General features: G+C 67.2%; 46 protein-coding genes (2 of these 46 running past the window's edge). 30 read left to right on the top strand and 16 right to left on the bottom strand.

The window, feature by feature from the left end:
- The 4 genes from ASD55_RS15040 to murD form a co-directional block, all read left to right on the top strand.
- Positions 1 to 629, top strand: the 3' portion of a protein-coding gene (locus ASD55_RS15040) for a bifunctional aspartate kinase/diaminopimelate decarboxylase (RefSeq protein WP_082542809.1). Its footprint begins 1984 nt before the window's first position; the window shows 629 of its 2613 coding nt (coding positions 1985–2613); its start codon lies off the left edge, out of view; it ends in the stop codon at positions 627 to 629.
- Between the two features lie 77 nt (positions 630 to 706).
- Entirely contained in the window at positions 707 to 1111 is a 405-nt protein-coding gene (locus tag ASD55_RS15035) for an endonuclease domain-containing protein (protein ID WP_056767343.1), read from the top strand.
- On the top strand, positions 1108 to 2493 hold the full coding sequence (gene murL, locus ASD55_RS15030) for a UDP-N-acetyl-alpha-D-muramoyl-L-alanyl-L-glutamate epimerase (protein ID WP_157599026.1): 1386 nt from the start codon (positions 1108 to 1110) through the stop codon (positions 2491 to 2493). Before ASD55_RS15035 ends, murL begins: the two co-directional genes overlap by 4 nt.
- Positions 2493 to 3866: a UDP-N-acetylmuramoyl-L-alanine--D-glutamate ligase gene (murD, locus tag ASD55_RS15025; protein ID WP_056767337.1), complete on the top strand. Its 1374-nt coding sequence runs from the start codon at positions 2493 to 2495 to the stop codon at positions 3864 to 3866. Before murL ends, murD begins: the two co-directional genes overlap by 1 nt.
- Positions 3867 to 3878: 12 nt before the next feature.
- On the opposite strand, the gene ASD55_RS15020 is transcribed toward murD, so the two are convergent.
- Positions 3879 to 4493, bottom strand: coding sequence for a TetR/AcrR family transcriptional regulator (locus ASD55_RS15020; protein ID WP_200946204.1), 615 nt, complete (start codon positions 4491 to 4493; stop codon positions 3879 to 3881).
- Positions 4494 to 4575: 82 nt separating this feature from the next.
- Here ASD55_RS15020 and ASD55_RS15015 point away from each other — a divergent pair, with 82 nt between their 5' ends.
- Positions 4576 to 6213, top strand: coding sequence for an FAD-dependent monooxygenase (locus ASD55_RS15015; RefSeq protein WP_235577841.1), 1638 nt, complete (start codon positions 4576 to 4578; stop codon positions 6211 to 6213).
- 183 nt (positions 6214 to 6396) lie between these two features.
- Complete coding sequence (locus ASD55_RS15010) at positions 6397 to 7335, top strand: alpha/beta hydrolase (protein WP_056767331.1); 939 nt, start codon at positions 6397 to 6399, stop codon at positions 7333 to 7335.
- Positions 7336 to 7382: 47 nt separating this feature from the next.
- Here the strand turns inward: ASD55_RS15010 and ASD55_RS15005 are convergent, their stop codons facing one another.
- Positions 7383 to 7811 carry a type II toxin-antitoxin system death-on-curing family toxin gene (locus tag ASD55_RS15005; protein WP_056767400.1) on the bottom strand — a complete coding sequence of 143 codons (429 nt, stop codon included), beginning with the start codon at positions 7809 to 7811 and terminating at the stop codon, positions 7383 to 7385.
- A 10-nt stretch (positions 7812 to 7821) separates the two neighbouring features.
- Positions 7822 to 8043 carry an AbrB/MazE/SpoVT family DNA-binding domain-containing protein gene (locus ASD55_RS15000; protein ID WP_056716134.1) on the bottom strand — a complete coding sequence of 74 codons (222 nt, stop codon included), beginning with the start codon at positions 8041 to 8043 and terminating at the stop codon, positions 7822 to 7824.
- 125 nt (positions 8044 to 8168) lie between these two features.
- Between ASD55_RS15000 and ASD55_RS14995 the strand changes: the two genes are divergently transcribed.
- Entirely contained in the window at positions 8169 to 8615 is a 447-nt protein-coding gene (locus tag ASD55_RS14995) for a DUF1801 domain-containing protein (RefSeq protein ID WP_056767328.1), read from the top strand.
- A gap of 33 nt (positions 8616 to 8648) precedes the next feature.
- Here the strand turns inward: ASD55_RS14995 and ASD55_RS14990 are convergent, their stop codons facing one another.
- The 4 genes from ASD55_RS14990 to ASD55_RS14975 form a co-directional block, all read right to left on the bottom strand.
- Positions 8649 to 11690 carry a diguanylate cyclase gene (locus ASD55_RS14990; protein WP_056767326.1) on the bottom strand — a complete coding sequence of 1014 codons (3042 nt, stop codon included), beginning with the start codon at positions 11688 to 11690 and terminating at the stop codon, positions 8649 to 8651.
- Between the two features lie 220 nt (positions 11691 to 11910).
- Positions 11911 to 13962: a M13 family metallopeptidase gene (locus tag ASD55_RS14985; RefSeq protein ID WP_056767397.1), complete on the bottom strand. Its 2052-nt coding sequence runs from the start codon at positions 13960 to 13962 to the stop codon at positions 11911 to 11913.
- A 121-nt stretch (positions 13963 to 14083) separates the two neighbouring features.
- A complete protein-coding gene (locus ASD55_RS14980; protein WP_056716148.1) occupies positions 14084 to 14575 on the bottom strand; it encodes a DUF4019 domain-containing protein in 492 nt (163 codons plus the stop codon).
- A gap of 107 nt (positions 14576 to 14682) precedes the next feature.
- Entirely contained in the window at positions 14683 to 16281 is a 1599-nt protein-coding gene (locus ASD55_RS14975; RefSeq protein ID WP_235577840.1) for a DHA2 family efflux MFS transporter permease subunit, read from the bottom strand.
- 65 nt (positions 16282 to 16346) lie between these two features.
- On the opposite strand from ASD55_RS14975, the gene ASD55_RS14970 reads away from it, so the two are divergent.
- The 3 genes from ASD55_RS14970 (at position 16347) to ASD55_RS14960 (ending at position 18888) form a co-directional block, all read left to right on the top strand.
- Positions 16347 to 16943 (top strand): TetR/AcrR family transcriptional regulator, encoded by a 597-nt coding sequence (locus ASD55_RS14970; protein WP_056767395.1) that lies wholly within the window; start codon positions 16347 to 16349, stop codon positions 16941 to 16943.
- On the top strand, positions 16940 to 18085 hold the full coding sequence (locus tag ASD55_RS14965) for an HlyD family secretion protein (protein WP_082542808.1): 1146 nt from the start codon (positions 16940 to 16942) through the stop codon (positions 18083 to 18085). Before ASD55_RS14970 ends, ASD55_RS14965 begins: the two co-directional genes overlap by 4 nt.
- Positions 18086 to 18180: 95 nt before the next feature.
- Positions 18181 to 18888, top strand: a complete 708-nt coding sequence (locus ASD55_RS14960) for an SDR family oxidoreductase (protein WP_056767318.1) — start codon at positions 18181 to 18183, stop codon at positions 18886 to 18888.
- Here ASD55_RS14960 and ASD55_RS14955 read toward each other — a convergent pair whose 3' ends face one another.
- The 3 genes from ASD55_RS14955 to ASD55_RS14945 form a co-directional block, all read right to left on the bottom strand.
- Positions 18889 to 22638: a translocation/assembly module TamB domain-containing protein gene (locus ASD55_RS14955; RefSeq protein WP_056767315.1), complete on the bottom strand. Its 3750-nt coding sequence runs from the start codon at positions 22636 to 22638 to the stop codon at positions 18889 to 18891.
- A gap of 211 nt (positions 22639 to 22849) precedes the next feature.
- Positions 22850 to 24622 (bottom strand): autotransporter assembly complex family protein, encoded by a 1773-nt coding sequence (locus tag ASD55_RS14950; RefSeq protein ID WP_056767312.1) that lies wholly within the window; start codon positions 24620 to 24622, stop codon positions 22850 to 22852.
- A gap of 126 nt (positions 24623 to 24748) precedes the next feature.
- Positions 24749 to 27349, bottom strand: coding sequence for a glycosyltransferase family 2 protein (locus ASD55_RS14945; RefSeq protein WP_056767305.1), 2601 nt, complete (start codon positions 27347 to 27349; stop codon positions 24749 to 24751).
- 504 nt (positions 27350 to 27853) lie between these two features.
- Between ASD55_RS14945 and ASD55_RS14940 the strand changes: the two genes are divergently transcribed.
- The 9 genes from ASD55_RS14940 to ASD55_RS14900 all read left to right on the top strand — a co-directional run bounded on the left by ASD55_RS14940 (position 27854) and on the right by ASD55_RS14900 (position 36246).
- Positions 27854 to 29125, top strand: a complete 1272-nt coding sequence (locus ASD55_RS14940; protein ID WP_056767302.1) for an HlyD family efflux transporter periplasmic adaptor subunit — start codon at positions 27854 to 27856, stop codon at positions 29123 to 29125.
- 21 nt (positions 29126 to 29146) lie between these two features.
- Complete coding sequence (locus ASD55_RS18550) at positions 29147 to 29371, top strand: hypothetical protein (RefSeq protein ID WP_157599025.1); 225 nt, start codon at positions 29147 to 29149, stop codon at positions 29369 to 29371.
- 92 nt (positions 29372 to 29463) lie between these two features.
- Positions 29464 to 30039, top strand: coding sequence for a DUF3267 domain-containing protein (locus tag ASD55_RS14930; RefSeq protein WP_162248794.1), 576 nt, complete (start codon positions 29464 to 29466; stop codon positions 30037 to 30039).
- A gap of 190 nt (positions 30040 to 30229) precedes the next feature.
- Positions 30230 to 32365 (top strand): peptidase domain-containing ABC transporter, encoded by a 2136-nt coding sequence (locus tag ASD55_RS14925; RefSeq protein ID WP_056767295.1) that lies wholly within the window; start codon positions 30230 to 30232, stop codon positions 32363 to 32365.
- Positions 32366 to 32516: 151 nt separating this feature from the next.
- On the top strand, positions 32517 to 33260 hold the full coding sequence (locus tag ASD55_RS14920; RefSeq protein ID WP_157599024.1) for a hypothetical protein: 744 nt from the start codon (positions 32517 to 32519) through the stop codon (positions 33258 to 33260).
- 60 nt (positions 33261 to 33320) lie between these two features.
- Positions 33321 to 33539, top strand: coding sequence for a hypothetical protein (locus tag ASD55_RS14915; RefSeq protein ID WP_157599023.1), 219 nt, complete (start codon positions 33321 to 33323; stop codon positions 33537 to 33539).
- A gap of 13 nt (positions 33540 to 33552) precedes the next feature.
- Entirely contained in the window at positions 33553 to 33771 is a 219-nt protein-coding gene (locus ASD55_RS14910; RefSeq protein ID WP_056767286.1) for a hypothetical protein, read from the top strand.
- 55 nt (positions 33772 to 33826) lie between these two features.
- A complete protein-coding gene (locus tag ASD55_RS14905) occupies positions 33827 to 34117 on the top strand; it encodes a hypothetical protein (RefSeq protein WP_056716178.1) in 291 nt (96 codons plus the stop codon).
- Between the two features lie 158 nt (positions 34118 to 34275).
- A complete protein-coding gene (locus ASD55_RS14900) occupies positions 34276 to 36246 on the top strand; it encodes an LTA synthase family protein (RefSeq protein ID WP_056767283.1) in 1971 nt (656 codons plus the stop codon).
- Positions 36247 to 36299: 53 nt separating this feature from the next.
- On the opposite strand, the gene ASD55_RS14895 is transcribed toward ASD55_RS14900, so the two are convergent.
- A complete protein-coding gene (locus tag ASD55_RS14895; RefSeq protein ID WP_056716181.1) occupies positions 36300 to 36767 on the bottom strand; it encodes a Dps family protein in 468 nt (155 codons plus the stop codon).
- 146 nt (positions 36768 to 36913) lie between these two features.
- On the opposite strand from ASD55_RS14895, the gene hrpA reads away from it, so the two are divergent.
- The 6 genes from hrpA to ASD55_RS14865 all read left to right on the top strand — a co-directional run bounded on the left by hrpA (position 36914) and on the right by ASD55_RS14865 (position 48823).
- On the top strand, positions 36914 to 40951 hold the full coding sequence (gene hrpA / locus ASD55_RS14890) for an ATP-dependent RNA helicase HrpA (protein ID WP_056767391.1): 4038 nt from the start codon (positions 36914 to 36916) through the stop codon (positions 40949 to 40951).
- 85 nt (positions 40952 to 41036) lie between these two features.
- On the top strand, positions 41037 to 43169 hold the full coding sequence (locus tag ASD55_RS14885) for a bifunctional (p)ppGpp synthetase/guanosine-3',5'-bis(diphosphate) 3'-pyrophosphohydrolase (protein WP_056714707.1): 2133 nt from the start codon (positions 41037 to 41039) through the stop codon (positions 43167 to 43169).
- A gap of 85 nt (positions 43170 to 43254) precedes the next feature.
- The gene (locus tag ASD55_RS14880) at positions 43255 to 44964 is read left to right on the top strand and encodes a hypothetical protein (RefSeq protein WP_056767280.1); all 1710 of its coding nucleotides are present in this window, start codon (positions 43255 to 43257) and stop codon (positions 44962 to 44964) included.
- A 7-nt stretch (positions 44965 to 44971) separates the two neighbouring features.
- Positions 44972 to 45811, top strand: coding sequence for an NAD-dependent epimerase/dehydratase family protein (locus ASD55_RS14875; RefSeq protein ID WP_056767388.1), 840 nt, complete (start codon positions 44972 to 44974; stop codon positions 45809 to 45811).
- Positions 45812 to 45959: 148 nt separating this feature from the next.
- Positions 45960 to 48293: a penicillin-binding protein 1B gene (mrcB, locus tag ASD55_RS14870; protein WP_056767276.1), complete on the top strand. Its 2334-nt coding sequence runs from the start codon at positions 45960 to 45962 to the stop codon at positions 48291 to 48293.
- A gap of 2 nt (positions 48294 to 48295) precedes the next feature.
- Positions 48296 to 48823 carry a hypothetical protein gene (locus tag ASD55_RS14865; RefSeq protein ID WP_056767273.1) on the top strand — a complete coding sequence of 176 codons (528 nt, stop codon included), beginning with the start codon at positions 48296 to 48298 and terminating at the stop codon, positions 48821 to 48823.
- A gap of 102 nt (positions 48824 to 48925) precedes the next feature.
- Here ASD55_RS14865 and ASD55_RS14860 read toward each other — a convergent pair whose 3' ends face one another.
- The 4 genes from ASD55_RS14860 to ASD55_RS14845 form a co-directional block, all read right to left on the bottom strand.
- The gene (locus ASD55_RS14860) at positions 48926 to 49345 is read right to left on the bottom strand and encodes an STY0301 family protein (RefSeq protein ID WP_157599022.1); all 420 of its coding nucleotides are present in this window, start codon (positions 49343 to 49345) and stop codon (positions 48926 to 48928) included.
- A gap of 12 nt (positions 49346 to 49357) precedes the next feature.
- The gene (locus ASD55_RS14855) at positions 49358 to 49750 is read right to left on the bottom strand and encodes a BPSL0067 family protein (RefSeq protein WP_007805663.1); all 393 of its coding nucleotides are present in this window, start codon (positions 49748 to 49750) and stop codon (positions 49358 to 49360) included.
- A 204-nt stretch (positions 49751 to 49954) separates the two neighbouring features.
- Positions 49955 to 50344: an MAPEG family protein gene (locus ASD55_RS14850; protein ID WP_056767268.1), complete on the bottom strand. Its 390-nt coding sequence runs from the start codon at positions 50342 to 50344 to the stop codon at positions 49955 to 49957.
- A 74-nt stretch (positions 50345 to 50418) separates the two neighbouring features.
- A complete protein-coding gene (locus ASD55_RS14845) occupies positions 50419 to 50967 on the bottom strand; it encodes a redoxin domain-containing protein (RefSeq protein WP_056767265.1) in 549 nt (182 codons plus the stop codon).
- Between the two features lie 104 nt (positions 50968 to 51071).
- Between ASD55_RS14845 and ASD55_RS14840 the strand changes: the two genes are divergently transcribed.
- Positions 51072 to 53030 (top strand): ATP-dependent DNA helicase, encoded by a 1959-nt coding sequence (locus tag ASD55_RS14840; RefSeq protein WP_056767263.1) that lies wholly within the window; start codon positions 51072 to 51074, stop codon positions 53028 to 53030.
- 16 nt (positions 53031 to 53046) lie between these two features.
- On the opposite strand, the gene ASD55_RS14835 is transcribed toward ASD55_RS14840, so the two are convergent.
- Positions 53047 to 54492 carry a LytTR family DNA-binding domain-containing protein gene (locus ASD55_RS14835; protein ID WP_162248793.1) on the bottom strand — a complete coding sequence of 482 codons (1446 nt, stop codon included), beginning with the start codon at positions 54490 to 54492 and terminating at the stop codon, positions 53047 to 53049.
- A 227-nt stretch (positions 54493 to 54719) separates the two neighbouring features.
- Between ASD55_RS14835 and ASD55_RS14830 the strand changes: the two genes are divergently transcribed.
- From ASD55_RS14830 to ASD55_RS14815, 4 genes are all read left to right on the top strand, one after another.
- Positions 54720 to 56222, top strand: a complete 1503-nt coding sequence (locus ASD55_RS14830; protein WP_056767257.1) for an alpha/beta fold hydrolase — start codon at positions 54720 to 54722, stop codon at positions 56220 to 56222.
- Positions 56223 to 56504: 282 nt separating this feature from the next.
- Positions 56505 to 56873 carry a VOC family protein gene (locus ASD55_RS14825; protein WP_056767255.1) on the top strand — a complete coding sequence of 123 codons (369 nt, stop codon included), beginning with the start codon at positions 56505 to 56507 and terminating at the stop codon, positions 56871 to 56873.
- Positions 56874 to 56905: 32 nt separating this feature from the next.
- Positions 56906 to 57343: a DUF4440 domain-containing protein gene (locus tag ASD55_RS14820; RefSeq protein ID WP_056714738.1), complete on the top strand. Its 438-nt coding sequence runs from the start codon at positions 56906 to 56908 to the stop codon at positions 57341 to 57343.
- Between the two features lie 50 nt (positions 57344 to 57393).
- On the top strand, positions 57394 to 57671 hold the 5' portion of the coding sequence (locus ASD55_RS14815; RefSeq protein WP_082542806.1) for a hypothetical protein. Its footprint extends 874 nt past the window's final position; the window shows 278 of its 1152 coding nt (coding positions 1–278); its start codon is at positions 57394 to 57396; its stop codon lies beyond the right edge, outside the window.

Genomic DNA, 57671 nt, shown 5'->3' with positions numbered 1-57671 from the left:
TGCATCTGGCCGACGCGCACGGCGTCACGGTGCGCGGCCTGCATGCACACCTGGGCTCGGGCATCCTCGACGACGCGCACTGGGGCGAGGTCTACGCCCAGCTGGCCAGCCTGGCCGAACGCATCGGCAGCGTCAGCTTCATCGACATCGGCGGCGGACTTGGCGTGCCGTCGCATCCGGGCGAGGCGCGGCTGGACATCCTCGCGCTCGATCGCGTGCTGCGCGAGGTCAAGGCCGCGTATCCGCATTACCAGCTGTGGATGGAGCCGGGCCGTTACCTGGTAGCCGACGCCGGCGTGCTGCTGGCGAAGGTCACCCAGCAGAAGGGCAAGGGCGCGCTGCGTTACCTCGGCCTCGACACCGGCATGAACAGCCTGATTCGCCCCGCGCTGTACGACGCCTGGCACGAGATCGTGAACCTGACCCGCCTGCACGAACCGGCCACCGCGCTGTACCAGATCGTCGGCCCGATCTGCGAAAGCGGTGACGTGCTGGGCAGCGACCGCCGCCTGCCCGAAGCGGCCGAGGGCAACGTGATGCTGATCGCCCAGGCCGGCGCCTACGGCAAGGTGATGTCGAGTTTGTACAACATGCGCGACGAGGCCAGCGAGGTAGTCATTGATGCCTGAATTCCCTCTCCCCAAGGGAGAGGGCAGGGGTGAGGGGCCACGCCGGGACAGTGTCACAACGGAGGAGGCTTTCAAGGATGAAACGCCAAAATGTCGAGCGGGCGCGTGGATTGCGTCGAAACCAGACCGATGCCGAACGCAAGCTCTGGTATTACCTGCGCAACCGGCGACTTTCGGGTCACAAATTCCGCCGCCAACAAGAAATCGATCAGTACATCGTTGACTTCGTGTGCGTCGACGCCATGCTGGTCATCGAGCTGGATGGCGGCCAGCACGCCGAGCAGCAGGAATACGACGGACGCCGCACCCGATATCTGCAAGCGAAGGGATACCGCGTGCTGCGTTTCTGGAACAATGAAGCATTGACGAAGATAGAAAGCGTGCTTGAGGTGATTTTGGAGGCTGTCGCAAGTCCGCCCCCTCACCCCAACCCTCTCCCCGCCGGGGAGAGGGAGCAGTTCGCGCCGGAGAGTGAAGAGTGACGACAACCATGCAGCCCAGCCTGACCCAGGTGTTCCGGTTCACCCGTGCCAGCTACGCCGATGGCGTGGCCGAGCTGGGCTATGCGTTCGATGATGGTCAGGAACTGGTCGAGACGGTCCGCTTTCCGCAGGCGCCTGCGCTGCCGGCGGAGCGGCGCGCGGCGTTCGATGCGGCGCTGAAGCTGCTGCACCTGGTGGCCGGGGTCAGCTATTACAAAGCCGGCGTGCCGCCGAAGATCGAGCTGGCCGATGGTCCGCTGGACGACGCCACCGCCGACCTGCTCGACGCGCTGTACCTGCACGGCCTGGCCGAGTTCGCCTATCGCAACGGGCTGGACCTGCGCGGGCGCATAAGTTTTCCGCGAAGCGCAACATCTCCATCTCCCCTGGGGGGAGATGGGCGGGGTGAGGGGGCGGATCTACCCAAAGCTCCATCACTCAACTTGCCCCGGCGCACCCTGGTGCCGATCGGCGGCGGCAAGGATTCGCTGGTCGCGGTGGAGGCGATCAAGTCCATCGGCGGCGAGGCGACCGCCGTGTGGGTCGGCAATTCGGCATTGATCGCGGCCTGCGCCGAGCGCACCGGCCTGCCCACGTTGAACATCCAGCGCGAACTGGCGCCGGGGCTGTTCGAGATGAACCGGCTGGGCGCGTGGAACGGACATATCCCGGTGACCGCGGTGAACTCGGCGATCCTCGCCGTCGCCGCGATCCTGTATGGCTACGACTCCATCGCCTTCGCCAACGAGCGCTCCGCCTCGGCCGCCACGCTGGAATACGACGGCCAGCAGGTGAACCACCAGTGGAGCAAGGGCTACGCCTTCGAGCAGCTGCTGGGCAGCTGGCTGCACACGCACGTGGCCAGCGATCTCGATTACTGCTCGCTGCTGCGGCCGTATTCGGAGCTGGCGATCACCCGCGCGTTCGCGAAGCTGACGCCGTACTTCGACGCGTTCTCCAGCTGCAACCGCAACTTCAGGTTGCTCGGCCCCAAGCCCGTCGACCGCTGGTGCGGGCAGTGCCCGAAGTGCCACTTCGTGTTCTTGGCGCTGGCGCCGTTCCTGCCCAAGCCGCGGCTGCTTTCCATCTTCGGCCGCAACCTGCTGGACGATGAAAACCAGGCCGCCGGGTTCGACGCGCTGCTGGAATACCAGGACCACAAGCCGTTCGAATGCGTGGGCGAGGGCGCCGAGGCGCGCGCCGCGATGTTCGCGCTGAGCCAGCGGCCGGAGTGGCAGGAAGATGCGCTGGTGACGCGCTTCCGCAGCGAGATCCTGCCGCAGCTGGATGGCTCGCAGCTGGCGCTGGAGCCGTGGCTGGAACCGTCGCCGGAGCATCGCGTGCCGGCACGCCTGCGGCCGGCGCTGAAGACGATCGGCTGATGCGTTTCGCCGATCTGCAAGACCAGCGCGTGGCGGTATGGGGTTTCGGCCGCGAAGGCCGTGCCGCGATCCACGCCCTGCGCCGGCGTTGTCCGCAGTTGTCGCTGGTGCTGTTTTGCAGCGCCGGCGAGGTCGACGCGGCGCGCGCTTTCGATGGCGCGCTCGAGGTGGTTGCCGGCGAACCGGACGCCGCGGCACTGGCGCAGTTCGACGTGGTGGTGAAGTCGCCCGGCGTGTCGGCATACAAGCCCGCGTTGCTCGCCGCGCAGGCGCAGGGCACGACGGTCACCTCGGGCACCGCGCTGTGGTTCGGCGAGAATCCCGACGCCCGCGTGATCGCCGTCACCGGCACCAAGGGCAAGAGCACCACCAGCGCGATGATCGCGCACCTGGCGCGGAGCTTGAGCGTGCGCACCGCGCTGGCCGGCAATATCGGCCTGCCGCTGCTGGAACTGCTCGACCAGCATGCGGAGTTGTGGGTGATCGAGTTGTCCAGCTTCCAGACCGGCGAAGCCGGGCCCGTGGAGCTGGGCGTGGTCACCAGCCTGTACGAAGAACACCTGGACTGGCACGGTTCGCGCGAGCGCTACGTGGCGGACAAATTGCGGCTGGCGGACGTGTCGCGCCAGCTGCTGGTGAACGCCTTGCAGCCAAACCTGCTGGCGCTCACCGGCACGCATCCGCAGCGCCTGCTGTTCGGCCAGGCGGAAGGCTGGCATGTTGCAGGCGAGGTCATCTGCCGCGGTACGCAGCAGGTTTTCCCGGTGGCGCAGCTGGCCGCGCCCGGCCTCCACAACGCCTTGAACGCCTGCGCCGCGCTGGCCGCGCTGGAGGCGATCGGCATGGACGCGCTGGCCGCCGCGCCGTCACTGGCAAGCTTCCGTCCGCTGCCGCATCGCCTGCAGCCGCTGGGCGAACACGATGGCTGGCACTGGGTCAACGACTCGATCAGCACCACGCCGCTGGCCACGCTGGCTGCGCTGGAAAGCCTGCACGATCGCACGGTGACCGTGCTGGTCGGCGGGCACGACCGCGGGCTGGACTGGACGCCGTTCGTCGAGGCGATGCGCAGCGCGCCGGCGCACGCGATCGTCTGCATGGGCAGCAACGGCGCGCGCATCGCCGAAGCCTTGCGCGCGGCAGGCGTCGCCTGCCCGCTGACCCTGGTCGACAACCTGGCCGCGGCGGTTGCCGGGGCCAGGACCTGCACTCCCGCTGCGGGCGTGATCCTGCTTTCGCCGGGAGCGCCCAGCTTCGATCAGTTCAAGGATTATGCGGAGCGTGGGCGGCGGTTCAGCGCGTTGGCCGGTTTCGACTCGGCCGGGATCGCCAGCATCGACGGGCTGGGTATCGAGGAAAGCCCGCGCAACTGAGTAGAAAAATCATCAGGGGCAATTTCTGAATTGCCTGGCCAGCAGCATGAAGCCCTGACGGACGTAATAGGCCATCGGATGTGCCGCGTCGTTCTGTTTCCACTTCTCCAGCGCCAGACGAAGCGTACCGATTGCCACCATCGCGACCAGCCGAAGTCCCTCCCGTCGTGCCGGTGATGGCCAGAGTTCGTACATGGCTTCCAGCATGATGTGTTCGATCTCGACGAAGACCGCTTCCTTGCGGGCGCGGAGGGCTTCGGTGGAGTGCATCAGGCGGTCGAAGACAATGGACTCCCTGGTCTCGTAACGTGAGGCGAGTTTGATCAGGCACCTTCGCGCTGCGTCGAGTGGCGTCTGGTCGGGCGACTCGGCGAGCATCGCGGGCCTCAGTGCTTCGCGAAAGCCGCTGTCGTGGGCGGCCAGCAGAATCGCTTCCTTGGACTTGAAGTAGTGGAAGAAGGTCCGGCGGGAAATGCCGGCAGCTTCGGCGATCACATCGACCGTGGTGGCTTCGTAGCCGTTCTTCACGAACAGCTTCAAACCTTTTTCGATGATGCGTCCGGCGGTCTCGTGCCGCTTGCGTTCGCGCAGCCCCTGCGGCGGGTCCGAAGCAGTTTCCATATCCATGTTCTCCACGTCATCTTGCATAGTTGCACTGTGTGCAATAATAATACTGCACTCGGTGCAATTTTGTAGCCCGGTTGGCGACATGCTTCAAGAGAATATTCGCCCCGTTTCCGGTGCTTCCTGCGTGATGGCGCTCTCCGGCAAGTCGTTGGCCCCAGGCAAGAGGAATGCTGTCTTGAACCATGATGTCGTGATTGCCGGCGCCGGCCCGGTCGGTCTGTTTCTTGCCTGTGAGTTGCGCCTGGCCGGCACGTCGGTTCTGGTGCTGGAACGTGCCGAGGATTCCCGCTCTCCCTTGAAGCAGTCGCCGTTCGGCATGCGTGGTCTTTGGGCACCCAGCACCGACGCGTTCTACCGTCGCGGGATGCTGGACGATATCCTGATGACGCAAGAGGCAAGCGTTGGTTTTGGCAGCGGCGCTTCGGCGATGGGGCGGGGCACCGAACGGCCGCGTCGCCCCGCCGGGCATTTCGCAGGCATCCAGTTCGACTACGACAACATCGACACCTCGAAGTGGCCGTATCGCCTGCCGGGTTCGCCCATAGCCAACGTAGCGTCCGACATGGAGCATATCGAAGGCGGCCTGGCTGCTCGCGCCGTTGCGATGGGGGTCGAGATTCGGCGCGGAATGGTCGTGGATGGCTTCGAGTCGTGCGAGGACGGAGTGATGGTTCGCGCCGGTGGCGAAACGTTTCATGCGCAATGGCTGGTCGGCTGCGATGGCGCCCGCAGCGCGGTGCGCAAGGCCGGCGGTTTCGAGTTTGTCGGCACCGATCCGGAGTTTACTGGCTATTCCGTCCAGGTCGAGGTCGCCGATCCCGAGCAGCTCCGTCCGGGCCGCAATTACACGGCGACCGGCATGTACGCACAGGGTCAACCCGGCGACATCGCAATGGTCGAGTTCGACGGCGGTGCCTTTCACCGCACCCGGCCGCTCACGCTGGAGCGAGTGCAGGCGGTTTTGCGCCGGATCGCTGGCGTGGACGTTACCCTGACTGCGTTCAAGGTGGGAACCACCTGGACCGATCGTGCCTGTCAGGCGACGACGTACCGGAAAGGTCGAGTGCTACTCGCTGGCGACGCTGCACACATCCATTCCCCTCTGGGCGGCCAGGGACTGAATCTGGGCTTTGGCGATGCGATGAATCTGGGCTGGAAACTCGGCGCCACCATCCGCGGCGACGCGTCGGACGCGTTGCTCGATAGCTATGAGAGTGAACGGCATCCAGTGGCCGCGAGGGTGCTCGACTGGTCGCGCGCCCAGGTCGCGTTGATGCGGCCGAGTCGCAACTCGCGCGCGCTCGAGGCGATCATGCGCGATGTCATCGATACGCGCGATGGCGCGACGTACTTCGCGGAGCGCGTGTGGGGTGTTTCCCTCCGTTACGAGCTTGGCAGCAGCCATCCGCTGGTCGGACGCAGTGCGCCGGATTTCGAGTTGGTCGACGGCAGAAAACTGGGCGAGATTCTCAGGAGCGGGAAGGGCCTGTTACTGGACTTCGAAGCGGGTGCGCCGCTGCGATCGCTGGCGAGCCGCTGGAACCGTCGGCTCACGTATGTTGCCAGCGATGTCAACGATCGGCTGGGTTTGAGCGCAGTGCTCGTACGTCCCGATGGTTTCGTCGCGTGGGTCGGTGGAGGCTGTTCCGATCACGACGAAATCCGTCAGGCCGCGTCGCGATGGTTTGGCGAACCCGAGGGCGTGTGCCAATCCACCTGACAGCATGCACTGATCTGACGGGAGACAGGCACGTGGCTCGCCCACGCGTCGTCGTTGCACGAAAAAGCCACCCTTTCGGCCGTCGCGAGCCCGATTCGGCTCGCAGGATGACTGCGCTTGTTCCGTTCGGATTCCTGTCTTGAACCTGCCGTGCTGGCCACGCGCCACAAAGGATGAGTCACCATGAAGTTTTGCATCGCCGCGCTTGGGTTGCTGGCGCTTTGCGCCAGCGTGCAGGCGAAGACACCGGTGTGGCAGCCTGCTGCCGGACACACGCAGGTTCCGATATGGCCGGGCGCGGCGCCGGACCTGCAGCCGGTGCCCGGGCCGGAAACGGCGAAGGTCAGCGAGAAGCTGCTGGCGGGCAAGCCGGCGACGGCGGTCACCAATGTCACGCAGCCCACCATGACGGTGTACGCGCCCACGGGGAAGAACACGGGCGCGGCGGTGATCGTGATTCCCGGCGGCGGCTTCCAGATCCTCGCCATCGACCTGGAGGGCACCGAGACCTGCGACTGGCTGACTTCGCGAGGCATCACCTGCGTGCTGCTGAAGTATCGCGTGCCGAGCCTGCCTTACGACTGGAAGTGCGATTGCCGTCCGCACAATTTCGCCTTGTCGGTGTCCTCGTTGCAGGACGTGCAGCGGACGATGCGGCTGGTGCGTTCGCAAGCCTCCGCACTGCACGTCGATCCGCACAGGATCGGCGTGCTGGGCTACTCGGCTGGCGGTTTCCTGGTGGCGGAAATCAGCACGAACTTCGATCGCCACCTGTATGCGCCGGTGGATGCGGCCGACCGGGAAAGCGCGCGACCGGATTTCGCCATGCCGATCTATCCCGGGCATCTGACCCGGGGTGACGGCAAGTTGAACCCGAACATTCCGGTTTCAGCCACGACGCCGCCGACGTTCCTGCTGCAGGCGGAAGACGATTACGTGGATGGGGTGGATCAGGCGCTGGTCTACTACACCGCGCTGGCGCAGGCGAAGGTGCCGGCGGAAATGCACCTGTATGCGCATGGTGGCCATGCCTTCGGCTTGCGTCCTACCGCGAACCCGATCACCGGCTGGTCGAAACTGGCCGAGGCGTGGCTGCACACGATCGGCATGGTGCAGGACTGAGCATGGGGGGACGCAGATGCCCGGCCCGAGTATGGGTGCAGGCGGATTCAGCGCGCGTAGCGTGCCGGCGCCTCGTTGAGGCTTGAACCGGTGTCGAGCCTGATGTGCTGGCGCAACCATGCGGCGAACTCGGCTTCAGGCAGGCTGCCTTCGGCGAGGGCGAGATACTGCGGATACAGCTCAAGGTCATCGGCAGCGAGGACGCCTCCGTTGAGCATGATGAAGGTTTCGCAAGCCACGGCCGCCGTGCGCTTGTTGCCGTCGACGAAGGGGTGATTGCGCGCCAGGCCGAAGGCAAGGCTGGCGGCCAGGTCGGCAAGATCGGGCGGTGGATCGCCATAGGCGTGCGCTTGTTGCGGGCGGGCCAGCGCCGAGTCCAGCAGGTGGTCGTCGCGTAAGCCGATGCCGCCGCCGTGTTCGGCCAACTGGCGTTCGTGAATCGCGATGGCGAGCGGTCGTTCGATCCAGATGATCATGTTCATCCGCCTATTGCGCCAGCTTGTGCAGCAAGGTGCGCCGCTTGCGCATCACTTCCTCGGCCACTTCCATCTGCCTGGCCAGGTTCGGATCGTAGGTGGTGAGGCGGATGCCGTCGGGGGTTTCCAGGGCGAACAGCTCGTCGCCTTTTTCCAGGCGCAGACGGGCCAGCAGTTCGCGCGGCAGGATGACGCCGGCGGAGTTGCCGATGGTGGTGATCTTGAGCTTCATGGTGGGCTCCACTGACTGTTATAACGCATGTTATACCGCCTGGGGTGGCTCATGCAATGCGGGTCCGAAGGCCGGTTATGCTCCGCTTTCCCTGGCCGCCAGGCCGTCAGCAGACAGGAGCCGGCATGACAGCGAAAGCCGCGGCAGATGACGCTTCCGCCAAGATCACCAAGCGGATCGAGGCGCTGGATGACTGGCGCGGCGAGATGCTCGCGCAGGTGCGCCAGCTGATCCGCGAGGCCGATCCGGAGATCACCGAAGAGTGGAAGTGGGCCAAGCCCACCTCGGGCGGAACGCCGGTGTGGTCGCACGCGGGCATCGTCTGTACCGGCGAGTCGTACAAGGACAAGGTGAAGCTCACCTTCGCCCGCGGCGCATCGGTCAGCGATCCGAAGAAGCTCTTCAATGCCAGCCTCGACGGCGGCACCCGGAGGGCCATCGACCTGCACGAGAACGCCAGCATTCCCGCCACCGCCTTCAGGCAGCTGATACGCGCCGCGGTGGCGCTCAACGTGGCCGCGCAGGCGGAGCGTGCGGCAAAGCGGAAGCAGGATTCGCGCCGAGGCAGGTGATGCCTGACGGGTTCGCTCCGGCGAGGTTTGCGATCAGGCCCCCGGCGGTGCGTCGCGCACGCAATTGCGGCCTGCGCGCTTGGCTTCGTATTGCGCCTCATCGGCCTTGCGCAGCAGGATTTCCACGTCGGCTTCCGATTCCAGGCGCCGACAGGCCACGCCGACGCTGATGGTGATCTGGCGCGTGGTCCTGGCTGCGTCGTGCGCCGCATGCCGCGCCACCTCGGTACGGATTTTCTCGGCCAGTTCGTGTGCGGCCGGCAATTCCGCGTCGGGCAACAGACAGGCGAACTCCTCGCCGCCGTAGCGGGCCAGCACGGCATCCGCCGGCAGGCATCGGCCGATGGTTTCGGCCACGCTGCGCAGCGCCTGGTCGCCGACCAGATGCCCGAAGCTGTCGTTGAAGTGCTTGAAGTGGTCCACATCGATGAAGATCATCGACGCCACCGCGCCACGCCGCTGGTCATGGATGGCTTGCAGGGATTCCATCAGCCAGCGACGGTTGAACACGCCGGTCAGCGCATCGCGACGGGACAGCTCCAGCAGTTGCCGGTTGGCGTCGTTCAAGGCCGTGGTGCGGGCATCGATGCGGCGCTCCAGCGCATGCTGTCGTCGGCGCAGCGCCAGCGTGCGCCAGGCCCACAAGGCACAGATCGCGATGATGCCCGCGGCAGCGAACAGCAGCCGCGCCCACAAGTGCTGCCACCAGTACGGCTCGACGGTGAGCGGCAACAGCAAAGGCTGGCTGAGGTTGCCGGCATGATCTCGGCCCTCGACATGCAGGACATAGTCGCCGGCCGGCAGCGCGCCGATCTCGCGGAAGTTGTCGGCAGTCCACGCCCCCGGCGCCTTGCTGAAGCCTTCGATCCAGGTGCGGAAGCGTGATTCGTCCTCGTGCTGCCAGGTCAGCAGGGCGAAATCCACGCGCAGCTCGTGGTGACCTGGTGGAATGGTGTAGCGGTCGCCGCTCATGGCCTGGTCGTCCAGCTTCACCTGGATCAGCTTGAGCGGCTTGGCGTCGTGGTCCGGTTTCTGCTCGTCCGGGTCGTGCACCATCAGCCCGCCCAGCGTGCCGGTCCAGAAGCGCCCATGCGTGTCGATGAATTGCGCGTTGGGATTGCATTCGTTGTTGACCATGCCATCGCGGACGGTGAACACCTGCGAACGGTAGCGACCCGCCTCCGGGCTGAGCACCTGCACGCCCGAATCGGTGCAGACATAGATGCGGCCACCGGCATCGGCCAGCGCGCCATCGGTGGTCAGGTCGGGCGATGGCGGCAGGTCGGCGGGCAGGGTGCGCGGCTTCAGTGGATCGCTGATGTCGACACGGATCACCCCGTGACGGGTGCTGCCCAGCCACAGGATCGGGCGCCCGCGGGCATCGGGAATCAGCTGCACGCCGAGCAGGTCGGTGCCGGGCAGGCCGATGTCGCGGCCCAGCAACGTCCATTGCTTTCCGTCGAATCGGGCCAGCCCCTGGTTGCTGGTGGCCCACAACCAGGCGTGGCCGTAGGCGGTGGTCTGCGCCAGCAGCTTCACCACCGACCAGGTACCGACGACACCGTCCGGACGGAAAGACGTCCAGACGCCGTCGCGCAGCCGATACACGCCGGCGGCGTCGGTGGCGAACCATTGCTCGACCGCGCCGTCGATGCGGCGACTGAGCATGTCGTTCAGGCGTTGCCCGGGCTGGCGTGGCCAGGGCGTGGCCACCGGTTCGAAGGTGGCATCGTCACGCACGCGCAGCAGGCGACCCGCGCCCGTGCCCAGCCAGACGGAAGCATGGCCTTCCGTGTCGTCGGCCCGCGCGATCATGTTCACGTCGGCATCGGCAAGTTGCCCGCCGGCCTTGCTGAAGTAGCGCCAGTGACCCCGCTCGTACAGGCCCAGGCCATCACCGTCCGAGCCGGCCCACAGGCGTTCGTTGCCTTGCGGGTCGTGGTCCACCAGCACGGCCAGTACGCCGGTCTGGTGGGCGCCCAGCAGCGAAACCGTCTTCCATTTGCCCTCGTCCACGGTGGCGCGCGCCACGCCGTCCTCGGTGGCGGCCCACAGCACGTCGGTGCCGTTGGGACTGCGCCAGGTGCTGACGCCACGCAGGGCATTCGACGGCAGGCCGTGGCGGCGGTCGAACACCTGCACCTTGTCGTGATAGATGCGGATCAGGCCATTGCGCGAAGACGCCCACAGCGCGTGCTCGCCATGGGCGACAGGCGTCTCGACCATGTTGTAGAGCACGTCGGTCGGCAGCTCGCCGGAATCCACGCTCCAGTGGCGCACGCCATGTTCGTCCAGTCGCCACAGGCCCGAGTTGTAGACGGAGACCCACAATGCGTCCTGCCCCTCGTGGCGGGTGGCCAGCAGGTAGGCCAGGCCGTTGCCGGCCCGGAAATCGGCCGCGCTGAAGCGTTGCCAGGGTCCTTCGTCCTCGCGATACCACAGGCCGCTGCTGCCCGAGCCGGCCCATAGCCGAGGGCGTCCGAAAAGGTCGCGGGTCTGCGCCAGCACCAGGAAGCCCGCGTGGGGCAGTTGGGCATTGCCCGGATCGGCCCGCCAGCGGCCGTGATCGCGATAGAACAGGCCGTCACTCGGGCTCACCGCCCATAGCCGCTTGCCGCCCGGGTGATCCGTCTCGACCAGCCGCCGCACGTGGCTGGTGGTCAGGCCGTCGGCGGCGCCCTCGACGTGCCAGTGCCTGCCGTCGTACCGGGCCAGGCCGAACGCGCTGCCGCAGGCCCACAGCGTGCCCGCGTCGTCGACGAACAACTGACTGATGTAACCGTGCAGGGCGGGGTCGTCCAGTGGATGCCAGCGCTTGCCGTCATACCAGGCCAGGCCATGCGGAGTGCCGACCCAGACCATGCCTTGCCGATCGGTCGCGAGGGTCACCGCGACGGGATCGGGCAGGCCGTCGCGCGTGGTGAAGGTCGTGAACGACGGTGCGCCGAGATCGAACAGGTCGAGTGGCTGGGTGGGCGCGGCCGTCGGGGCCGTTGCGGCCAGCGGCGCCGCCGGTGCGAACGCCACCGCCGCCGCCATGGCCAGGCGTACGAGCCACCCCGATCGAATCTCCATCAATTTCTTTCCAGACCTGCCCGCGACAAGAAAGCCGCCCCTCGGCGGCTCTTTCGCACAATAACATTGATGATTTGCCGGGCAGGGCCGATGCCCTGCGCGCATGTGGTCCGGTGCGAAGGCAGGCACATGCCTGGCCGCGCGCAACGCCGATGTTCCGTTCCCTTGCGCGGGCTGCACCTGCGTGCAGCCCGCGCAAGGGACAGGCCGGAAGCGCTGCTTACCAGATCTTGACCCGATCCTTCGGCGCCAGGTACAGCTTCTCGCCCGGCTTCACCTCGAAGGCGGGGTACCACGGGTCGAGGTTGCGCACGGTTTCGGCACGGAAGTCGCCGGGCGCGTGCACGTCGGTGGCCAGGCGCTGGCGCTGGGCCGCGTCGCGGATCTTGCCGCGCCAGGCCTGGCCGAAGGCGAGGAAGAAGCGCTGGTCGCCGGTGAGGCCATCGATCACCGGTGCCGGCTTGCCATTGAGCGACTTCTGGTAGGCGAGGTAGGCAATGGTCAGGCCGGAAACGTCGGCGATGTTTTCCCCCAGGGTCTGCTCGCCATCGACGTGCAGGCCGGGCAGCGGCTCGTACTGGTTGAACTGCTCGACCAGCTGCTGGCCGGCCGCCTTGAAGTGGGCCAGGTCTTCCGGCGTCCACCAGTTGGCCAGCTTGCCCTGGGCGTCGAATTCGGCGCCGAGGTTGTCGAAGCTGTGGCTGATCTCGTGGCCGATGATCGAGCCGATCGCGCCGTAATTTGCGGCGGCATCGGCCTTCGGGTCGAAGAACGGAGGCTGCAGGATCGCGGCGGGGAAGTTCAGCGCGTTCTGCAGCGGCAGGTTCACCGCGTTGACCGTCTGCGGGGTCATCCACCATTCGGCCTTGTCGACACTCTGGCCGAGCTTGGCGCGCTGGTGTTCGTACTCGAAGCGCTCGGCGCGCAGACGGTTGCCCAGCGCATCATCGGCGCGGATCTCGAGCGTGCCGTAGTCCCGCCAGGTTTCCGGGTAGCCCACGCCCACGCGCAAGGTGGCGAGTTTCGCCTGGGCTTTCGCCCGCGTGGCGGGTGTCATCCAGCTCAGCGTGTCGATGCGGTCATGGAACGCGGCGATCAGGTTCTTCACCAGCTGTTCGATTTCCGCCTTCGACGAGGCCGGGAAGTAGTGCTTCACGTACAACTGGCCCACGGCATCGCCCAGCTCGTTGCTGGTGGCGCCGACGGCGCGCTTCCAGCGCGGCTGCTGCACCGGCGTGCCCTGCAGGGTACGCACGAAGAAGTCGAAGCTGAGGTCGGCATACGCCTTGGGCAGCAGCCCGGCCGCGTGGTTGATGGTGTGGAAGCTCAGCAGGTCCTTCCACGCCTGCAGCGGCTCGCTGGCGGTGAGCGCGGACAGGCCGGTGATCGCGCCGGGCTGCCAGGCGTCGATCTGCGACTGGTTCTCGAGGCCGGCGGCCTTGAAGTAGGCGTTCCAGTCCAGCCCCGGCGCCTTGCTGGCGAAGTCGTCCCTGCGCCACAGGTTGTTGGCCTTGTGCACGTTCTCGCTGTCGAGCAGGCTGGCCTGTGCCTTGGCGATCTTCGTTTCCAGCGCGACGATGGCTTTTGCCCGGGCCTGCGCATCGGTGAAGCCGGCCTGCTGCAGCAAGGCGCCGACATAGCTCAGGTACTTGCCGCGGGCGGCGACCATGTGCGGATCATCGGACAGGTAATAGTCGCGGCTGGGCAGGGCGGTGCCGCCCTGCAACAGGTAGGCGACGTTGTGCGACGGATCCTCCAGCCCCTGGGTGACGAACAGGCCGAACAGGTTCTGCGTGTGGTAGTGGGTGGCGTTGAGCGGGTCGACGTCGGCGCGCAGGCGGCTGCCCAGCACGCGGGCCAGGTCCGCACGCGAGGCGATCGCGTCGACCTCGGCCAGCTCGGGCTTGATCGCGGACAAGCCGTGCTTCTCGATCGTCGCGGTGTCCATCCAGGCGGCGTAGTAGTCGGCGATCCTGCGCGCATCGCTGCCGGCGGCGGGGTGGCTGGCGCCCGCGTTGCGGATCAGTTCGGCGGTGTCCTTCTCGGATTGCTCGAACACCTTGAGGAAGCTGCCGGTGCTGGAGCGGTCGGCGGGAATCTTCGCGGTCTTCAGCCAGTCGCCATTGGCGTAACGGAAGAAGTCGTCACCCGGCTTCACGCCGTGGTCGATACCCTTCAGGTCGATCCCGATCGGGCGGGTGGCCGGCGCGGCCGCCCACGCCGGTGCGCTGCACAGGATCGCGGCACCGAGTATCCATCGCATGTGTTGCATGATCACGCCTCCACCGGGGAAAGTCCCACGATAGTGCGCCATCGACACGTTGTGTGCATGACCTGTGGGCTATGGCCCGGCGGGCCGGCGCGGCGTCATGCCGGCCCGTTGGCGGGTGGCGTCAGCGCAGGGTGTAGCCGGCCACGCGCCAGACCTTATCGCTGTCCAGGTGGAACGAGATCAGTTCGCGCACCGGCCGCGGCGCCTTGGCGAAGTGGGTGGCGTAGCTGACGTTGACGTACACGCCGGCCGGCACCTTGCCGCCCTTCGAGGCGGTGCGGGTGATCGCCTGCAGCCTGCGTTCGCCCGCTGCGCCGAGCTTGCTGCGATCGGAACTCACGCCGCTCACGAAATCGCTCTTGCTGGTGGACTGCTTCGCCACGCTGGAGGACTGGTCCCAGATATCGCCAAGCTGGTTCTGGTCGACCATCTGCGCGATGCGCAACGCGGCCTGTGCCATCTGCACGTTCTGCTTCTCCAGCAGGGCCTTCTGCTGTGGCGTCAGCGTGCTGGCCGCCTGGGTTTTGGCCGGGGTTGCCGGCGCCGGCGACTGTGCGAACGCGCCGGCCGCGGCGCCGAGCAGCAAGGCGGTCAGCAGGGTCTTCTTGAGCATGCGATGGTCTCCATGAGGCGGCAGGTCGGTGCCGCACAGCTTGCACTGTCCGGACGCGCGCGTCGACGCCCCGTCGGCCGGAAATCGGGGCGGGCGGGGCGTCTCCCTCAATGCGCTTCCACGACAGCACCCTGGGCGGCATGCGGCGGGGTGCGGCAGAACGGCACCAGCAGCAGCGCGGCGACGAACATCCACGCCATCAGCCGGAACACGTCGTCGAAGGCGAGCGTCAATGCCGTGCGCGACACCAGTCGGCCCAGCTCGCCCTGCGCCATCAGCAGGGCGTGGGAGGTATCGGCGGTGAGCTGGCCGATCCGCCCGGCCAGTTGCGCGACCACCTCGCCGACATGGCGGCCGCTTTCGCCCAGGCTCTCGCCGAAGCGCGCGACGTGGATGCGGCTCTGGTCCTGCAGCCAGGTGTTGACCACCGCGATGCCGATCGCGCCGCCGAGGTTGCGCATCAGGTTGAACAGACCCGAGGCGTAGCGCAGCTCGGCCGCGGCAAAACCGTTCAAGGCCATGTTCACGCTGGGCACGATGCACAGCATGATCGCGAAGCCGCGCAGCACTTGAGGCCAGAACAGCGCGGCGAAGCCCCATTCGGGCGTCATTGCGGAAAACATCCACAGGCTGGCGGCGAACAGCAGCAGGCCGGCGCTGATCGTCCAGCGCGCGTCGATGCGCTGCGACAGCCGCGCCGCCACCACCGTGCTGAGGATCTGCGCCAGGCCGGTGACGAATACCGTGGTGCCGATCTGCAGGCTGTTGTAGCCGCGCACGCGGCCCAGGAACACCGGCACCAGATAGGTCGCCGCGTACAGCCCGAAACCGATCACCAGGCTGAGCACGCAGGCCAGCACGAAGGTGGACTGGCGGAACGGCGACAGCCGCACGATCGGCCCGGACGAGCGCAGCGAGCGCTCGAGGAACAGCGCGAACCCCACCAGCGAAAACCATGCCGCAGTGGCGATCGCCGGGTCGCCCAGCCACTCGTGGCGCGGGCCTTCCTCCAGCACGTATTCGAGCCCGCCGAGGAACACCGCCATCGCAACCAGGTGCACGTAGTCGATCTGCTTCAGCATCGCCAGGTTCGGCCGGTCCACCCTCACCAGCAGCATCGACAGCACGGCGACGGCCACGCCCGGCACGATGTTGACGTAGAAGATCGAGCGCCAGCCGACCACCTCGGTAAGCCAGCCGCCCACGGTCGGCCCCAGCGTCGGCGCCAGCACCGAGACCATGCCGAGGATCGCCGGGATCAGCGCACGCTGCTTCCCGGTGAACAGCGCAAAACCGGTGGCGAACACGGTCGGCACCATCGCGCCGCCGACGAAGCCCTGGATCACCCGGAACACGGTCATCGACTGGATGTCCCAGGCCATTCCGCACAGCGCGCTGGCGAGCGTGAACAGCGCGGCCGACAGCGCGAACAGCCAGCGCGTCGACAACGCCTGCGCCAGGAAGGCGGAGAACGGGATCATCACCAGTTCCGCCATCAGGTAGCCGGTCTGCACCCAGCTGATCTCGTCCGGTCCGGCCGAGAGTCCGGCCTGGATCTCGTTGAGCGAGGCGGCCACGATCTGGATGTCGATCAGCGCCATGAACATGCCGAACGCCATGATCCCGAAGATCAGGAATTTGCGCGGCAGCGGCAGGTCGGCGGGGGCGACCGGGGTGGCTTGGGAGGTGGTGGCGAGGGCGTTCACGGGCAGCTCTTGCATCGGTGGGAAATCGTAGTATGATGATCATCATATTAAAAAGCGAGGCCGTCATGCGCTACGACACCGAACACAAGCAGAAGACCCGCGAGCTCGTGCTGGAGGCCGCGGCGCGCGCGATCCGCAGCGACGGCCCGGATCGCGTCGGCGTGGCCGGCGTGATGGCCGAGGCCGGACTGACCCACGGCGGCTTCTACGCCCATTTCAAGTCCAAGGACGAGCTGGTCGCCGCGGCGATCGGACAGATGTTCGAGCAGGCACGTGCGCGGCTGGAACACGAAACCGCCGATCGCGACCCGGCCGAAGGGCTGGCGGCCTACGTCGACTTCTACCTGTCGAAGAAGCATCGCGACGCGCGCGGCTTCGGCTGCCCGATGGCCGCGCTGGCCTCGGACGTGCCGCGGCTGTCCGGACCGGCACGCGAACAGTTCGCGCTCGGCGTGCAGCTGTCCACGGCAGGCCTGGCCGGCCAGCTGGCGCTGCTGGGTCATGCCGAACCCGAAGCCGGGGCGCGTTCGATGATTGCCGAGCTGATCGGCGCACTGTCGCTGGCGCGCATCGAGCAGGATGCGAAACGCTCCGACGCGATCCTCGCCGCCTCGCGTGCGCAGCTCAAGCAGCGCTTCGGCATGAAGGCATCGCAGCGATGAGCGCCGACGGTACTTCGGGCACACCCGCGACCGCCGCCGCGGCGCGCCCGCGCACACCATGGTCGCGCAAGCCGCTGCTGGTCGGGGCCGTGGCCCTGGCGATCGCGCTCGCCGGCGCCTGGTGGATCGCCGCGCCCAAGCGCAGCGTTTCCACCGACAACGCCTACCTGCAGGCCGACAGCTCGGTGGTCGCGCCCAAGGTGCGCGGGCTGGTTGCCGCGGTGCTGGTGCAACACGACCAGCGCGTGCATCGCGGCGATCCGCTGCTGCGCATCGACGCGGAGGAATTCGACGCCCGCGTGGCATCGGCCACGGCGAACCTGCAGAGCGCGCGGGCCTCGGTCGCTGCGGCGAAGGCCGCACTGATCGCGCTCGACGCGCAGGAACGCCTCGCGGGCTCGAACATGCGTGCGGCGCAGACTTCCATCCGCTCGTCCGATGCGCAGCAGAAGCAGGCCGAGGCCGACCGTCGACGCTACGACGCGCTGATCGCCAGTGGTGCGGTGTCGCGCAGCGCGGCCGAACAGTTCCGCACGGCGGCGATCACCGCCCAGGCCAATGCGGAACACAGCCGCGCCCAGTTTGCCGTCAGCCGCGATGCGGCGTCGGTGACGCATGCGAGCCGGCTCGCCCTGCAGGCCGGACTTGCCCAGGCCGAGGCCGGCGTCGCCACCGCGAAGGCCGCGCTCGAGCTGGCCCGGCAGGATCAGGCCAACACCTTGATCCGCGCACCGATCGACGGCGTGGTCGGCGACCGCCAGGTCGAACCGGGCGATTACGTGCAGCCGGGCTCGCGCCTGCTCACCGTGGTGCCGCTGGACGCGTTGTACGTGATCGCGAACTTCAAGGAAACCCAGACCGCGCGCATGGTGGTCGGCCAGGACGCCAGCGTGGAGGTCGACGCGCTGCCCGGTCAGACCCTGCACGGCCACGTCGAGAGTTTCGCGCCGGGTTCCGGTTCGCAGTTCTCGTTGCTGCCGTTCGAGCCGGGCACCGGCAACTTCACCAAGATCGTGCAGCGGGTGCCGGTACGCATCCGCTTCGATCCGGGCCAGGCTGCGCTGGCGCGGCTGCGGCCGGGCTTGTCCAGCACCGTCAGCGTGAAGCTGGACGGATCGCCCTCCATGCAGGCGGCGCGCTGAACAGGCGCAACACCGTCATCACCCGCAAGAAACGGATAGGTCGCGCGGGTCGCGGCCAGCAAAGTCCCACTCCCACTTCTCCGAGGTTCCGACTCATGAAAATCCAGAATAGTGTCGCTTTCGTCACGGGCGCCAATCGCGGGCTCGGGCTCGCCTACGCGCAGGCCTTGCTGGCCGCCGGCGCGCGCAAGGTCTACGCCGGCGCGCGCGATCCCTCGACCGTGCCATCGTTGGACGGCCTGGTGCCGGTGCGACTCGACGTCAACAACGCCGCCGACATCGCCGCGGCCGCCGCGCAGTGTGGCGACGTCGACCTGGTGATCAACAACGCCGGCGTCATCGGCGGCGACAGCCTGCTCGGAGACAACGGCGTGGACGCACTTCGCGCCGTGATGGAAACCAACCTCTACGGCGTGTTTGCGGTGAGCCGCGCGTTCGCGCCGGTGCTGGGCCGCAACGGCGGTGGCGCGCTGGTCAACATGCTGTCCGCGCTGAGCTGGGCCAGCCTGCCGGGCACCGGCGACTACTCCGTCTCCAAGGCCGCCGCGTGGGCGCTCACCAACGGCTTGCGCAACGAGCTGCGCGGGCAGGGCACCCAGGTCGTCGCGGTGCATGCGGGCTACATCGACACCGACATGGTGAAGACCGTCGAGGCGCCGAAGTCGAAGCCCGCCGACGTCGCGCAGGCGGTGCTGGCCGGCGTCGAGGCCGGTGCCTCGGAAGTGCTGGCGGACGACACCGCGCGCTACGTCAAGGCTGGCTTCGGCGCGACTCCGTCGCTGTATCTCGGCAGCGCCGGCTGATCATCTCTCGATGCGGTAGTTGAGGCTGGCGCGGCTGAATTCGGTGGCCTGCTGGGCCTCGAAGTTCCAGCGCCGGCTGAGCCGGTAACGCAGGGTGATCACTTCGCCGGGTTCGAACAAGCCCACGCCGTAGCTGAGATACAGCCGCGGCGACAGGTATTTGCCCACGGTGAACGCGGAGCTGCCGCCGAGCGCCTCGTTGCTGGACACGCCGATGTCGTCGACGCCCAGCTTCGAGCCGATGCTCTTGGCCAGCAGGTCGCCCGCGGCCGAGCCCAGCGCCTGGGCGGCGGCGCCGACCATGTCGCCCTCGCCACCCTTGACCTGCGACAGCGGCTTGCCGGTGACCAGGTAGGACAGCGCGTCGGACTGCTCCATCACCGGGTTGGAGAACACGGTGAGGATCGGCCGCTGTGCGGTGCCGGAGACCAGCAGGCCGACTTCCTGGCCTTCGTCGATGGTGGCGTTCGGGTTGAGCTTGCGCACCGCCCGGATGTTCAGGCCCGGGTTGTCGATCGGCGTGCTGGCGAACAGCAACTGGCCGTGCTGGATGGCGAGATCCTGGCCGTAGGCGCGATAGGTGCCGTTCACCGCGATCTGGCCCTGGCCGGTGGTGGCCCGGCCGGGGCGATCGATCACGGTGAGCACGCCGGTCACGGTGCCGTTCAGCCCCATGCCCACCACGTGGGTCCTGCGGCCGAGGTCGACCTTGACCACCGCGCTGAGCGGCAGTTTGCTGGCGGCCTCCTGCTGTTGCTTCTCGTCGACCACGACCACGTCGGGCGAGGTCTGGGTCGCGCCGGCGCCGGGCAATTTCTCCGCGTTGATGTCGGCGCTGTCGATGGCCAGCGAACCGCCGAGCTCGATGCCGCTGGCGTCCTGCTTCAGGGTGAGGTCGGGCGAAATCACGGCTTTGGCCGCGGGGATGTCGACCGCGGTGAACTGGCTGCCCTTGAGGCTCAACGAGGTTTGCGCCCCTTCGCCAAGTCCGGCGCTGCCGTTGATCGCCACGCTGCCCTTGCCCGACTTCACGCTGCCCCGGATCAGGAACTGGCGGGCGTCGCTGGTGCTGACCACGAGTTGGCCTTCGCTCAGCTTGAGTCCCGCCGACGGCAACTCCGCGGCAAGATCCACCACGCTGGCCTGGCCAATGACGGCCGGCTGCTTCAGCGTGCCGCCGAAGCGGAACTTCCCGCTGGCGCCGCCCTTGACCCTGGCCACTTCGCTGCTGAACAACTCGATGAAGGCGAGGTTGTTCAGGCGCAGGTCGAGCTGGCCACCCAGCGCCTGCTGCGCGCCAGTGATGGTGAGCTGGCCGTCCAGACGGCCACCGTCATCGAGTCCCGCGTGTGCCTCGATCCGTTGTCCGCCCGGCGCGAGTTCCGCGTCCAGCCGCAACTGGCTGTAATGCAGCAGAGGCTCGTCGGTGCGGTCGGTGTAGCTGATGGTGCCCTGCGCGGAATGGATCGACGCGTTGCCGCTGAGCGCACCCGCCGCGCTGCGCCGCAGCTTGCCGCTGCCTTCCAGGACGCCGTCGGCGCGCATCGGCAGGTCGGCATTGCCGGTGGCATTCAGCAGCAGGGCCAGCGGCAGCGCCTGCAGCCGGTAGCTGGCGTCGAGGTTGCCAGGCTTGTCCTGCTTCGCGGTCAGGCACAGCTGCGGATCGCCTGCGCTGAGGCACAGTTCGGACAGGCTCATCGCACCGTCGTTGTAGGCCAGCTGCGACGGCTGCAGCAGCCGCCATGGCGGCATGCCCTGCGGTGCCAGGTCCAGCGTGGACAAGGTGCCCTTCCATTGCGGACCTTTCAGCGAACCGCGCAGGTCGAGCCGGCCCGACAGCTGGCTGCCGCGGGCGTCCAGTTGCAGGCGATGATCGGGCTGGCTGCCCTCGGCCAGCAGGTGCACCTGCTCGAACAGCAGGCCCTGCAGGTAGACGTTGCGGGTCTGCAGGTCGATCTTGCCCGCGGGATGGCTGATGTCGGGCACGCCCACGATCAGTTGCAAGCTGTCGGCCTTCTGCTGCTGCCATGACAAGGCCTGCCCGTGCAGCTGGCCGTTGATGCTCAAGCCTGGTGGCCTGCCGGCAATGGTGAAATGGCCGTCCAGACGTCCGCCGGCATCCGGCAGCCAGTCGCCCAGCGAGGCGACTGCCAGATCCAGCGCGACGTCGTTGCTGTTGCCGGGCTTGCCGACCAGGTGGATGTTGCTGCGGCCCGAGGCCAGCTCCAGCTGGCCGTCCACCACCTCGTCCGGTGACAGATGCAGCTTGCCGCTGCCGTTGACGCTGCGCTCGCGCAACCTGCCGCCCAGCCGGCGGATCTCCAGCGTGGCGTCCGGGCCGTTCGGCGGCAGGCTGCCGTGGCTGGCGATGTCGAAATCCAGCGCGCCGTTCCAGCCGGCAAACAGTTGGCCCGGGTCGAGCTGGTCGGCGCTGGCTTCGGCCTGCCAGGCCAGCACCGGCTGCAGGGTAAGCATGCCGTTCGCCTGCAGGCCGCCACTGGCCTGCTTCAACGCCAGCGTGTGCAGGTTGATCCGTTGTGGTGTGCCGTCGAGGTCGAGCGTGAGCGCCGCCAGCTTGCCGGGCGGGCCGATGCGCACGTCGCCGCTGGCGCGGTAGCTGTCGACGCTGCCGCTGGCCTTGAGTTCGCCCTGGCTGGCCAGCTCCTGGCCGACCAGGTCGGCGGGCAGTTGTAGCTCGTTCCAGCGGATGTCCAGCTCGGCGCTGAGCGGCTTGGCGGCCAGCTGCACGTTGCCGCTGGCTTCCAGCTTGCCCTTGATCTGCGGCGAGCCCAGCGTGAGCTGCTGCAGGGTGAGCACCTGGAAATCGCGGCTGAGCGACGCCCGCAGCGGCTGCAGCAGGAGCTGGTAATCGTTGAGCTCCAGCCGGCCATCGAGCGTGCCGCTGTAGCGATCGCCATGGCCTTGCAGCGCGAGCGCCACGGTCTTCAGCGGGCTTTCGCCCAGCACGGGTTGCGGATCGAAGCGCGGCGCGTCGAGCTTGCCCGTCCAGGCGTAGTCGCCACCCTGGGTCAGCGCCAGTTGCAACCGCAGCGGCGTCGGCGCGGTGAGCCTGAAATCCAGCGTGGCCTGTTTGCCGTCGCTGTGCACGTCGAGGCTGCCGGCGTATTCGACGGTGCCGACCTTCCAGGCGAAGGCCGCCTTGCCGTTGCCGTGGTAGGGCGTTCCCAGCACCAGCAGGCCATCCAGGTTGACGTGTCCATCGGGCGCCTGCAGCGCCAGCTGACGCACCTCGATGCCCTGGTTGCTCCAGCGGCCGGCAAGGTCGAGCCGGTCCGAGGCGAACACCGGCTTGCCGGCCTGGCTCACCTTGACGCTGCCCACGTGCGCGCGATCGAAGATGATCTCCAACGGCGGCTGCAGCGAAAAGCTGCCGCTGCTCTTGGCCTTGTCGGCGGCAGGCGCGGGCAGGCTCACCTCGACGCCATCGGCGTCCAGCGCCAGCACGTGGACGCGCTTGGCCAGCAGCGGCCACAGGCGTAGATCCAGATGCGCCTTCGCCAGCGAAACCACGGTGCCCTTGCCGTCGTCATAACGCACGCCGGCGAGATCGAGCGGGCCGCTAAGTCGACCCGTGGCCTGGCGCACCTGCAGCGCGCCGTCGGTGGCGCTTTGTGCCCGCGCCAGCGCGAAGCGCAGGCCCGCGCCGGTGCCGAGCAGCCACCACAGCGTCGCCGCCACGACCAGCAGCAGCGCGGCGAAGGCGATGGCGATGCGCTTGAACCACTTCATGAATACGATGCCTTCCGTTTCCTTCGGTTATTGCGTTTTTTACTTCTTGCGATGCCACCTTCTACCCAAAGTTGCAAAAGGGCAGTCCTGCCCTTTTGCAACTCGCCGGGTCCGTTGCACGAACCCGGCTCCGCCGCATCGACCACGGCGTGGTCGATGCGCGTGCGATCCATCCCTGGATCGCCTGTGAGCGGCCGCCTGTGCCAGCCACTCACAAATCCGGTCCGATCACCAGATGCAGCTGGATGCCGTGGGCGCGGTCGTCGTGGATCGGCGTGCCCAGATCGACACGGATCATGCCCACCGGCGAGCGCCAGCGCAGGCCCAGGCCGGCGCCGATCTTCGGGCGGTAGTCGGTGCCGCGGAACGCGTTGCCGGCGTCGATGAAGGCGGCCATGCCCCAGTTGCGGGTGAAGTAATGCTCGACCTCGGTGCTGGCGACCAGCAGGCTGGTGCCGCCGATCACGCGGTCGTCGCTGTTGCGCGGGCCGATCGACTGGTAGCCGTAACCGCGCACCGAACGGTCGCCGCCGGCGAAGAAGCGCAGCTGCGGCGGCAGCGCGGAAAAGTCGTCGGTGTGGGTGATGCCGAAGCTGCCCCGCAGGATCAGCCGGTTGCGGGATTTCGCGCCGAATGCGCGGATCCACTTCGCGTCGGCGGTGAACTGGCTGAAGCTGGCGTCGGACAGCAGGTCGCCGGCGGTGCTGCGCACGGCCATGCCGAGCAGCCAGCCGCGGCGCACGAAATCGGGGTTGTCGGCCTGCTTGCGGGTCAGCGAGGCCTCGCCGAATACCAGGGTGCTGCGGCCGTGCTCGATACCGGGCGTGTTGTCCGGCTCGCTGCCGCGCTTGCCCACGGTGAAGGTGCCGGCCAGCGCATGCACGCCCAGGGTGCGGGTCCAGCCATGCCACTGGCGGGTCTCGTTGCCCACCAGCTCCAGCGTGCGCGACTGCGAGGTGGCGGTGTTGGCGTCGCGGAAGTTGGCGCCGACGTTGTAGCTGCGCTGGTTGTCGCCGGGCATCGGGATCGAGTACAGCGTGGACAGCGTCTTCAGCTTCTGCGCCAGCACCAGCTCGTTCTTCCACTTGTGGCCGCGTCGGTTGACCCAGCGCCGCTCGAGGCCGCCGCGCACGCCGAAGCCGGTGTCGGTGCCGATGAACGGGCCGCCGGTGTAGATCGAGCGCTTCGCCGGCGCCAGCTGCACGGTGACGTCGACCACGCCGTCCTTCGCCTCGTCGATGTCCGGCAGCACGTTGACCACCGCGAAGTAGTCAGCGCCGTTCAGCGCCTGCTGCAAGGCCAGCAACTGGTCCTGGGCGAAGTAGTCGCCGGACTTGAACGGCACGTAGCGGTCGAGGAAACCGTCGTTGAACTGCGAACCCTCGAAGTGCACCCGGCCGTAGCGGAAGCGCGGGCCCGCATCCCATGCCAGCTTGATCGCCGCGCTGTGGTTGGCGCGGGTCACCTCGACGCGATGGGTGACCAGGCGCGCGTCGAGGAAGCCGTTGGCGGTGAGCTGGGCGCTCAGCGCGTCGCGCGCGCGTTCGTAGGCGCCGTGGTCGAGGGTCTGGCCCTTGAGCCGTTCGATCGCGCGGCGGGCCCGGCGCAGCGGGGCGAGCTTCGACGCGGATTCGTCCAGTTGCAGCTCGACGTCGGTGACCTTCACCGGTTCGCCCGGCTTCACATGCAGGATCACGTGCCAGTCCTGGCCGACCTGCTGCAGTTCGTCAGTGACGGTGGCGTCGTAATAGCCGTAGGGTTGCAACGCCGCCCTGACCTGGTCGGGTGCGCGTTCGACCAGGCGCCGGACCTGGGCGTCGCTCACCTCGCGTTTCGCGTATTGCGACAGCTCGACGCCGGAAATCGCCGCGGCCTTCAGCGGGTCCGCCACGCCATCCACCGTCAACTGCACGCCGGCGTGGCTTGGTGTCGCCAACAGCAGCAGCGGCAGCAGCAGACTCAGGCGTCGTGGGGATCGGCGCATGCGTGGGGTTCCGTCCTCGATGGCGTGTTCGCGGGGTGCGGGCAGCTTACCGAAGTTGGTGTTCGCTTCGTATGAATGGCCTGATCAGCGCGACATCAAGACAAGCGCGTCGCGCCTGATGGCGCATCAGCCGGCCTTGTCGCCCGCCTTGTGCGCGATCCACGCGCCGATCACCGCCGACACGTACGGAATCGATTGCGCGGCGAGGATGAACATCCACAAGGTGCCTTCGATGTAGCGCGTGCCGTAGCCCAGCGCCATGCCGATCACGCACAGCGCCAGCGCGATCGCCATCAGCAGCTCCTCGCGCACCGGGGCGAAGGCGGCGAAGTTGCTGCCGCCCAGGCGCCGGCTCTTGGCGGTCACCACGAACGAGGTCTTCTCGCGGGTGAGGCCGTGCAGGATGCCGCGGGCGATCGCGTGGGACAGGCCCATGCTGGCCAGCGACGCCATCAGCGTGTCGTACCAGCTGCACGGGACGCGGGCGCGATACAGCACGATGCCGAAGATCGCCTTGGCGAAGAAGAAGCCGATCACCGGGATCAGGAACAGCTGCATCGGCAGGCTGAAGTATTGCGGATACGCAATCATGCCCGCGGTCCAGAACAGCGCCATCAGGGTGAAGATCAGGTGCAGCGCGTCGGCGAACCAGCTGAACCAGCCGGTGAGGAAGTGGAAGCGCTGGCCGGCCGAGAGCGGCCCTCGCTGAGTCATCCAATCCCAGCGCCCCTTGAGGATCTGCATCGCGCCGAAGGCCCAGCGGTAGCGCTGGCTCTTGTACGCCTTGAAGTCGGCCGGGGTCAGGCCCTTGCCCATCAGCTCGTCGACGTAGACCAGCTCGTAGCCCGCGTGCATCAGGCGCAGGCCCAGCTCGGCATCCTCGCAGATGGTCCACTCCGACCAGCCGCCGGTGCCTTCCAGCGCGGTGCGCCGGACCATGGTCATGGTGCCGTGCTGGATGATCGCGTTGCGCTCGTTGCGATGGTGCATGCCGATGCGGAAGAAGCCGTCGTATTCCCACGCGGTCATCCGCCGGAACGCGTTGTGCTCGAACTCGCGATGCGCCTGCGGGCACTGCACCACGGCCACCTTCGGGTCGTGGAAGTAGCCGGTGAGCGTGGCCAGCCAGTCGGCGCGCACCTCGTAATCGGCGTCGATCACCGCCACCACGTCGGCGGCCGGATCGGTTTCCTTGAGGCCGAAGTTCAGCGCGCCGGCCTTGTAGCCGGGCCACGGTTCCAGGTGGAAGAAGCGGAAGCGCTTGCCCAGCTTCTCGCAGTAGGCCTGCACCGGCTGCCATACCGCCGGGTCCTTCGTGTTGTTGTCGATCACCAGGACTTCGAAGTTGGCGTAATCCAGCGCGGCCAGCGAATCCAGGGTGATGATCACCATCTCCGGCGGCTCGTTGTAGCAGGCCAGGTGGATCGACACGAACGGCTGCTTTTCCGGCGGATCGGGCGTGAGCATGCTGGCGTGGCGCATCCATTTCGGCCGCCACAGCACCTCGGTGAACTCGAAGCCGTTGATCAGCAGGATCGCCAGGATCGCGATCTGCGCGGGGAACAGCAGGGTGAGCATGGTCCAGTCGACCCAGCTCAGGTAGAAGTTGAACGGCAGCGTGGCCGACCAGGTCAGCAGGCCGCAGGCCAGCTGGATCAGCGCGCAGAAGAACAGCTTGCCCATCAGCCGGAAGCGGCTGAAGCGGCGGGCGAACAGGATCATCGGCAGCAGCGCCAGCAGGCTGGCGGCCAGTGCCTTCCACGGCCAACCGGTGTCCTCGGTGACCGGGCCGGTCAGCGGGAATTTCATCTGGCGGTCGGCGTTGAACATGCCCCAGTACGCGCCGGTGCGGCCTTCGCCCAGGTTTTCCTTCCACGGCTGGTCGAACGCTTCGAGCAGGTAGTAGTCGATGTGCTGCTGCTTGGCGACGTTCATCCAGTCGCGGATGAAGATCGCCTCGTTGGACACCGACGGATCGGCGTACTCGTGCCGGTCACCGTTCGACGGCCAGCCGATTTCGCCGACCACCACGGGCTTGTCCGGAAAGTGCTGGCGGACCTGGTCGTAGGCACCCAGCGCGGCCGGCACCGAATCCTTGCGCGCGATGCCGTTCCAGAACGGGAACAGATGGATGGTGATGAAATCGACGTGCTGGGCCAGCTCGGGATACTTCAGCCAGATGTAGTCCGGCTCGGCGATCGACACCGGCTGGTGCACGGCGGCGCGCACCCGGTCCAGGTAGGTCATCATTTGTTCCGGCGTGAGGTCGTTGCGGAACAGCACCTCGTTGCCCACGATGACGCGAGTGATCGTGTCCGGATAGGCGCGCGCCTTGGCGATCAGCAGCTCGATCTCGCGCTCGTTGTTGTCCAGCCGCTTGTCGATCTCGGCGCCGGCCATCACCTTCAGGCCTTCGGCCTGCGCCAGCCGGTACAGCTGCGGGTTCTGCTGCATGGTGTACGTGCGCACGCGGTCGCTGTACTTGTGCAGCAGCTTCAGGTCGGCGGCGATGTCGTCGCTGCTGGGATAGTCCTGCTTGAACGGGCTCTGGTAGCGCTGGAATACCGACAGCGAGAAACCGCCGATCCTGCCGTGCCAGTCATCCGGACCATGCGGCAGGTTGCCGTACCACCACAGCCCGATGTTCATCGCCGCCACGACCAGCGCGAGCAGGATCGCAGTGAGCAGCGGATATCGGCTGTTGTGGTTTGCTGCGGTGATGCTCAAGAGATCCCCAGGGAGGCTTCGCCGGACTGGCGACCGAGCCGCAGAAGCTTAGCGAATTTGAGACCAACGGCCAATGAATCCCGGGGCGGAGGGAACTCCGTCCGCAAGCGACGGCCTTCGCGAGGCCGGACGCGGACGTCTCCGCGGGAGCTTGTCGGCCGGTGGTTGTGGCGATCGGGTCGAGGTTGTGACCGGCGCGGGCCGGGCCATCGCGTCTTGCAACACCCGTCCGGCTTGATCCAGCTCACAGTTCGGCCGCGTGTGCGGGTGGCTTGCGAACGCACGAGGCATTCCCGGCGGTGTGGTGGAATCCGTCTGCAAGTCCTTGTTGCGGGGAAAGGTTGTGGCGGCGGGCCGGCATGTGCTGCAGCGGTCGGCGGGCAGGAACCGCTTCGTCAATAAGAAACTGTCTTATGGCGCCGCGGGGACATGATCCGAACAATGCGCGGCTTTCGTGCCGGGTGCAGCCTGTTCGGCTCATCGTGGATTGCTGGTCAGGGAAGGATGGTTTTGTCACAGGGACTGTTTCGCCAGGAAGTCATCGACGCCAGACGCGGCGAGTGGCTCGGTTCGATCATCGTGGCCGCGCCGTTGTCGCGCTGGCTGTTGACCACGCTGGCGATGACGCTGGCCACGGTGATTCTGCTGTTCCTCTTTCTTGGCCACTACACCCGCCGTGAGACCGTGGTGGGGCAGCTGGTGCCCAGCGCCGGCCTGCTCAACGTCGCGGCTCCCGACGCCGGCACGATCACCCGGCTGAATGTGCGCGACGGCCAGCGGGTCAGGAAAGGCGAGGTGTTGCTGCGCCTTTCCAGCGAACAGGACAGCGCGGCGCTGGGCGACACCCATGCGCTGGTCGGCAGGCAACTGGAGATCCAGCGCGCCCGCCTGCGGGCCGATCTGGTCAATCAGCAGCAACTGGGCGAGCAGCAGGGCGACGCCCTGCGGTCGCGGATGGCCCTGCTGCAGGGGCAGCTCACCCAGATCGCCGGACAGCTGGCGATCCAGCAGCAACAGGTGACCAGCAACCAGCAGATGCTGGCGAAGATCAAGCCGCTCGCCGCACGGGGCTTCGTATCTGCGGTGCAGATCCAGCAGCAGGAAGCGGCGGTGCTCGACGCACAGGCGCAGTACAAGACGCTGTTGCGCCAGCAACTCGATGCGCGCCAGCAATACGACGAGGCGCAGCAGCAGCTGGCGCGCCTGCCGCTGGACGAGGCAGGCAAGCGCAACGATACCGAGCGGCAACTCGCCGCCCTGGCCCAGTCGACGGCGCAGAACGAAATGCAGCGGGCGGTGGTGTTGCGCGCGCCGCGCGATGGCGTGGTTTCCACCGTGCTGCTGAAGGAGGGGCAGATGGTCGCCGCCGGCCAGCCGCTGCTCTCCATCCTTCCGGCGGGCTCCTCGCTGCAGGCGCAGTTGCTGGTGCCCAGCCGAGCCATCGGCTTCATCGAACCGGGCAGCCGGGTGGTCTTGCGCTACCAGGCTTTCCCCTACCAGAAGTTCGGCCAGCAATACGGCAGGGTCAGCGATATCTCGCGCAGTGCCCTGGGCGTGGCGGAGGTCAATGCCCTGATCGGACAGCAGGCACGCGAGCCGCTGTATCGCATCGAAGTGAAGCTGGACAGCCAGCAGGTGATGGCTTATGGGCGGCCCGAACCGGTCAAGCCCGGAATGGCTCTGGAGGCCGACGTGCTGATGGAGCGCCGTCGCCTGATCGAGTGGGTATTCGAGCCGCTTTACGGCATGGCGCATCACGTTTCGGCGGACCGGTAATCCGTCGCCAGGATAGTAGTGGTGGCAAAAAAATTGGCTGCAGCCTCATCGAATGAAGATGAGGTTGCTGGCCGATATCCGCAGAGCGATCTGCCTAAAACCAAAGGAGTAAAGAAAATGCAGGAACTGAGCATGAATGAAGTCGAGCAGGTCAACGGTGGTTTCATCGTCGTTGTCGCGCTGGCCCTTTTCGATGTGGGCATGATTGCCTATGACGCTTATCAGCTGAAACACATCAACGATTGATTCAATCATCACCATCCGATGATTGAATGACGTTGCCGCCACATGCATTCAATTCATGTGGCGGTTTCAATGAATCCTTGCGGACTGACAGCATGAAGTTCAAGTATGGTTTTCCGCCTCAGGTTGGCTGTGATCTGTCCGATGCGAATCGGCTGATTGAGAATTATGGGCGACTGCACGTCGTGGCAACATTGCTCGGACTGCTTCTGGTCGGGCCATGCCTGTACCTCGCCTGGTCGCTGCTGTGGCCGCACAGCTGGGCTCTTGGCGTCTTTGACCAACCTCCCGGCATCTTCATCGGGACTCTGGTCGGCATAGTCATCGTGCATGAGTTCATTCACTTGCTGGCATTGCCCGGTTCCGGTCGTGGCGAACGCTCATACATGGGATTTGATCCGAAAACGCATCTTCCCTATGTGGCCTATCTGGGCGAATTGAGCCGGCCAAAAGCGGTGATGGTGGCATTCATGCCGATGCTGGTGCTGACGCTGCTGCCATTTCCCCTGGCCTGGATGGTGCCCGCCCCATACCTGCCCATGCTTTCGTCGCTGTCCATATTGAATGGAACCGCCGCGAGCGGCGACGTGTGCATCATCTTTCTGCTGCTCTGCAAAGTACCGCGCCGCGCGGTCGTTCTGGGAGAGTTCTATGGGTTTCGCCACGGCTGATACCGCACCGGTTCGTTGTGCGGCGGTGGCTCGCTGTCGAGCGACCCGGTGGGCGTCTGATGATTTCGCAGGACGGGTCGCGGAATGCATGGAGTCGAGACCGTGGTGAGGACTCCAGGCGACACCCGCATGATGGCCTTGGGCCTCCTGCCATCTGTCGGTCACGTGGCTTGCGGAAGAGCAGTTGCGCATGGCTGACGGCAACCGTTCCGTTCCCGTGGCGGCCGCCGCGCGCCTTCCGCTGCAGTTCGGCTGGTCACGTCACCTGCCGGTGGTCCTGCAGACCGAGGCTGCCGAATGCGGCCTGGCCTGCCTGGCCATGATCGCCAATCATCATGGCCACGACGTGGATCTGGCCGGTTTGCGTCGGCGCTTTTCCAGTTCGCTCAAGGGCGCCACGCTGGCTCGAGTGATGGCGATGGCAGGTCAGCTGGGCTTGGCCTGCCGCCCCTTGAAGCTGGACATGGACGACCTGTCCCAGCTCAGAACGCCTTGCGTGCTGCACTGGGATCTCAACCATTTCGTGGTGCTGAAGAGTGTCCGCAGGCGCGGCATCGTAATCCACGACCCGGCGCGCGGCCTGCGCAAACTCAGCATGAAGGAGGCGTCCGACCATTTCACCGGCGTGGCGCTCGAGCTGAATCCCATGGCCGACTTCGCTCCGGTGCGCGAACGCCAGGCGGTATCCATGCGCGCGCTGACCGGCCGGGTGCGCGGCCTCGTTCCCGCGTTGGCGCAGATCCTGATGCTGGCCCTGGCGCTGGAAGTGTTCGCGCTGGCTGCGCCGTTCTATCTGCAATGGGTGATGGACCAGGTCCTGGTATCGGCCGATCGCGACCTGCTGACCTTGCTGGGCCTGGGCTTCATCGGCATCGCGATCTTCTCGGCGCTGGTCACGGCGGCGCGCTCGTGGGCGGTCACCTGGCTGGGCGCCACGCTCAACGTGCAATGGGCCAGCAACCTGTTCGCCCACCTGATGCGGCTGCCGCTGGACTGGTTCGAGAAGCGGCATGTCGGCGACGTGGTGTCCCGCTTCGGCTCGATCCAGACCATTCAGCGCACGCTGACCACACAGTTCATCGGGTCCCTGCTGGACGGCCTGATGTCGCTGGTGACCTTGGTGGTGATGGCGTTCTACAGCATCGGGCTCACTGCGCTGGTGGCTGGCCTGTTCCTTGTCTATGGGCTGGTCCGCTGGGGCTTCTTCGGTCCGCTGCGGCGCGCCAGCGAGGAGCAGATCGTCTACGGCGCCCGCCAGCAGAGCGAGCTGCTGGAATCCATCCGCGGCGCGATGCCGATCAAGCTGGCCAGCAAGCAGGACGAGCGGCTGTCGCGCTACGCCAATGCCACGGTGTCCACGGCCAACCGCGACATCGCCATCCAGCGGCTGGGCATCGCCTTCGTCCTCAGCAACCAGCTGATGTTCGGTATGGGTCGCGTGGCGATGATCTGGATCGCTGCCACGCTGGCGCTGAAGAACGAGTTCTCCGCGGGCATGCTGATCGCCTTCATCGCGTACGCCGACCAGTTCACCAGCCGCGCCGGTGGGCTGATCGACAAATGGGTGGATTTCAGCATGTTGAAGCTGCATGCCGAGCGAGTGGCGGACATCGCGCTGACCGCGCCGGAAGAAAACTCGTCGTCCTCATGGGACGGGCCGGCTCCCGAGGCGAGCATCGAGTTGTGTAACGTCAGCTTCCGCTACGCCGAAGGCGAGCCGTGGATACTTCGCCATTGCAACTTGCGCATCGATGCGGGCGAGTCCGTGGCTTTCGTCGGGCCCAGTGGCTGCGGCAAGAGCACGCTCGCCAAGATCATGCTCGGGTTGCTTGCCCCCACGGAAGGCGAGGTGCGCTTTGGCGGTGTCGACATCCGCAAGCTGGGGCTCGATGTCTATCGCCGCTGGATCGGCGCGGTGATGCAGGACGACCAGCTGTTCGCGGGCAGCATCGCGGACAACATCAGTTTCTTCGACCCCGAGGCAACGCCGATGCGGATCGAAGCCGCTGCGCGGCTTGCCGCCGTTCATGACGATATTGCCGCGATGCCGATGGCTTGCCAGAGCCTCGTCGGCGACATGGGTTCCAGCCTGTCTGGCGGACAGAAGCAGCGGGTGATCCTGGCGCGGGCGCTGTATCGGCGACCGCGGCTGTTGGTGCTGGACGAGGCGACCAGCCATCTGGATCTGGAGCGGGAACGCCTGGTCAACGCGGCGGTTCAGCGGTTGCGGATCACCCGGATCGTGATTGCGCACCGGCCGGAGACAGTAGCCGCGGCGGGAAGGGTGATCCGGTTGGGCATCGAACGGCCCGCCTGTTCGCCATGAAGAGCGGGAAGGCCTGCTCCGCCATCATGGGAAACGGCGGCTTCCCGATTGCCGCCGCCACAGCGGAGCGCGACATCCCGCATTCGCAAGCGGGTGCATCGACATCATTACGGAGGTGCGGCTCCGGCAACGGATCTGTTCGGGAATACGCATGAAAAAACATGGCTTCATGGCCGGAATATTGATCATCACCGTGCTGTTCAGTCAGTGCGTGTGGGCTGGATGGACCCGGTCTTCCGGCTCGACCATACGGTTCGAGGGGGACATCGAAAAAGGTTCGTACGAACAATATTTGGCGGTCGCCAGGGGTGGCTTTACCAGAGTGCTGCTCAACAGCAGCGGTGGTTACCCTTCCGTGGCGTTGAAGATTGCCAGGGACATCCAGAAGCATCCGGATGTCGAAGTCGACGTGAAAGGAGTGTGCGTTTCCGCGTGCGCAAGCTATCTGGCCATCGCCGGACAGCATCTGAAGATCGAATGCGATTCGGTGGTCGCGTGGCACGGCGGCCTCGGCAACCCGGAAGACGAGGCGCGATCCATGCGCGCCGAGAACATCCCGGAGGGGCTGGTGGTTGCGTATGCGGCCTGGCTCAAGGCATTTCATGCCGACGAGTCGGACTTCTATGTTCGCGCTGGCGTGGATATCGCCTTGCTCGCCGATTCGGAGAAGGCCGTCAGCGCCCTCGATCTGGACGAAAGCTACACGCTGGACGCCGTGACTGGCGAGTACTCGTATTCGACATCCGCCGGGGTCTGGGTGCCGTCGATGCGTTCGTTGAAAAAGTATGGCGTGAAGGACCTGAAGTATTGCCGCGATGACGGCGCGACCGAAATCGGCAAGGCGCTGAAGAAAAATGGCTATTCGGTGAAATTCTCCACCGCCACGTTCCATTGAATGGCCGGTGTGATCCGATCCCTGTGCAGGGGTTCTGCACGTTGCAACAAGGAAGAAGAAATGGATGTTTTGACCCAGAGTGAAATTGGTCAGGTTGCCGGCGGTGATCTGAAGGGGGCGTTGGGTGCAGGCGCAGCCGCATTGGCGGTGGGTGGCGCTTCTCTCGGTGCCGAATGGGGCGCGGTCGCCGTCGGTGTCGCGATCGGTGCGGCCCCGTTGACCGTCGTTGCGCTGGTCGGGCTCGCCGCCTATGCGGGCTACGAACTCATGCAGAACTGAAGGAACCCGGATAATGCAGATCTTGAATGAAAACGAACTGGCCATGGTGAATGGCTCGGGTGCCGGCGAAGCCGCTGCAGCGACCGGGGTCGCGATCGGGATCGGCGCGGCCACGTATGGCACCGCGCTCGGCACCATCGCCGTGGGCGCCGCCTTTGCGGTTGCTCCGCTCGCCGTGGTGGCAATGGTCGGGCTGGCTGCTGTCGCCGGCTACGAGCTTGCCACCAAGTAGTCGTTGCCTTGGCACCTGCCGGCTCATGCCGGCAGGTGCGTTCCGGAGATGAACCATGAGTCCCGACACGTTTGAAATGCTGGCCATGATCACCCTCGTGGTGGGCTTCTATGTCGTCTGCATGCGGCTGGGCGAACTGCATTCGCAACTGCGCAAGCTGGAAAGGCGCCTGCTCGGCGACAGCGAAGCCGACCTGGCGAAGCTGGCCGAGATCCGGTCGCTGGCCGTGTCCGGCAAGCAGGGGCGCGCCGTGGCTGCCCATCGCCGATATTTCGGAACCAGCCTGGCCGAGGCCACCGATGCGGTGCGGAAACTTGATGGTGACGCTGCGGCGCGTGGCGCCTGAGCCGACCTGACGCCGGCCTGCCTGCGGGGCGAATGAGTCGGCACGGCGAAGTCCGGGCATGAGTTTTGGGTTAGAGTCCGCGCTGTAGCCGCTTTTTCGGCGGCGTTCGCAGTGGTCGTCCGTTCGCGGCGCAAGGCGCTGCATGTCTCGGGGATCACATGCGACAACTTACCTGGCGTTTCCTTTTGCTTACCCTGGTTTTTCTGGGGCTGAGCCGGCTCGGCCTTGCGCTATGGCTGTGGCCGCGGGTGGAGCCAGCGGGCGGATTGTGGCCGGTGCTGCTGGGCGGGCTGCGCATCGATCTGAGCCTGCTGGCGATGATCTGTGCACTACCGGCCCTGCTGTCGCCGTGGCTGGGACATCGACCCTGGGCCGCGCGCATCACCGCGTGGTGGTATCGGCTGTGGTGGATGCTGTTCGTGCTGCTGGAGCTGTCCACGCCGCAGTTCATCCTGGAATACGACACCCGGCCCAATCGCCTGTACGTGGAGTACCTCAACAGTCCGCACGAGGTGTCGGCGATGTTGTGGCATGGCTACAAGGGCGTGCTGCTGTTCGCCCTGGTGGGTCTGCTGCTGCTCGGCTGGGTCGGCTTTCGTGTGTTGCGCACGCAACTGGTCGATGCGCGCCTGCGCCTGCGCTGGCGGCCGTTGCTGACCGCGGTGATGTTTCCGCTGCTGTTCCTGGCGGGACGCGGCACGCTGGAGCATCGCCCGCTGAATGCGTCGATGGTGGCGTTCAGCGATGACGCGATGGTCAACACGTTGCCGCTGAATTCCCTGCACAGCGTGATCAATGCGATCCGCGGCATGCACAACGAGCGCTCGTCGGCGACTCTGTACGGGCCGATGCCCGAAGCGGAAATGCAGCAGCTGGTGCGCGAGGCGTCGGGGTTCGAGGGGCCGATGCTCGATCCGCAGCATCCCAGCTGGCATGTGCAGCACGCCTCGAAGCGGCCGGCCGAGCCGCTCAACCTGGTCATCATCGTCGAGGAAAGCCTGGGGGCGCAGTACATCGGCACGCTGGGCGGCGAGCAGTTGTCCCCGCAGTTCGACGCGCTGGCGAAGGACGGCTGGCTGCTGGCGCGGACCTACGCCACCGGCACGCGCTCGGTGCGCGGGCTGGAGGCGATCACCACCGGTTTCCTGCCCACGCCGGCCGAGGCCGTGCTGAAGCAGCCGCGCAGCCAGCGCGGCTTCTTCACCCTGGCCGGCCTGCTCGGCGAGTTCGGCTACCACTCGCGCTTCATCTACGGCGGCGAGGCGCACTTCGACAACATGAAGTCGTTCTTCCTGGGCAACGGCTTCGACGAAGTGATCGACCAGCCGAAGTTCGAGGTGAAGCCCGCCTTCGTCGGCTCGTGGGGCGCGTCCGACGAGGACATGTTCAACGAGCTGCACCATCGCCTGATGCAGGGCGGCACGCAGCCGCAGTTCACGCTGGCCTTCAGCGTCTCCAACCACACGCCGTGGGAATACCCGAGCGGACGGATCGAGGCGAGCGACCCGGCGGCGAGCGTGCAGAACACGGTGCGCTACGCCGATTGGGCGATCGGCCGGTTCTTTGCGAAGGCGAAGCTGTCGCCGTACTGGAAGAACACCGTGTTCCTGGTCGTGGCCGACCACGATTCGCGAGTGTTCGGCGCCAGCCTGGTGCCGGTGCGACACTTCCACATTCCCGCGCTGATCCTCGGTGCGGGCGTGCCAGCCCAGCGTGACGAACACCTCGTCAGCCAGATCGACCTGGCGCCCACCCTGCTGTCGCTGATCGGCATCAGCAGCGTCCAGCCGATGCTCGGTGCCGATCTCACCGTGCATTACCCGGGCCGCGCCATCATGCAGTACGGCGACAACTACGGTTATCTGAAAGGTGACCAGTTGCTGGTGCTGCAGCCGGGCCAGCCCGCGGCGCAGTTCCACTATGAGGTGGCCGACCACCAGCTGACACCGGTGGCGGTCGATCCGGTGCTGTCGAGGTTGGCGCTGGCCCATGCGTTGTGGCCCAGCTGGGCCTACTTCAACCAGCGTTACGGCTTGCCGCCGAAATCCCTCCAGCCCGCGCCCGCTCCGCCGGCGACGGTGCTGAAGCCGATGGAGCCGGACAAGTGCTGCGCCACGCGCCAGCTGTAAAAGAGAAACCCGGCGCAAGGCCGGGTTTCTGTCTATATCCAGGACGCTGGCGATCAACGCAGCAGCGAGCGCAGCATCCACGCGGTCTTTTCGTGCGCCTGCAGGCGGCCGGTGACCATGTCGGCGGTGCCGTCATCGCCGGCGGCGTTGGCGGCCTTGAGCGTATCGCGGGCGGTGGCGGCGGCGATCTCGTGGCCTTCGACCAGCTGGTTCACCATCTCCTTCCATTCCGGCACGCCCGATTCTTCCTTGATCGAGCTGAGCTTGCCGAACTGGCTGTACGAACCCGGGGCGAACACATCCAGCGTGCGGATGCGCTCGGCCACTTCGTCGGCGGCCAGCCACAGCTCGTTGTACTGGGTCTCGAACATCAGGTGCAGGCTGTTGAACTGCGGGCCGGTGACGTTCCAGTGGAAGCTGTGCGTCTTCAGGTACAGCGAATAGGTGTCGGCCAGCAGCTTGGACAGATGCTTGGCGACCGCTTCGCGGTCCTTCTTGGCAATGCCGATGGAAATGGCCATGTGCTGCTGCTCCTTGACGGGTGGGTGAATGCAATGGGTCCACAGTAGCGGGTGCCAGCCCGCCGGTGAAATGAAACCTTCGTATGCCTGCGATAGCTGGTGGCTATCGGGTTGACCTGCGTCCAACAGGTATCATGCGCGGTTCGATGAATGACCATCCGCCACCACCGCCCGATTCCGCCGCCGACCCCGGCCTGCGCGACCTGCGCCGCCAACTGGATGGAGTGTCCAGCCGCGACTTCGGTCGCCTGCTGGGGCGTTGGCGCACGCTGTCGCGCCGGCCCGACGAAAGCAGGCTGGAGGCGCTGCGCGCCGATATCCAGCGCTCCGCGGCCAAACGCCGCGCCCGTGTCGCGGCCAAGCCGGAGATCCGGCTGGACGAATCGCTGCCGATCAGCGCCCGCGGCGAGGACATCGTCAAGCTGATCCGCGAGAACCAGGTGGTAGTGATCGCCGGCGAGACCGGTTCGGGCAAGACCACCCAGCTGCCGAAACTCTGCCTGGCCGCCGGTCGTGGCGAGGCCGGCATGATCGGCTGCACCCAGCCGCGCCGGCTGGCCGCCCGCTCGGTGGCGCGCCGCGTGGCGGAGGAACTGGGCACGCCGCTGGGCGAGGTGGTGGGTTTCCAGGTGCGCTTCAACGACCAGGTGTCCGAGCGCACCCTGGTGAAGTTCATGACCGACGGCATCCTGCTCGCCGAAACCCAGGGCGATCCGTGGCTCAGTGCGTACGACACCCTGATCATCGACGAGGCGCACGAGCGCAGCCTCAACATCGACTTCCTGCTGGGCTACCTGAAGCGGCTGGCGGTCAGGCGGCCGGATCTGAAGATCATCGTCACCTCGGCCACGATCGACACTGCGCGCTTCGCCGAGCACTTCGGCGGCGCGCCGGTGGTCGAGGTGGAAGGGCGGGCGTATCCGGTGGAAACGCGCTGGCGGCCGGCGGAGGCCGTGGCCAAAAACATGCAGCAGGGCAGCACCGAACACATCGCTGCCGTGCTCGACGAAATCAGCCACGACGATCCGCGCGGCGACGTGCTGGTGTTCCTGCCCGGCGAGCGCGAGATCCGCGACGCGCATCAGTTGCTGTCGCGCCGGCAATATCGTGAAACCGAGATCCTGCCGCTGTACGCCCGTCTCTCTGCCGGCGACCAGGACCGCGTGTTCAAGCCCGGCGTGAAGCGCCGCGTGGTGCTGGCCACCAACGTGGCGGAGACCTCGCTCACCGTGCCGCGCATCCGCTACGTGATCGACACCGGCACCGCGCGGGTCAAGCGCTACAGCCAGCGCAGCCAGCTCGAACGGCTGCATGTGGAGCCGGTCTCGCAGGCGGCGGCCGACCAGCGCAAGGGCCGCTGCGGCCGCGTGGGGCCGGGCGTCTGCTACCGCCTGTACGACGAGGCGGACTTCGCCAGCCGCGCCGCGTTCACCGATCCCGAATTGCTGCGCTCGTCGCTGGCCAACGTGATCCTGCGCATGCTGGCACTGAAACTGGGCGAGGTCGACGACTTCCCGTTCCTGGAAGCGCCCGACCCGCGCGTGATCGCCGACGGCTTTCGCCGGCTCACCGAGATTTCCGCGATCGACGAGGCGCGCAAGCTCACCGCGATCGGCCGCACCCTGGCGCGCCTGCCGATCGACGTGCAGCTGGCGCGCATGCTGGTCGAGGGCGAGCAACTGCACGCCCTGCGCGAGCTGCTCGTCATCGTCAGCTTCCTCAGCATCCAGGATCCGCGCGAGCGCCCCGGCGATGCACGACAGCAGGCCGATACGGCGCATGCCGTGTTTGCCGATCCGAAGTCCGACTTCGCCGGCGTGCTGAACCTGTGGCGGGCCTACCACGACGCGCACGAGGAACTGACCCAGTCGAAGCTGCGCGACTGGTGCTCGCGGCATTTCCTCAGCTTCATGCGCATGCGGGAATGGCGCGAGCTGCATCGGCAGTTGTTGCTGGTGGTGGCGGAGCTGGGCTGGAAGCTGGATGGGGGAGAATCCCCTGCCGGGCAGGCCGCGCGCTCTGCTCCTCCCCCTGCGCGCAGGGGGAGGCCGGGAGGGGGTAGAGCTCTTGACGTTGTTGCACAAAGTCAAAAGCGGACCCCACCCCAACCCTCCCCTGCGAGCAGGGGAGGGAGCGAAGCCGGCGACTCCGCGGAACGTGTGTATGAATCCGTCCATCGCTCACTGCTGGCCGGCCTGCCTACCCAGGTCGGCCGCAAGGACGAAAAAGGCATCTACCAGAGCACCCGCGAGCGCAAGTTCCAGGTCTTCCCCGGTTCGGCCTTGTCGAAGGCGCCGCCGAACTGGATCTTCTCCGCGCAGATCCTCGACGTGGGCGGGCGCGTGTGGGGCATGGCGAACGCGCGGGTCGAGCCGTTGTGGATCGAACAGCAGGCGGCGCATCTGCTGCGCACGAGTTGTCGCGAGGCGCACTGGTCGAAGAAGCGCGGCTGCGTGGTGGCATACGAGCAGGTCAGCCTGTTCGGTCTGGTGCTGGTGGAGAAGCGGCCGGTCACGTTCCAGCAGCAGGACCCGGCGCTGGCGCATGCGATCTTCCTGCGTGAGGCGCTGGTACGCGGCGACATCGACACCAGGGTGGACTTCGTGCGCGGGAACCAGCGCGTGCTGGAAGAGGCGCTGGGCATCGAGGCGAAGCAGCGCCGCGAAGGGCTGATCCGCCACGAGGATGATCTGGTCGCGTTCTTCGAAGGCAAGTTGCCCGAGGAGATCGCCAGCTCGCGCGCACTGGATGCGTGGTATCGCAAGGCGCGTCCGGCCGAGCAGGCTGCGCTGCGCTGGTCGCTGGACGACGTGATGGCCGGCGGCGCGGGGCTGGATGTAAAGGCATTTCCGGTCGCGCTGGATATTCCGCCGCAGAAATACAAGCTGGAATACCGCTTCGTCCCCGGCGACGAGGCCGACGGCGTGACCCTGCAGCTGCCGCTGGCGATGTTGAACGCGCTGCCCGCCGCGCGTTGCCAGTGGCTGGTGCCGGGCCTGCTCGCCGACAAGGTGGCCGAACTGATCCGCGGCCTGCCCAAGGCGCTGCGCCGCAACTTCGTGCCCGCACCGGATTTCGCACGCGCCTTCGTCGAGGCGGAATCGCCCTGCGACGAGTCGCTGGCCAAGGTGCTGGCCACGTTCCTGAAACGCACCACCGGCGTCGACATCGGCGCCGGCGAGTTTGCCGGCATCGAACTGCCGCCGCACTTCCTGATGCGCTATCGCCTGCACGACGAACGCGGCAGGACGCTGGCCAGCGGCCGCGACCTGGCCGCGCTGCGAGGGCAGTGGGAAGGCCAGGCGCGCGAAGCGTTCTCGCGCAAGACCGACATCGAGCTGACCCGCGAAGACGTGGCCAGCTGGGATTTCGAGGCGATCCCCGCGCAGGTGCGTTCGGACGGCGGACTGACCGCGTTCCCGGCGCTGGTCGACCTGGGCGAGACGGTGGCGCTGCGCGTGTTCGAGCGCAGCGACGAGGCCCGCGCCGCCCATCGGCAGGGCGTGGTGCGACTGTTGCGCAACGCGCTGGCCAGCGAGGCGAAGCAGGCACGCCGGCGCTTGCCGATCGGCAATGCGCTGGCGCTGAAATACGCGCCGCTCGGTGGCGTCGACGGCCTGCGCGAGGACCTGCTTGAAGGCGGTTTCCAGGATCTGCTGGAACGCCATGAGCTGGACGCGCGCACCGCCGGTGCGTTCGAGGCGCTGCGCACGCAGTTCGCGCGCGAGCTGTTCGGCGCCGGCGTCGAACGGCTGAAATTGGCCGAACCGATCATCGAGGCCCAGGCCGAGATGAAGCCGTGGCTGGCACCGCCGCTGCTGGGTTTCGCCCGCGCCAGCTACGACGATCTTGGCGAGCAGTTCGACGCGCTGCTGACGCCGGGCTTCCTGCGCGAATTGCCGACCGCGCGGCTGGCGCACTACCCGCGCTACCTCAAGGCGATGCGCCTGCGTGGCGAGCGCCTGCGCCAGGACCCGGCGAAGGACCAGCAACGCATGCTGCAGGTGCTGCCGTACTGGCGCGCCTGGCTGCAACATCGCGCCGCCGGCGCCGATCCGGTCGACCTGGCCGAACTGCGCTGGCTGATCGAGGAATGGCGCGTGTCGCTGTTCGCCCAGGAATTGAAGACCGCCGAGCCGGTGTCGGCCAAACGGCTGGCGAAGGCGCTGTCCGCGCTGGGCTGATTCCCCCGCGCGGCATTGGGTCGCCGGTCAGTGAACGGCCCGACCCTGCAGTTAAGATGAAGCATCCAGCGGATACCCGAAGATCATGCCTCCCATCGCCAACACCGGCAGCCTGCAGTCCTGGCGCGAGCGCGTCGGCACGCTGCCGCCGGTGCTGGGCGAGGCGCTCGACGCCTGTGTCTCGCGCAAGCTGCATGAAGCCGAGTGCACCGACGTGCTGGATCTGCTGGGCATGCTCGGCTGCGATGCGCAGACCCAGGCTGCCGCGTTGTGGTTCGAACTGGCGCGCGCCGATCCGGCGCTGTGGCAGGAGCGTCGCGCGAAACTGCCGGCGGAACTGCAGCGGCTGGTGGACGGGCAGCAGGCGGCCGAACAGGTGTGGGCGCTGCACGCGCAGCGACCGCCGCAAGGTGCCGCCGAAGGCTTGCGCCGCCTGCTGCTGGCGATCGTGCGCGACCTGCGCGTGGTGTTCGTGCTGCTGGCCCGCCAGCTGGCGCGCATGCGGGCGGCGGCGAACCTGGCCGACGACGAGCGCCAGGCGCTGGCACGGCTGACCCGCGACATCCACGCGCCGCTGGCGAACCGGCTCGGCATCTGGCAGCTGAAATGGGAACTGGAGGACCTCGCCTTCCGCTACCTGCAGCCCGACACCTATCGCCGCATCGCCAGGCTGCTCGACGAGCGTCGCGCCGATCGCGAGGCGTTCATCCGCGAATCGCTGGACGAACTGCAGCGGGCGCTGGCCGCCGCCGACATCCGCGCCGACCTGGCCGGCCGGCCGAAGCACATCTATTCGATCTGGAAGAAGATGCAGCGCAAGTCGCTGGACTTCTCCGACCTGTACGACATCCGCGCCGTGCGCATCCTGGTCGACAACATCACCGACTGCTACGCCGCGCTGGGCGTGGTGCACGGGCGCTGGCCGCACCTGCCGAACGAGTTCGACGACTACATCGCGCGGCCCAAGGCGAACGGCTACCAGTCACTGCACACCGCGGTGATCGGTCCGGCCGGCAAGACCCTGGAAGTGCAGATCCGCACCCACGAGATGCATCGCGCCAACGAGCTGGGCGTGGCGGCGCACTGGCGCTACAAGGAAGGCGGCAGCGGCGATGCCGAGTTCGAGGCGAAGATCGCCTGGATGCGCAAGCTGCTGGAACCGCGCGGCGACGACGACAGCACGCTGGCCGCCGACCTGCATACCGAGCTGCTGGAAGACCGCGTCTACCTGCTGACGCCCAAGGGCGAGGTGTTCGACCTGGCCCGCGGCGCCACCGTGCTGGACTTCGCCTACCTGGTGCATACCGAAGTCGGTCATCGCTGTCGCGGCGCCAAGGTCAACGGCCGCATCGTGCCGCTGACCTTCCAGCCGCAGAGCGGCGACCGGGTGGAGATCCTCACCGGCAAGGTGGCCGATCCCAGCCGCGACTGGCTGTCGCCCCATCACGGCTACCTCAACACCTCGCGGGCCAGGGACAAGCTGCGCAACTGGTTCCGCAGGATCGCCCACGACACCAACCTCGCGGTCGGCCGCAGCATGTTCGAGCGCGAGCTGCGGCGTCTGGCGCTGACCAGTGCCGACGTGGGCAAGCTGCCGGCGCATTTCCACCTGAAGAACCAGGACGAGTTGCTGATCGCGCTGGCGCTGGGCGAGATCACGCCCGGCCAGATCGCCCGCGTGGTGCAGGAAGCGGCGCAACCGGCGCAGCCGGCGGTGACGCAGTCCAGCACGCCGGTCGCCTCGCGCCACAGCACGCTCGACCACAGCGCACTCAGCATCGAGGGCATCGGCAACCTGCTGACCACGCTGGCGCGCTGCTGCCAGCCGCTGCCGGGCGATCCGGTGCGCGGCTTCATCACCCGGGGTCGCGGCGTGTCGGTGCATCGCGCCGATTGCGCCAGCCTGGCGCGGCTGGCCCGGCGCGACCCGGACCGGGTGATCGAGGTGAGCTGGGGCAGTGCGGCGGCGCAGGCCTACGAGGTCGACATCGAATTGCGCGGCTACGATCGCAAGGGCCTGCAGAAGGACGTCACCAGCGTGATCAGCAACGCGGCCACCCACATCATCGCCTCGTCCAGCCGGCAGTTCGTGCGCACCGGCGAGGTCGAAATGCGCTTCACCCTGCGCGTGCGCGACTTCGAACAGCTGTCGGCCCTGCTCGGCAAGCTGCTGGCGCTGCCCAACGTGATCGACGTGCGCCGCGTCGGCGTCGGCTGAATGCCCACGCAATGCCTGCCCCCGTGCGGGGCAGGGGCTGCTGGCCCGATGGTAAGCTGAGCCGACATTTTCAAAGCCACGAACCATGAGCGGACGCCGCGACCAGCACGACGCACACCCCCCGATGCGCACCGAGCCCACCCTCGGCGATCTCGATCGGCTGGACGCGCCGCGCGCGCCGGCGCCGGATGGCCTGCCGCGGGTTGCGGTGGAAGCGCGCCGGCCACATGGCCGGGCGTCCTCGTCGGCGCGACCGAAATCACGCCGCGGCTGGCTGGTGCCGGTCCTGCTGCTGGTGGTGATCGCCTTGCTGGCGGCGCTGTGGATCAACCAGAACCGCCTGCGCGGCATGGTGCCGCGCACCGACTTCAACACCTTGCTCACCCAGGCGCAGCAGGCCTTGCAGGATGGACGTCTGGACGGCCAGGACGGCAGCAGCGCCCGCGAGCTGTTCCAGGCCGCCGCGGCGCTGGAGCCGGACAACGATCGCGCCCGCGACGGCCTGCGCCAGGTAGGCCAGGCGATGCTGTCGCAGGCCGATGCCTCGCTGCAGGCGGGCAACCTGAGTCAGGCCGCGCAGCAGGCGACGGTGGCCCGCGAACTGCTCGGTGGCGGCAGCGACATCGATCGGCTCGATCACGCGATCAGCAGCGCGCGTGCCGGTCAGGTGCACGCCGTGGATCTGGTCGACCAGGCGCAGCAGGCCTTCGCCGCCGGCAAGCTGGCCGGGCCCGATGGTGCCGGCGCGCTGTATCGGCGCGTGCTGCAGGCCGACCCCGACAACGCGGTGGCCAAGCACGGGCTGGACCAGGTCGGCTACGCGCTGGCAGTCGATGCACGCCAGGCGCTGGATGCGAAGGACAACGCGAAGGCCGATGCCAGCATCGAACAGCTCGCCGCACTGCAGCCGAACAACGGCGCGCTGCCGGCGCTGCGCGCGCTGCAGGCGCAGACACGCAAGCAGGACAACAGCGCACTGGCGGCGGAACTGAAGGCCGGCCAGGATGCGCTGCGCGCCGGCCGCATCGCCGGCAGCGGCGACGACACCGCCCTGGTGCACTTCCAGGCCGTGCTCAAGCTGGACCCCGACAACGCCCAGGCCCACGCCGGCCTCGGCAACGTGGCGCAGGCGCTGACCGTGCAGGCGAGCGCGGCGGTCGACGCGGGCGACGATCTGCAGGCGGAAAAACTGCTGGACCAGGCCGCGCAGCTGGCGCCGAAATCGGCCGACCTGGCGGCGACGCGGGCACGCCTGGGCAGCGCGGCGGCCGCCGCCGTTTCCGATGCCGGCAAGACCACGCCCGCAGTCGCCCCGACCAGCGAGCCGCCGATGCCGGAAGCCGTGTTGACGCCGCAGCAGAGCGCGGCCGTGGCGCAACTGGTGCAGCGCGCCGAACAGGCGACCAGCCACGGCGACATCATGATGCCGCCCGGCGACAGTGCCTACGACCTCTACCGCAGCGCGCTGGCCATCGATGGCAACAACGAGGCGGCGGTGCGCGGACTGCAGGCCTTGCCCGGCAAGGTTCGCCAGCAGTTCGAGCAGGCGCTCGCCGCGGGCAAGCTGGGGCAGGCCAGCGACATGCTGGCCAACCTCGCCGAGCTGGCGCCGGGCGACGCGGCGCAGGGCGCCCTCGGCAACCGCCTCGCCGGTGCCTGGCTGGACCAGGCCGAACAGCAACTGGGTCGCGGCGACCGCATCGGCGCCGGTCAGTCGCTGCTGCGCGCACGCAAGCTGGCGCCGGCGAATCCGCGCGTGCAGGACCTGGACGCCCGTCTGCAGGGTGGCGGGTGAGTCGCGCATGACGGTTCTGGTGATCGGCGCCAGCAGCCAGATCGGCCGATTCCTGCTGCCACGACTGATCGCCAGTGGCGAGCCGGTGGTCGCCCTGAGCCGGCATCCGCGCCTGGCCTCCGCTGGCGTCACCTGGTTGCATGGCTGGCTGCCCGACCGGCCGCCGAGCCTGCCGCCGCTGTCGGCGATCATCAGCTTCGGTCCACTGACGGGCCTGGCCGACTGGCTGGCGCACGCCGACGTGGTCGACGCCCCGAGGGTGGTTGCCACCAGTTCGATGAGCGCCGAGAGCAAGCGCGACTCGCTGGTATCCGGCGAGCGCGACATCTCGCGCCAGTTGCGCGAAAGCGAGGCGCAACTGGCGGCTGCGTGCGAGCGTCACGGCAGCGCGTGGACCGTGCTGCGTCCCACCCTGGTCTACGGCGCCGGGCTGGACAAGAGCCTCACTCCGCTGGCGCGTCGGGCGATGCGCCTGCGCGTCTTTCCGCTGCCTTGCGGCCGCGGCCTGCGCCAGCCGGTGCACGCGGAAGACATCGCCCAGGCCGCGCTGGCGGCGCTGGAATGTCCGGCATCGGCCGGGCGCGTGCTGCAGATCGGCGGCGGCGAACGTCTGTCCGCGACCGAGATGTTCGCGCGGGTGCGTCGCAGCCTGCCGGTCGCCACCATGCCCTTGCCGCTGCCCGCGTGGCTGCTGCGCGCGGGGAAGCTGGCGCTGCCACGCCTGCGCGGCGCGCTGGATCGACTGGACAACGACCTGGTCGCCGACAACGGCGAACTGCAGCGCCTGCTTGGCGTCCACCCGCGATCGTTCCGCCCCGAACCCGCGACGTGGCAACCGCTTCCGTAGCGCAGGCACGGTCGGCCCACGCGTGACCCTCGGCGCTCCCCGAATCCCGAATCGCCCGCATTTCGCCCCAAAACCGCCCGCCACGTTCATATGCCCGCCGGGTGGCAGGCCCTATCATCGAACCACTTGATTGCCGGAATTCCCCACGTTGGCCTTTCTGACCCGCATTCGCCTGTTCGCCCGACGCTGCTGGTCGTGGCTGCGCATCCCGTTCTGGATCGGCATGGGTTTGCTGGTGGGCTTCGTGCTGCCGTACACCCTGGTGTTGAACAAGCGTGTCCAGGATCGCTTCAACGAACTGGTCTTCGCGGTGCCGACCCGCGTCTACGCCCGTCCGCTGCCACTGGCCGCCGGCGCGCCGATGACGTCTTCCGCGCTGGAACTGGAACTCACCTTCGCCGGCTACAGTCATGACGGCAAGGGCCAGGTCGCCGGCAGCTGGCAGAAGGAAGGCCTGCGCTACACGATTTCCTCGCGCGGCTACGCCGGCCCGGATGGCGGCGAACTGCCCAAGCGCATCCGCGTCAGCCTGGGTGGCGGCTCGATCAGGTCCGTGCAGGACGCGGCCAGCGGCAAGGCGATCGAACTGGCCCACCTGGACCCGGCGCGCATCGCCACGCTGTACGGCGCCAGCCAGGAAGAGCGCCGCTTCGTGCGCCTGGCCGACGTGCCGCCGCTGCTGGTCAGCGGCCTGCAGGCGGTCGAGGATCGCGACTTCAACCATCACATCGGCATCGACTTCAGCGCGATCGCGCGGGCGGCGTTCGCCAACCTGCGCGCCGGGCACACCGTGCAGGGCGGCTCCACGCTGACCCAGCAGCTGGTGCGCAACCTGTTCCTCAGCCGCGACCAGAACTTCACCCGCAAGATCAACGAAGCGCTGATGTCGCTGCTGCTGGAGGCGCATTACAGCAAGGGGCGGATTCTCGAGGCCTACGTCAACGACGTCTTCCTGGGCCAGCAGGGCAGCCAGGCCGTGCACGGCTTCGCGGCCGCGTCGGAGTTCTACTTCGGCCGGCGTCTCGAAGACCTGCGCCCGCAGGAGATCGCGCTGCTGGTCGGCATGGTCAAGGGCCCGAGCTTCTACGATCCGCGCCGCTCGCCGCAGCGCGCGCTGACCCGCCGCAACCTGGTGCTGAAGGAATTCTTCGAGACCAACCTGATCACCGCGGCCCAGCTCAACGCGGCCCAGGCCGCGCCGCTGGACATCGTCAGCAACGGCCAGTTGCCGCACAACCGCTTCCCGGCCTTCATGGACCTGGTGCGCAAGCAGATCACCGCCGACTTCGACGAGGACGCGCTGCGCGAAGGCAACCTGTCGATCTTCACCACGCTCGATCCGGCGGCGCAGCTCTATACCGAGCAGGCGATCACCAGCACGCTCAAGGGCCTGGGCAAGCGTGGCGACGGCGTGCAGGCGGCGGCGGTGGTGACCAATGCGCACAGCGGCAGCGTGCTGGCCGTGGTCGGCAGCAAGATCCCCGGTGATCCGGGTTTCAACCGGGCACTCGATGCGCGCCGGCCGATCGGCTCGACGATCAAGCCCTTCGTCTACCTGGTGGCGCTGACCCAGCCCGAGCGCTGGAACCTGGCCAGCCTGGTGGACGACAGCCCGGTCAGCATGCGCCAGCCCGACGGCAGCATGTGGACACCGCAGAACGACGACCATCGCAGCCATGACCCGCTGATCATGGTCGACGCGCTGGCGCACTCGTGGAACCTGGCCACGATCCACCTGGGCATGGACGTGGGCCTGCCGCGCATCCAGGCGTTCCTGAAGTCGTTCGGCATCGGCGACATCAACCCCAGCCCGTCGCTGCTGATCGGCGCGCTGGACCTAGCGCCGCTGCAACTGACCCAGCTCTACCAGTACCTCGCCGCCGACGGCCACGCGCTGCCGCTGGTGGCGGTGCGCGGCGTGCTCGACGGCAATGGCCGCACGATCAAGCGCTACCAGGTGCAGGGTGGCGCGGGCGAATACCAGGAAGCCGTGCGGCTGACCACCTGGGCGATGCAGCAGGTGGCCGAATACGGCACCGCCAGTGCGCTGGGCAATTCCGCGCTGGCTTCGCTGCATGCCGCGGGCAAGACCGGCACCAGCAACGACATGCGCGACAGCTGGTTCGCCGGCTTCACCGGCGAGCACCTGGCGGTGTTCTGGATGGGCCGCGACGACAACAAGCCGACCACCCTGTTCGGCGCCAGCGGCGGCCTGCGCGCGTGGCGCGACCTGTTCGCCAAGTTGCCCACGCGACCGCTGTCGGCGGCGCCCGGCACCGGCCTGGAGATGGCCTGGCTCAACCCCGCCACCGGCAAGCGCACCGAACCGCAATGCGAAGGGGCCCAGCAGGTGCCGGTGATCGCCGGCACCGTGTCGGCCGACACCGAAGGCTGCTTCTGGCAGAACCTGTTCGGCAGCGGCGACAACCCGCCGCCTGCCGACGCGCCTGTCGCGGCGCCCGCCATACCGAATGGAAACTGATCATGCTGTTCCGTGCCAGACATCTGCTGCTGTCCCTGCTTGCCGCCGGCCTGCTCGCCGGCTGCGGCATGTTCGCCACCACGCCACCCGCGCCGGCGCAGGCACCGCTGCCGAGCTACGACCAGGTCGCGGCGATCCGCGCGGCGGGCGCGCGGGAGAAGTCGATCATCGACGTCAATCCGCTGCGCGACCCCGGCGTCGGCGCGCTGCAGGACGCCGCGAAGCAGGATGAACAGACCGGCAAGTACCGCGATGCCGCCGGCAAGCTCGACCAGGCCCTGAAACTGAGTCCCGATTCGCCGGAACTGCTGCAGGAACGCGCCGAGGTGGCCGTGCGGCTGAAGGATTTCGGCACCGCCGAGCGGCTTGCGCATCGCTCGTGGACCCTGGGTCCGCGGCTGGGCCCGCTGTGCGCACGCAACTGGCAGACCATCGTCGAAATGCGCCTGCAGGCCCGCGACCAGGCCGGTGCCGCCACCGCCCGCAAGTGGGTGGGCCAGTGCCACAAGGCCGGCGTGCCGCGGTACTGAGTCAGCCGACGGGATCGCTCGCGTTTTCGCGCGCACCCGGGGAAGCGAACGTGCGCGCATGGCACGCGCGAATCACGGGCAGGTCGCGGTGCCGCGGCAAGCTTATTGGCAATGCGCCTCGGCCAGCCGCAAGCGCGACCCGGAGCGGGTGGTCGCGTAATTCACGCTGCAGCGTTTCATGCCGTGGGGCATCGGCTTCGCAATGAACAGCGTGGTGCCGGCATAGAAGCACGCGACCCACAGAGGCTCGTCGGTCGACGGGGAGAAGGTCCAGACGTCCCGCGATTTTCCGCCGCCCTCCATGGTGCTGTCCGGTGCCAGCGACCCCTGCTCCGACGGCGGCCCCGAATAGAATCCGATGCGATCGAGCGAACGGGTTCCGGTCGGCGTCACCACCTGCCAATCGCCCGGCGGACTGGCCGCGCTCGTGACAGCAAGCGTCGCCGGACAGTCGATCGGCTGCATCGCGGCGCATCCTGTCGACAGGGCAAGCAGGAAAGCACAAAAAAGGAAAGTCTTCATCGCATTCTCCCGCTATTCAATGACGTAAAACGAATCACCGTCGTTGCTGCGTTTCGTTCCGGGCGGGCGATGGAACCGGATGACCCGTTGTAAGACCTCACCCTGACTGTTCCACTGATCCAACACCACGATGCCACGACTGTCGTGGCTGAGATAGATCGCGGCATGTCTGCCCGAACTGTCGGTCGGGTATTTCGCATGGTCATCGAAGGTCGCGATGGCGGTGCCGCGAGCGAGTTCGCCGGGCTTGATGGATTTGACCAGTCGGCCACGAATCCATAGTGACGTCTGTGGAGCGGCGGTGACCTGGCGGACAAACTCGACGCACTCGGTATGTCCCTTCGTGTTGACGAACTTTCGCTTTCCGTAGACCGACGCTTCCTCGACGTTCATCAGATACGGCATCTTCATCTTCCTTGATCGAAGCACTGGCTGGCAGGAATCCCACGATCCCTCCCGGATCCTGGGAGCAAGATCGTATCGTCATGCTCCACGCGTAGTCATGTCGGGACTTTCCTTTACTTCCTGTGGGCGGGCCAGCCGACATGGGCTTGAGGGCATTCTTCTGGTCTTGTGTTCGTCGCCACACCCTGCCGGTTGCGCGGTGACTCATAACAGCGCCGTCAGCACCAGCACGATGCCGACGATGCTCACTGCCCAGACCACCGTGCGCAGGTAGGGGATGCCGGCGGCGTACACCGGCAGGTAGACCAGTCGGCTCCAGAAATACAGCTGGGCACCGAGCGCGATCGTGCCGTCGTGGCGCTGCAGCACCAGGGCGAGCAGCACGACCACCGCGAACAGCGGGAAGGTTTCCAGGAAATTGTGGCTGGCGCGGCACAGCCGCGCTGGGATGCCGGTCAGCGCCTTCGGTTCACCGTCGCGGGCGCTGGCGGCCCAGCCCAGGCCGCGCTGGCTCACCGAGCCGGTGGCGGCCAGTGCGATCTGCACCAGCCCCAGCGCCACGCTCCACAACAGCATGCAAAGTTCGGTCGTCATGCGGCACATCTCCCGGGGGCGGTGCCCGCATGGTGAACGATTGTCGCGGGCGCGGCCAGTGACGCCGATGCGGCTCAGGCCACCTTCCGAAGTCGACCGGCCGGCAGCAGCTGTTGCACCCGTTCCAGCGGAATGCGGTCGCCGGCGTCACGGCCGTAGTACGCCTCGACGATGCGGCCGTGCTCGTCGATCACGAAGTCGGCCGGCATCAGGTTGCTGGTGTTGAGCCCGGCCAGTCCGACCAGACGCATCCCCCTCAGCAGGGTCGGTACGCGCGTCACGATCGCCTTCAGCTTGCGCCACAGCGAGCGCTCGATGCCGTAGATCTCGTGCGCGCGCGAGGTCGGGTCGGCGGCCAGCGGGAACGGCCGCGGCCGATGTCCGGCGAAGCGCAGCACGTCCGCCTGCGAGGCGCTGAACACCGCCACGATGTCCAGTCCGCGCGCGGCCAGCGCCGCGTGTTCGCTGGTCAGTTCGTAGATGCGGAAATTGCAGAACGGGCAGGCCGCGTCGCGGAAAAACGAGAGCAGGGTCAGTCGCCCCGCGCGATGGATCGCGATCGGACGGCCGTGGATGTCGACCAGGTCAAGCGCGGGTGCGGCGGCGGGTGCGAACAGTCTCACGAGGATGCTCCCTGGGTTCGGTGTCAGGCAAGTTGATGCAGCGGAGCGCGCCAAGGTTCCGCCCAGGGTTTTGTGGCGCGTGGCCGCTCCGCCATACTTGTCGGATGACTGCCCTCGACGATACCGAGTCCGACGACATCGACGCCCTGCTCGGTGCCGAGGGCCCGTTCGCCCGCGAGCTGCCGAACTTCGCGCCGCGGCTGGCCCAGCAGGTGATGGCGCGTGCCGTGCAGCAGGCGATCGCGGGGCGCGACACGCTGGTCGCCGAGGCCGGCACCGGCACCGGCAAGACCTACGCCTACCTGGTGCCGGCGCTGCTGTCGGGCGAGCGGGTGATCATTTCCACCGGCACCAAGGCGCTGCAGGATCAGCTGTATTTCCGCGACCTGCCGAAGGTGCGCTCGGTGCTGGACGCACGGCTGAAGACGGCCTTGCTGAAAGGCCGCGCGAATTACCTGTGCCTGTACCGGCTCGACCAGACCGTGCGTGAGGGCGCCACCTTCGAACGCGCCCAGGCCGCCCAGCTCGCCACGATCCGCGCCTGGTCCGCACGCACCCGTCGTGGCGATCGCATGGAACTGGCCGAGGTGCCGGAGGAATCGCCGCTGTGGCCACGGGTGACCTCGACCTCGGAGAACTGCCTGGGCGTGGAGTGCCCGTTCTACGAGGACTGCCACGTGTTCAAGGCACGCCGCGAGGCAATGGAGGCGGACGTGGTGGTGGTCAACCATCACCTGCTGTTTGCCGACCTCGCGCTGAAGCAGGAGGGCTTCGGCGAGATCCTGCCCGGCGCGGCGGCCTTCATCCTCGACGAGGCGCACCAGATTCCCGAACTGGCCGGCCAGTTCTTCTCGCAAAGCCTCAGCGCGCGCCAGCTCACCGACATGGCGCAGGACGCGCTGACCGAATGCAGCGGCGTCACCGGCGCAATCGGCCTGCTGCTGGAACCGGTCGAGGCGCTGCAGGACGCGCTGCGCAAACTGCGCCTGGCGATGGACCCGCTGCCATCGCGTGGCGCCTTCGCCCTGCTGGAGGATCGCGCCGACGTGCGCACCGCGCTGCATGACCTGGGCGAACTGCTGGCCACGCTGGCCGAGCTGCTGTCGTCGCAGGCCGAGCGCTCGCGCGGCTTCGCCAATCTGCACGAACGCGCCGAACTGTTCACCGAACGGTTGGACCGGATCGTCGAATCGCATGGCGACCAGGACGTGCGCTGGTACGAAACCTTCCCGCGCGGCTTCGCGCTGTACGCCACGCCGCTGGACCTGGCCGCGCCGATGCGCGGCCTGCGCGAGCGCACCCAGGCGGCGTGGATCCACACCTCGGCCACCTTGTCGGTGGCCGGCAACTTCGACCATTTCGCACGCCAGCTCGGCCTGGACGAGCCGCAGACGCTGAGCCTGGAAAGCCCGTTCGACTACGCGCACCAGGCGCTGTGCTATCTGCCGTCGGGCTTGCCTGATCCCAACGCGCGCGACTACACCGATCAGGTGATCGACGCCGTGCTGCCGGTGCTGCACGCATCGAATGGCCGGGCCTTCCTGCTGTTCACCTCGCACCGCGCGCTGCGCCGCGCCGCCGAGTTGCTGCAGGACAAGGTGCCGTGGCCGCTGTTCGTGCAGGGCACCGCGCCGCGGCCGCGCTTGCTGGAGGAATTCCGCGCCAGCGGTCACGGCGTGCTGCTGGGCGCGGCCAGTTTCTGGGAAGGCGTCGACGTGGTCGGCGAAGCGCTCAGCGTGGTGGTGATCGACAAGCTGCCGTTCGCCGCGCCCGACGATCCGGTGCTGATGGCCCGCCTTGCCGCGCTCGAACAATCCGGCATCAACCCGTTCATGGGCTGGCAGGTGCCCAGCGCGGTGATCGCGCTGAAGCAGGGCGCCGGCCGCCTGATCCGCGACGTGCACGACCGCGGCGTGCTGGTGCTGTGCGACCCGCGGCTGACCGGCAAGGGCTACGGCAAACTGTTCCTCGCCAGCGTTCCGCCAATGCCGCGCACCCGCGAGCTGGCGGACGTCCAGGCGTTCTTCGATGAGGCGACCGTCGCTTCGGGGGCCGGCATGTAGAAACGCGGCCTTCTCCCTAATCCGAACCGAGGGTCCGTCGCACCATGGGCATGATCCGTCGGCTCACTGGCACGATTTCTCCCGTGGAGATGCGCAGCTGACCGACCCCGGAAGGTTGCCGACGGAGCGACTCGACGAAGGCGGTGTTGACGATATGCGAGCGATGCACGCGCAGGAAAGCGGACGGCAACTCCACTTCCATCTCGTTCAGGCTGCCATTGTGCAGTCGCTTGCTGCCGTCGGTGAAGTTGAGTTCGACATAATCTCCCGCTCCGCTGCAATGGGTGATCTGCTCGGTTGAAACGAGCTCGATGCGGCCAGTGTCGACAATCCTGATTTTCGGCGACGGTTGCTGCTGCGGGGTTCGGGCCTGATCCAAGGCGGCTTCGAGCTGCCGCGCGTGACTGGCCAGCGCAATCCCCAGCCTTTGCTCACGGGCGAGCACGGCGGCCTGCTGTGCGAACAGAAACAGCAGCAGCGCCGCGACCAGGTAAAAGAAGATGGCATCGAGAAACCTTCCGCCAAAGAGGAAGCTGAGCGCGCCGAACAAGACCAGCGCAGCACAGTACGCGGCGGCCCCCGGCTTGCGCTTCCACCACCAGAATGCGGTGCCCAACGCGCAGGACAGGACCGGGCACAGCATCGCGAACATGGCTTTGCCGTCGTAGGGGCTGGTGATCACCACCACGCCCAAGGTCGCCAGCATGACTACCGTGACCGACAGCCACGGATGCGGCGGTTGAAACCTGCGAATGACATGGGCGGTCAGGCACAGCCCGAACCCGAGCGAGCACAGGACGATCAGGACCAGCCGCAGATCGTGGAACGGATAGCGATAAGCCACCAAACCGCGTGAAACCTCGGCCAGCAGCTGTCCTGCGGCGAACAGCGAGATCAGGCAGAGCAGGAACGCTCCTGCACGATCGCCCCCGCGAAACGTTCCGACGCCGAAGTACAGCGCCCCCAGCAGAAAGATGCCGAAGGTACTCAGCGAAGGCCAGTAGAACCGCAGGATTTGATCCGTCGGGTCCGCGTAAGTGCCGATCATCAACGCGTGCATCGGCGAGTCCAGGTGCAGGAATCCCGAATGCCCCGATACGTGCAGGACGATGTCATTGGCACCGTCGTGGAGCAGGCCCGGCGGAATCGGGATGACCGCGTCCATCCGGCCTGGCGTCTCGCTGCGTGGATCGATGCCCGGTTGGCCGTTGCTGCCGATCCGACGGCCATTCAACCACGCGGTGCTGGCAGCCTTCCCGGAAACAAACAGCCCCAGGGGGGATGACTGTTCCAACATGCTGTGGGGAACGGCAATGGTTGCCCGGAGCCAGAGCGTGGCGTGTTGGGGGTCGACCGCCAGGAAGCTGCCTGTCCGGCAGTCATCGCCGGCAAAATCCGGCGGCACGGTTTCGCCTTCCTGCGCCGGACAAGTGATGACGTTGTCCACGTCGATCCACTGCATCGATTGCGCCGACACCGATCCGAACGGCAACCAGGGCAGACACAGGCAAAGAAGGAATGTGAGGCGGGAAATGGTCGACATACCGTTGGGCGAATATACCGTGCCGGCGCCGTGTCGGCAGCTGCCGCTCACCGAATCGACACCACCGTTGGCAGATCGGCCATCGGTGGAGACACCCGTCCCGCTTATGGTGGCTCCATTCCGATCAACGACCTGGAGTCTTTCCCATGACGCACGCAGCCGTAAAGCGCACTCCATTGAAACGGGCACTCATCGCCGCCGCTTGCCTGTGCCTGTTCAGCGCAGCCAATGCGGCCATGCCCAAAGCCACCGCGCAGACATTCGTGTTCAAGAGCGTCGACGGGCAGACCACCGAGGCGATCCATGGATCGCTCCAGGTACCCGAGAACCGCTCCGATCCACACAGCCGCATGCTGACCCTGCGTTATGTCCGCTTTCCGGCCACCACCAACAAGCCCGGCGCCCCGATCGTCTATCTGGCCGGTGGCCCGGGCGGCTCAGGCATCGAGACCGCGAAACACCGGCGCTTTCCGTTGTTCATGGCCATGCGCCAGTTCGGCGAGGTGATTGCCCTGGACCAGCGCGGTACCGGTGCATCCGACGACACGCCGGTGTGCGAGCCTTCGAAGACGCCTCCGGAATCCGAAGCCCTCACGGACCAGGCCTTTGCCGCCGCCTACCGCGCCGCTGCCGTCGAATGCGCAGCATTCTGGAAAGCCAGGGGCATCGACCTGCGCGGCTACAACACCAACGAGAGTGTCCGCGATCTGGATGCGCTGCGCCGCCACCTGGGGGCCGGGAAGATCACGCTCTGGGGCATCTCCTACGGTACCCATCTGGCGCTGGCGGCGCTCAAGCAGATGAGTCCTCGTCTGGATCGGGTCGTGATCGCGAGCGCCGAAGGACTCGATCAGACGGTCAAGTTGCCGGCGCGTACCGATGCCTATTTCGATCGCCTGCAGGCCGCGGTGGGCACCAACCCCGAGGCAAGGGCGGCCTATCCCGACATCAAGGCGCTGATCGCGCGCGTGCATGGCGCGCTGCAATCCAGGCCGGTCATGCTGCATCTGAAGGACGCCAACGGGCGAAACACCGATGTGCTGCTGCAGCGGCGCACCTTGCAGATGATCGAGGCGGGCGCGATCTCCGACCCTGAAGGCGCGCTGCAGATGCTGGCCGTCTATCGCGCCGCCGACGTTGGCGACTACCAGCCGATCGCGGGCATCGTGCAAAAATACTTTTCGCCCGGTGCGCCACTGAAAATTCAGGCGATGCCGCTGGCCATGGACGTGGCCTCCGGCATCGACGACAGGCGCCTGGCGCTGGTCGAGCGGCAGGCCAGCACCGCGCTGCTCGGCGACCTCCTCAACTTCCCGATGCCGCAACTCAGCGGCGTGTTTCCGCAGCTGGACCTCGGCGACGCGTTCCGCAAGGCTCCGGTCAGCCACGTGCCGACCCTGCTGCTCAGCGGAACCCTGGATGGACGCACCTATCCCGAAAGCCATCGCGAAGCCACCGCTGGCCTGGACCACTTGCAGACGATCACGGTCGTCAATGCCGGCCACAACCTGTTCATGACGACACCCGAGGTCACGGCGGCCATCGAGCGTTTCATGCGCGGCGAACCGGCGGCATCAACACGAATCGTCGCCCCTCTGCCGGCCTTTGCGCCCGCACCACCAGCGCCACCAGCGCCGCCCAAGGCGTAAGTGATGATCCGTTCGAAGGCAGGTCAGGGTGGAGTTTCCGGCAACGCACCGGGCCGGGCCTGACAGGTGCAGACACACGCAGCAAGCCGGGTCGGACGTTTAGCCCGGGCCTCGTCAATCGAGACCCGATCTTGCCGGGGGGCTGCAGCCTGTCATGCGGCGGGGGCGCCATCGCCAGGCTTGCGTCTTTCAGGACATCGGTCGTGCCGTAAAGTGCGCACTGTGCCGCGTTTTGGTATGGGTTACGATTCGTCAGGACAACAAACGCAGCGAGACAGCGTCATGGCCAAGGTCACCGGACTCGGCGGCATCTTCTTCAAGTCGCGCGATCCCGCGGCGCTCACCGCGTGGTACGCGAAGCATCTCGGCCTCGATGCCGAAGCATGGGGCGGCGCGCGCTTCGTCGAAGACGAACAGCGTCCGGGCTACACGCTGTGGTCGCCGTTCGCGGCCGACACCGAATACTTCGGCCCCGGCCCGCAAACGTGCATGATCAACTTCCGCGTCGACGACCTCGACACGCTGCTGGCGCAAATGCGTGCCGCCGGCGTCGCGGTGGACGAGCGCGTCGAGCAGAGCGAGTTCGGCAGCTTCGGCTGGATCACCGATCCCGAAGGCACCCGCGTCGAGCTGTGGCAGCCGCCCCGGTAACCGTTCGTTTCCTGTCGCAGCGGAACCATGCCATGAGCCCGACATCGCGCCGTGGGCGCGAGCGGATCAGCCATCCGGCGGAACCCGAGCTGGTCACGGCCCCCGGGTTGCTGCCCGTGCTGGAAGCTCTGCGTCGGCGCGAGCCGATCTTCCACCGGCCCGAATTCGGCAGCAGCCGCGCCGACTTCGAGCGCATGGTCGAGGCGGATTTTTGGGAAGTCGGCGCCTCCGGCCAACGCTACAGCCGTGCCCACGTTCTCGACGTCCTCGAACACCGCACTCCCGATCCCGCCGAGCACGGCTGGACAACCCGCGACTTCCACTGCCGCGAGCTCGGCCCCGACACCTACCTGCTCACCTACACCCTGGAACAGGGCGAACGCGTGAGCCGTCGCAGCACGATCTGGCGGCGCCAAGCGGATGACTGGGTGATCCTGTTTCACCAGGGAACGCTGTTGGCCGTATCCTGAGCCGGCAACCCGTGCCTGCTGCAAACGCGAAGCCGGTCTTCGGTTGCCCCATGTCTCCCGTCCAGGTGAAGGAGTGGCTGTCGATGATGCGCAAGCCCCACGTTGCATGGCTGTTCCTGACGATCATCGCCCTCGGTCCGGTGATGGCGTCCGCGTACGATGCCGACCCCGAGAGCAAGGCGACCTCCACCGCCAAGGTGGACACCGGCGTGTTGGATGGCGCGCCGTACCGGGTGGACATCCCCGCGCACTGGAATGGCGACCTGGTCATGCAACTGCATGGATTCGAGCCGATCGGCACGCCGCGCCCCACGCCGAAACCGCTGGG

This window comes from Rhodanobacter sp. Root561 (assembly GCF_001427365.1).
Lineage (GTDB): Bacteria > Pseudomonadota > Gammaproteobacteria > Xanthomonadales > Rhodanobacteraceae > Rhodanobacter.
Note: the sequence above shows the minus strand (reverse complement) of the source record. Positions and strands in the feature narration are given on the sequence as shown.

Bases quoted from the DNA above. Each gene is read 5' to 3' on its own strand.
- ASD55_RS14885 (WP_056714707.1), top strand. From the start codon at position 41,037: ATGCCTCCCATCGCCAACACCGGCAGCCTGCAGTCCTGGCGCGAGCGC.
- ASD55_RS14835 (WP_162248793.1), bottom strand. From the start codon at position 54,492: ATGCAGTGGATCGACGTGGACAACGTCATCACTTGTCCGGCGCAGGAA.
- ASD55_RS14910 (WP_056767286.1), top strand. From the start codon at position 33,553: ATGCAGATCTTGAATGAAAACGAACTGGCCATGGTGAATGGCTCGGGT.
- ASD55_RS14925 (WP_056767295.1), top strand. From the start codon at position 30,230: ATGGCTGACGGCAACCGTTCCGTTCCCGTGGCGGCCGCCGCGCGCCTT.
- ASD55_RS14855 (WP_007805663.1), bottom strand. From the start codon at position 49,750: ATGCCGTATCTGATGAACGTCGAGGAAGCGTCGGTCTACGGAAAGCGA.
- ASD55_RS14950 (WP_056767312.1), bottom strand. From the start codon at position 24,622: ATGCGCCGATCCCCACGACGCCTGAGTCTGCTGCTGCCGCTGCTGCTG.
- ASD55_RS15015 (WP_235577841.1), top strand. From the start codon at position 4,576: ATGCTTCAAGAGAATATTCGCCCCGTTTCCGGTGCTTCCTGCGTGATG.
- murD (WP_056767337.1), top strand. From the start codon at position 2,493: ATGCGTTTCGCCGATCTGCAAGACCAGCGCGTGGCGGTATGGGGTTTC.
- ASD55_RS15000 (WP_056716134.1), bottom strand. From the start codon at position 8,043: ATGAAGCTCAAGATCACCACCATCGGCAACTCCGCCGGCGTCATCCTG.
- ASD55_RS14875 (WP_056767388.1), top strand. From the start codon at position 44,972: ATGACGGTTCTGGTGATCGGCGCCAGCAGCCAGATCGGCCGATTCCTG.
- ASD55_RS14895 (WP_056716181.1), bottom strand. From the start codon at position 36,767: ATGGCCATTTCCATCGGCATTGCCAAGAAGGACCGCGAAGCGGTCGCC.
- ASD55_RS14850 (WP_056767268.1), bottom strand. From the start codon at position 50,344: ATGACGACCGAACTTTGCATGCTGTTGTGGAGCGTGGCGCTGGGGCTG.
- hrpA (WP_056767391.1), top strand. From the start codon at position 36,914: ATGAATGACCATCCGCCACCACCGCCCGATTCCGCCGCCGACCCCGGC.
- ASD55_RS14955 (WP_056767315.1), bottom strand. From the start codon at position 22,638: ATGAAGTGGTTCAAGCGCATCGCCATCGCCTTCGCCGCGCTGCTGCTG.
- ASD55_RS14900 (WP_056767283.1), top strand. From the start codon at position 34,276: ATGCGACAACTTACCTGGCGTTTCCTTTTGCTTACCCTGGTTTTTCTG.
- ASD55_RS14915 (WP_157599023.1), top strand. From the start codon at position 33,321: ATGGATGTTTTGACCCAGAGTGAAATTGGTCAGGTTGCCGGCGGTGAT.
- ASD55_RS14965 (WP_082542808.1), top strand. From the start codon at position 16,940: ATGAGCGCCGACGGTACTTCGGGCACACCCGCGACCGCCGCCGCGGCG.
- ASD55_RS14840 (WP_056767263.1), top strand. From the start codon at position 51,072: ATGACTGCCCTCGACGATACCGAGTCCGACGACATCGACGCCCTGCTC.
- ASD55_RS14880 (WP_056767280.1), top strand. From the start codon at position 43,255: ATGAGCGGACGCCGCGACCAGCACGACGCACACCCCCCGATGCGCACC.
- ASD55_RS14995 (WP_056767328.1), top strand. From the start codon at position 8,169: ATGACAGCGAAAGCCGCGGCAGATGACGCTTCCGCCAAGATCACCAAG.
- ASD55_RS14830 (WP_056767257.1), top strand. From the start codon at position 54,720: ATGACGCACGCAGCCGTAAAGCGCACTCCATTGAAACGGGCACTCATC.
- ASD55_RS14960 (WP_056767318.1), top strand. From the start codon at position 18,181: ATGAAAATCCAGAATAGTGTCGCTTTCGTCACGGGCGCCAATCGCGGG.
- ASD55_RS15020 (WP_200946204.1), bottom strand. From the start codon at position 4,493: ATGGATATGGAAACTGCTTCGGACCCGCCGCAGGGGCTGCGCGAACGC.
- ASD55_RS14940 (WP_056767302.1), top strand. From the start codon at position 27,854: ATGGTTTTGTCACAGGGACTGTTTCGCCAGGAAGTCATCGACGCCAGA.
- ASD55_RS15005 (WP_056767400.1), bottom strand. From the start codon at position 7,811: ATGATCATCTGGATCGAACGACCGCTCGCCATCGCGATTCACGAACGC.
- ASD55_RS14905 (WP_056716178.1), top strand. From the start codon at position 33,827: ATGAGTCCCGACACGTTTGAAATGCTGGCCATGATCACCCTCGTGGTG.
- ASD55_RS14860 (WP_157599022.1), bottom strand. From the start codon at position 49,345: ATGAAGACTTTCCTTTTTTGTGCTTTCCTGCTTGCCCTGTCGACAGGA.
- ASD55_RS14920 (WP_157599024.1), top strand. From the start codon at position 32,517: ATGAAAAAACATGGCTTCATGGCCGGAATATTGATCATCACCGTGCTG.
- ASD55_RS14970 (WP_056767395.1), top strand. From the start codon at position 16,347: ATGCGCTACGACACCGAACACAAGCAGAAGACCCGCGAGCTCGTGCTG.
- ASD55_RS14820 (WP_056714738.1), top strand. From the start codon at position 56,906: ATGAGCCCGACATCGCGCCGTGGGCGCGAGCGGATCAGCCATCCGGCG.
- ASD55_RS14865 (WP_056767273.1), top strand. From the start codon at position 48,296: ATGCTGTTCCGTGCCAGACATCTGCTGCTGTCCCTGCTTGCCGCCGGC.
- ASD55_RS14990 (WP_056767326.1), bottom strand. From the start codon at position 11,690: ATGGAGATTCGATCGGGGTGGCTCGTACGCCTGGCCATGGCGGCGGCG.
- ASD55_RS15035 (WP_056767343.1), top strand. From the start codon at position 707: ATGAAACGCCAAAATGTCGAGCGGGCGCGTGGATTGCGTCGAAACCAG.
- ASD55_RS14930 (WP_162248794.1), top strand. From the start codon at position 29,464: ATGAAGTTCAAGTATGGTTTTCCGCCTCAGGTTGGCTGTGATCTGTCC.
- ASD55_RS14825 (WP_056767255.1), top strand. From the start codon at position 56,505: ATGGCCAAGGTCACCGGACTCGGCGGCATCTTCTTCAAGTCGCGCGAT.
- ASD55_RS14985 (WP_056767397.1), bottom strand. From the start codon at position 13,962: ATGCAACACATGCGATGGATACTCGGTGCCGCGATCCTGTGCAGCGCA.
- ASD55_RS14980 (WP_056716148.1), bottom strand. From the start codon at position 14,575: ATGCTCAAGAAGACCCTGCTGACCGCCTTGCTGCTCGGCGCCGCGGCC.
- ASD55_RS15010 (WP_056767331.1), top strand. From the start codon at position 6,397: ATGAAGTTTTGCATCGCCGCGCTTGGGTTGCTGGCGCTTTGCGCCAGC.